This is a genomic window from Pseudomonas sp. P106(2024), from assembly GCF_057480815.1.
In genome coordinates this window covers 1-56,048 of record NZ_JBLIYU010000002.1, presented here as the reverse complement: position 1 = coordinate 56,048, position 56,048 = coordinate 1, and the positions used below count along the sequence as shown (strand labels likewise).

General features: G+C 65.7%; 50 protein-coding genes and 1 pseudogene (1 of these 51 running past the window's edge). 16 read left to right on the top strand and 35 right to left on the bottom strand.

Going from position 1 to position 56,048, the window contains the following annotated elements:
• Both AC25M7_RS03770 and AC25M7_RS03765 read right to left on the bottom strand, forming a co-directional pair.
• Positions 1-217, bottom strand: partial view of an NADP-dependent glyceraldehyde-3-phosphate dehydrogenase gene (locus tag AC25M7_RS03770; protein WP_028689461.1) — the 5' portion only. It extends 1,403 nt beyond the left edge of the window; only the first 217 of its 1,620 coding nucleotides appear in the window; the start codon lies at positions 215-217; the stop codon falls past the left edge of the window.
• A 97-nt stretch (positions 218-314) separates the two neighbouring features.
• Entirely contained in the window at positions 315-3,443 is a 3,129-nt protein-coding gene (locus tag AC25M7_RS03765) for a dermonecrotic toxin domain-containing protein (protein ID WP_486970743.1), read from the bottom strand.
• A gap of 136 nt (positions 3,444-3,579) precedes the next feature.
• Between AC25M7_RS03765 and AC25M7_RS03760 the strand changes: the two genes are divergently transcribed.
• Positions 3,580-5,823 carry a putative bifunctional diguanylate cyclase/phosphodiesterase gene (locus AC25M7_RS03760; RefSeq protein ID WP_486970742.1) on the top strand — a complete coding sequence of 748 codons (2,244 nt, stop codon included), beginning with the start codon at positions 3,580-3,582 and terminating at the stop codon, positions 5,821-5,823.
• On the opposite strand, the gene AC25M7_RS03755 is transcribed toward AC25M7_RS03760, so the two are convergent.
• From AC25M7_RS03755 to AC25M7_RS03680, 16 genes are read right to left on the bottom strand one after another with little or no spacing between them, the layout of a single operon-like run.
• Positions 5,820-6,596 (bottom strand): ChbG/HpnK family deacetylase, encoded by a 777-nt coding sequence (locus AC25M7_RS03755; protein ID WP_028689464.1) that lies wholly within the window; start codon positions 6,594-6,596, stop codon positions 5,820-5,822. The genes AC25M7_RS03760 and AC25M7_RS03755 overlap by 4 nt on opposite strands.
• On the bottom strand, positions 6,568-7,740 hold the full coding sequence (locus tag AC25M7_RS03750; protein WP_486970741.1) for a GNAT family N-acetyltransferase: 1,173 nt from the start codon (positions 7,738-7,740) through the stop codon (positions 6,568-6,570). The genes AC25M7_RS03755 and AC25M7_RS03750 overlap by 29 nt, the downstream gene beginning before the upstream one ends.
• 4 nt (positions 7,741-7,744) lie before the next feature.
• A complete protein-coding gene (locus AC25M7_RS03745) occupies positions 7,745-8,434 on the bottom strand; it encodes a GNAT family N-acetyltransferase (protein WP_028689466.1) in 690 nt (229 codons plus the stop codon).
• Positions 8,435-8,468: 34 nt separating this feature from the next.
• Complete coding sequence (locus tag AC25M7_RS03740) at positions 8,469-10,379, bottom strand: hypothetical protein (protein ID WP_028689467.1); 1,911 nt, start codon at positions 10,377-10,379, stop codon at positions 8,469-8,471.
• Positions 10,376-11,680: an oligosaccharide flippase family protein gene (locus AC25M7_RS03735; protein ID WP_062361780.1), complete on the bottom strand. Its 1,305-nt coding sequence runs from the start codon at positions 11,678-11,680 to the stop codon at positions 10,376-10,378. The genes AC25M7_RS03740 and AC25M7_RS03735 overlap by 4 nt, the downstream gene beginning before the upstream one ends.
• Positions 11,680-12,687 (bottom strand): polysaccharide deacetylase family protein, encoded by a 1,008-nt coding sequence (locus AC25M7_RS03730; RefSeq protein WP_028689469.1) that lies wholly within the window; start codon positions 12,685-12,687, stop codon positions 11,680-11,682. Before AC25M7_RS03730 ends, AC25M7_RS03735 begins: the two co-directional genes overlap by 1 nt.
• A 9-nt stretch (positions 12,688-12,696) precedes the next feature.
• The gene (locus AC25M7_RS03725; RefSeq protein WP_028689470.1) at positions 12,697-13,833 is read right to left on the bottom strand and encodes a glycosyltransferase family 2 protein; all 1,137 of its coding nucleotides are present in this window, start codon (positions 13,831-13,833) and stop codon (positions 12,697-12,699) included.
• Entirely contained in the window at positions 13,826-14,791 is a 966-nt protein-coding gene (locus AC25M7_RS03720) for a glycosyltransferase family 2 protein (RefSeq protein WP_486970740.1), read from the bottom strand. The genes AC25M7_RS03725 and AC25M7_RS03720 overlap by 8 nt, the downstream gene beginning before the upstream one ends.
• Positions 14,788-16,158 (bottom strand): O-antigen ligase family protein, encoded by a 1,371-nt coding sequence (locus tag AC25M7_RS03715; RefSeq protein WP_486970739.1) that lies wholly within the window; start codon positions 16,156-16,158, stop codon positions 14,788-14,790. The genes AC25M7_RS03720 and AC25M7_RS03715 overlap by 4 nt, the downstream gene beginning before the upstream one ends.
• Positions 16,155-17,333, bottom strand: coding sequence for a glycosyltransferase family 4 protein (locus tag AC25M7_RS03710; protein ID WP_028689473.1), 1,179 nt, complete (start codon positions 17,331-17,333; stop codon positions 16,155-16,157). Before AC25M7_RS03710 ends, AC25M7_RS03715 begins: the two co-directional genes overlap by 4 nt.
• Positions 17,330-18,904 (bottom strand): GumC family protein, encoded by a 1,575-nt coding sequence (locus tag AC25M7_RS03705; RefSeq protein ID WP_088852066.1) that lies wholly within the window; start codon positions 18,902-18,904, stop codon positions 17,330-17,332. Before AC25M7_RS03705 ends, AC25M7_RS03710 begins: the two co-directional genes overlap by 4 nt.
• Positions 18,905-18,918: 14 nt before the next feature.
• Complete coding sequence (locus tag AC25M7_RS03700) at positions 18,919-19,938, bottom strand: polysaccharide biosynthesis/export family protein (RefSeq protein WP_028689475.1); 1,020 nt, start codon at positions 19,936-19,938, stop codon at positions 18,919-18,921.
• A gap of 22 nt (positions 19,939-19,960) precedes the next feature.
• Entirely contained in the window at positions 19,961-20,608 is a 648-nt protein-coding gene (locus tag AC25M7_RS03695; RefSeq protein ID WP_028689476.1) for a CpsD/CapB family tyrosine-protein kinase, read from the bottom strand.
• 1 nt (position 20,609) lies between these two features.
• Positions 20,610-21,356 carry a sugar transferase gene (locus AC25M7_RS03690; protein ID WP_486970738.1) on the bottom strand — a complete coding sequence of 249 codons (747 nt, stop codon included), beginning with the start codon at positions 21,354-21,356 and terminating at the stop codon, positions 20,610-20,612.
• Positions 21,353-22,417: an NAD-dependent epimerase gene (locus AC25M7_RS03685; RefSeq protein ID WP_028689478.1), complete on the bottom strand. Its 1,065-nt coding sequence runs from the start codon at positions 22,415-22,417 to the stop codon at positions 21,353-21,355. The genes AC25M7_RS03690 and AC25M7_RS03685 overlap by 4 nt, the downstream gene beginning before the upstream one ends.
• The gene (locus AC25M7_RS03680) at positions 22,414-23,763 is read right to left on the bottom strand and encodes a UDP-glucose dehydrogenase family protein (protein ID WP_028689479.1); all 1,350 of its coding nucleotides are present in this window, start codon (positions 23,761-23,763) and stop codon (positions 22,414-22,416) included. Before AC25M7_RS03680 ends, AC25M7_RS03685 begins: the two co-directional genes overlap by 4 nt.
• A 384-nt stretch (positions 23,764-24,147) precedes the next feature.
• Between AC25M7_RS03680 and AC25M7_RS03675 the strand changes: the two genes are divergently transcribed.
• The gene (locus AC25M7_RS03675) at positions 24,148-25,857 is read left to right on the top strand and encodes a sulfatase-like hydrolase/transferase (protein ID WP_486970737.1); all 1,710 of its coding nucleotides are present in this window, start codon (positions 24,148-24,150) and stop codon (positions 25,855-25,857) included.
• Between the two features lie 2 nt (positions 25,858-25,859).
• Here the strand turns inward: AC25M7_RS03675 and AC25M7_RS03670 are convergent, their stop codons facing one another.
• A complete protein-coding gene (locus tag AC25M7_RS03670) occupies positions 25,860-28,106 on the bottom strand; it encodes a TonB-dependent receptor (RefSeq protein ID WP_486970736.1) in 2,247 nt (748 codons plus the stop codon).
• Between the two features lie 107 nt (positions 28,107-28,213).
• Complete coding sequence (locus AC25M7_RS03665; protein ID WP_028689482.1) at positions 28,214-29,158, bottom strand: LysR substrate-binding domain-containing protein; 945 nt, start codon at positions 29,156-29,158, stop codon at positions 28,214-28,216.
• A 146-nt stretch (positions 29,159-29,304) separates the two neighbouring features.
• Between AC25M7_RS03665 and AC25M7_RS03660 the strand changes: the two genes are divergently transcribed.
• The gene (locus AC25M7_RS03660; RefSeq protein WP_062361804.1) at positions 29,305-30,681 is read left to right on the top strand and encodes an L-serine ammonia-lyase; all 1,377 of its coding nucleotides are present in this window, start codon (positions 29,305-29,307) and stop codon (positions 30,679-30,681) included.
• Positions 30,682-30,798: 117 nt separating this feature from the next.
• Complete coding sequence (locus tag AC25M7_RS03655) at positions 30,799-32,106, top strand: serine/threonine transporter (protein WP_028689484.1); 1,308 nt, start codon at positions 30,799-30,801, stop codon at positions 32,104-32,106.
• Between the two features lie 71 nt (positions 32,107-32,177).
• Here the strand turns inward: AC25M7_RS03655 and AC25M7_RS03650 are convergent, their stop codons facing one another.
• From AC25M7_RS03650 to AC25M7_RS03640, 3 genes are all read right to left on the bottom strand, one after another.
• Entirely contained in the window at positions 32,178-32,633 is a 456-nt protein-coding gene (locus tag AC25M7_RS03650; protein WP_063630100.1) for a DUF1842 domain-containing protein, read from the bottom strand.
• Between the two features lie 19 nt (positions 32,634-32,652).
• The gene (locus tag AC25M7_RS03645) at positions 32,653-33,246 is read right to left on the bottom strand and encodes a DUF1842 domain-containing protein (RefSeq protein WP_241411099.1); all 594 of its coding nucleotides are present in this window, start codon (positions 33,244-33,246) and stop codon (positions 32,653-32,655) included.
• A 319-nt stretch (positions 33,247-33,565) separates the two neighbouring features.
• Entirely contained in the window at positions 33,566-34,243 is a 678-nt protein-coding gene (locus tag AC25M7_RS03640; protein ID WP_241411101.1) for a DUF3313 domain-containing protein, read from the bottom strand.
• Between the two features lie 179 nt (positions 34,244-34,422).
• Between AC25M7_RS03640 and AC25M7_RS03635 the strand changes: the two genes are divergently transcribed.
• Complete coding sequence (locus tag AC25M7_RS03635) at positions 34,423-34,806, top strand: type II toxin-antitoxin system RelE/ParE family toxin (protein WP_232853291.1); 384 nt, start codon at positions 34,423-34,425, stop codon at positions 34,804-34,806.
• The gene (locus AC25M7_RS03630; protein WP_486970735.1) at positions 34,787-35,092 is read left to right on the top strand and encodes a helix-turn-helix domain-containing protein; all 306 of its coding nucleotides are present in this window, start codon (positions 34,787-34,789) and stop codon (positions 35,090-35,092) included. Before AC25M7_RS03635 ends, AC25M7_RS03630 begins: the two co-directional genes overlap by 20 nt.
• Positions 35,093-35,102: 10 nt before the next feature.
• Here the strand turns inward: AC25M7_RS03630 and AC25M7_RS03625 are convergent, their stop codons facing one another.
• From AC25M7_RS03625 to AC25M7_RS03615, 3 genes are all read right to left on the bottom strand, one after another.
• A complete protein-coding gene (locus AC25M7_RS03625; protein WP_182322702.1) occupies positions 35,103-36,398 on the bottom strand; it encodes an NAD(P)/FAD-dependent oxidoreductase in 1,296 nt (431 codons plus the stop codon).
• 13 nt (positions 36,399-36,411) lie between these two features.
• Positions 36,412-37,500: a polyamine ABC transporter substrate-binding protein gene (locus AC25M7_RS03620; RefSeq protein WP_028689490.1), complete on the bottom strand. Its 1,089-nt coding sequence runs from the start codon at positions 37,498-37,500 to the stop codon at positions 36,412-36,414.
• Between the two features lie 150 nt (positions 37,501-37,650).
• A complete protein-coding gene (locus AC25M7_RS03615; RefSeq protein WP_028689491.1) occupies positions 37,651-39,009 on the bottom strand; it encodes a glutamine synthetase family protein in 1,359 nt (452 codons plus the stop codon).
• Positions 39,010-39,172: 163 nt separating this feature from the next.
• Here AC25M7_RS03615 and AC25M7_RS03610 point away from each other — a divergent pair, with 163 nt between their 5' ends.
• On the top strand, positions 39,173-40,069 hold the full coding sequence (locus AC25M7_RS03610) for a helix-turn-helix domain-containing protein (protein WP_028689492.1): 897 nt from the start codon (positions 39,173-39,175) through the stop codon (positions 40,067-40,069).
• Between the two features lie 68 nt (positions 40,070-40,137).
• On the opposite strand, the gene AC25M7_RS03605 is transcribed toward AC25M7_RS03610, so the two are convergent.
• Complete coding sequence (locus AC25M7_RS03605) at positions 40,138-41,523, bottom strand: aldehyde dehydrogenase family protein (protein ID WP_028689493.1); 1,386 nt, start codon at positions 41,521-41,523, stop codon at positions 40,138-40,140.
• Positions 41,524-41,628: 105 nt separating this feature from the next.
• Between AC25M7_RS03605 and ptrR the strand changes: the two genes are divergently transcribed.
• The 3 genes and pseudogenes from ptrR (at position 41,629) to AC25M7_RS03590 (ending at position 43,781) form a co-directional block, all read left to right on the top strand.
• Complete coding sequence (ptrR, locus tag AC25M7_RS03600) at positions 41,629-42,504, top strand: putrescine utilization regulator PtrR (RefSeq protein WP_028689494.1); 876 nt, start codon at positions 41,629-41,631, stop codon at positions 42,502-42,504.
• 42 nt (positions 42,505-42,546) lie between these two features.
• A pseudogene (locus AC25M7_RS03595) lies at positions 42,547-42,873 on the top strand (carboxypeptidase regulatory-like domain-containing protein); the annotation flags it as partial.
• Between the two features lie 386 nt (positions 42,874-43,259).
• Entirely contained in the window at positions 43,260-43,781 is a 522-nt protein-coding gene (locus AC25M7_RS03590) for an acyloxyacyl hydrolase (protein ID WP_062361827.1), read from the top strand.
• 44 nt (positions 43,782-43,825) lie between these two features.
• Here AC25M7_RS03590 and AC25M7_RS03585 read toward each other — a convergent pair whose 3' ends face one another.
• Positions 43,826-44,716, bottom strand: coding sequence for a universal stress protein (locus AC25M7_RS03585; RefSeq protein WP_241411121.1), 891 nt, complete (start codon positions 44,714-44,716; stop codon positions 43,826-43,828).
• A gap of 83 nt (positions 44,717-44,799) precedes the next feature.
• Positions 44,800-46,800 carry a peptidase U32 family protein gene (locus AC25M7_RS03580; protein ID WP_028689497.1) on the bottom strand — a complete coding sequence of 667 codons (2,001 nt, stop codon included), beginning with the start codon at positions 46,798-46,800 and terminating at the stop codon, positions 44,800-44,802.
• 181 nt (positions 46,801-46,981) lie between these two features.
• On the opposite strand from AC25M7_RS03580, the gene AC25M7_RS03575 reads away from it, so the two are divergent.
• The gene (locus AC25M7_RS03575) at positions 46,982-47,821 is read left to right on the top strand and encodes an RHS repeat-associated core domain-containing protein (RefSeq protein ID WP_082750456.1); all 840 of its coding nucleotides are present in this window, start codon (positions 46,982-46,984) and stop codon (positions 47,819-47,821) included.
• Positions 47,822-47,891: 70 nt separating this feature from the next.
• Here AC25M7_RS03575 and AC25M7_RS03570 read toward each other — a convergent pair whose 3' ends face one another.
• On the bottom strand, positions 47,892-48,272 hold the full coding sequence (locus tag AC25M7_RS03570; protein WP_028689498.1) for a RidA family protein: 381 nt from the start codon (positions 48,270-48,272) through the stop codon (positions 47,892-47,894).
• A 169-nt stretch (positions 48,273-48,441) separates the two neighbouring features.
• Here AC25M7_RS03570 and AC25M7_RS03565 point away from each other — a divergent pair, with 169 nt between their 5' ends.
• Positions 48,442-49,137, top strand: coding sequence for a tRNA (adenine(22)-N(1))-methyltransferase (locus AC25M7_RS03565; RefSeq protein WP_028689499.1), 696 nt, complete (start codon positions 48,442-48,444; stop codon positions 49,135-49,137).
• A 6-nt stretch (positions 49,138-49,143) separates the two neighbouring features.
• Here the strand turns inward: AC25M7_RS03565 and AC25M7_RS03560 are convergent, their stop codons facing one another.
• Positions 49,144-50,448 carry an MFS transporter gene (locus AC25M7_RS03560; RefSeq protein ID WP_028689500.1) on the bottom strand — a complete coding sequence of 435 codons (1,305 nt, stop codon included), beginning with the start codon at positions 50,446-50,448 and terminating at the stop codon, positions 49,144-49,146.
• A 99-nt stretch (positions 50,449-50,547) separates the two neighbouring features.
• Positions 50,548-50,793: a DUF2790 domain-containing protein gene (locus AC25M7_RS03555; protein WP_028689501.1), complete on the bottom strand. Its 246-nt coding sequence runs from the start codon at positions 50,791-50,793 to the stop codon at positions 50,548-50,550.
• Positions 50,794-50,909: 116 nt separating this feature from the next.
• On the opposite strand from AC25M7_RS03555, the gene AC25M7_RS03550 reads away from it, so the two are divergent.
• Entirely contained in the window at positions 50,910-51,842 is a 933-nt protein-coding gene (locus tag AC25M7_RS03550; RefSeq protein WP_028689502.1) for a LysR family transcriptional regulator, read from the top strand.
• A gap of 12 nt (positions 51,843-51,854) precedes the next feature.
• Here the strand turns inward: AC25M7_RS03550 and AC25M7_RS03545 are convergent, their stop codons facing one another.
• The 3 genes from AC25M7_RS03545 to AC25M7_RS03535 form a co-directional block, all read right to left on the bottom strand.
• On the bottom strand, positions 51,855-52,166 hold the full coding sequence (locus AC25M7_RS03545; protein ID WP_486970734.1) for a hypothetical protein: 312 nt from the start codon (positions 52,164-52,166) through the stop codon (positions 51,855-51,857).
• A 93-nt stretch (positions 52,167-52,259) separates the two neighbouring features.
• Positions 52,260-53,564, bottom strand: coding sequence for an MFS transporter (locus AC25M7_RS03540; protein WP_028689504.1), 1,305 nt, complete (start codon positions 53,562-53,564; stop codon positions 52,260-52,262).
• 303 nt (positions 53,565-53,867) lie between these two features.
• A complete protein-coding gene (locus tag AC25M7_RS03535) occupies positions 53,868-54,539 on the bottom strand; it encodes a class I SAM-dependent methyltransferase (RefSeq protein ID WP_486970733.1) in 672 nt (223 codons plus the stop codon).
• Positions 54,540-54,631: 92 nt separating this feature from the next.
• Between AC25M7_RS03535 and AC25M7_RS03530 the strand changes: the two genes are divergently transcribed.
• The 3 genes from AC25M7_RS03530 to AC25M7_RS03520 are packed head-to-tail and all read left to right on the top strand — an operon-like array spanning position 54,632 to position 55,887.
• Complete coding sequence (locus AC25M7_RS03530) at positions 54,632-55,081, top strand: class I SAM-dependent methyltransferase (protein WP_486970732.1); 450 nt, start codon at positions 54,632-54,634, stop codon at positions 55,079-55,081.
• A gap of 3 nt (positions 55,082-55,084) precedes the next feature.
• Positions 55,085-55,384 carry a hypothetical protein gene (locus AC25M7_RS03525; RefSeq protein ID WP_486970731.1) on the top strand — a complete coding sequence of 100 codons (300 nt, stop codon included), beginning with the start codon at positions 55,085-55,087 and terminating at the stop codon, positions 55,382-55,384.
• 32 nt (positions 55,385-55,416) lie between these two features.
• Positions 55,417-55,887, top strand: coding sequence for an OsmC family protein (locus tag AC25M7_RS03520; protein WP_182322715.1), 471 nt, complete (start codon positions 55,417-55,419; stop codon positions 55,885-55,887).
• Positions 55,888-56,048: the final 161 nt, after the last annotated feature.

The window sequence follows — 56,048 nt, the reverse complement described above, 5'->3', positions numbered from 1 at the left end:
TGTCGGCATCCAGCAGCGGGGCGCTGCCGAGGATCACCTGGCGTTTGCTGTCGCCTTCCTTGAGCCATACCGGACTGCGCACGGTGGCCAGCGGGCCGTCCCAGCGGCGCAGCTCGCCACCCACCAGGTAGTCGCGTTGCTCCAGCGGCGCGCCCAGGCGCCAGGCTTCGGGGATGTCCTCGGGGGCGGGAAACAGCGAATCGAGCAGACGGTCCATGGGTACTGCACCTCTCAAATCCGGATGATGAAACGCTTCAGCTTGCGAGCATGCGCCGACCGGCTGAAAATTGCCAGCCTGGCGCAGCCGCTGGCGGTCATTCCTCGAAAGGCGGCGGGAACACCTCGTCGTCCAGCAGCCTCATCGCGCCGATCGACAAGCCATAATCCATGGCCCGCGGGTCGGCGAACGTGCGCAGGCGCCGCCACAGCCGCGGCTGAGTGTAGTCCGGCAAGTCCTGCAGTCCACGCAGTTCACGACGATACTGCAGGGGCAGATCGTTCCAGATAGTCCAGTCGTCGACATCGGTGTCTGCCAGCATCTCTTCATAATCGGCGTCGGCCACCAGCAGATCGATGTTATTTCGCTCGTAGTAGGATTGGATCTGCTGGGTGACGCGTTCGCTGAGTTCGGCGCTCTCCAGCCACAGCGCCTGGGCCGCGATCCGAGACAATTGCAGGTTGTCCGGCAACTGGGTAAAGCGGTTGTCCCGTAGATCGAACACGACGGGGCGCCAATCGTCATCGCTACGGATGCCGGGGGGCCAGTCGGTGAGCTCGCAACTGTTGAGGTTGAGCATGTCCAGCGCATTCTGCCGGCTCAGGTCAGGACTGCGGGCCAGTGGATTGTGCGACAGGTCCAGCAGGCGAAGATTGTCGAGGCGATCCAGAGCAACCTGGTTGGCGTCGTTCCAGAGGATGCTGTTGCCTTGCATATCAAGCCATTCCAATGTGTGTGGCATGGCGACCGCAGGGATCTGCTCGAAGCCGCAGTTTGTCAGGTGCAGGCGTTGCAACTGGGGAAACCGTTCGAGGAACTCTGCGGGCAGTTCGCTCAAGGCGGGGTTCGCGGCCAGGTCGATCCGCTGGATATGGGTGAAGCGGTCAGGCAGCGCCAGCGAGGCGAGGTCATCGTTGGTCAGGCCCAGGTCGGCCAGGTTGATCATGTGGATGAGCTGGCCTTCTTCCTGTGAGTATTCCGATATCCGTTGCCAGTTGCTCATCAGCCTGCGCGCGGCAGCCTGGCGCAGCGGACTCTCACCTGCCCAGGCACGTACCCGGGCACGGAACGCCAGCAGTTGCTGCTCCAGTTCGGTGAGTTGCTGCATGGGATCCAGGCCAGCCTCGAACCATTGACTCAGTTGCTCGTTGACCTGGAAATCGGCGGACTCGGGGTAGAGCGCTCGGTAGCGGCGCCAGAACGTGCCGACATCGATACGCCGAGCGGGTGGCGCAGGCTCGTCCATGCCGCCGCGCAACTGGCCGCGGTTGCCCCAACCTGGCGCCGAGTCTGTCAGTAGACGTCGGACCATGGCAGGGTCCGAGCGGGCCAGGTCGTTGATCTGTTGGCGCAACCCATCGCCATTGGTGCTCGTCAGACCCAGGGCTGCACGGTCGTTGGGAGACAGCGCCTGCACGACCGCACGGCAGAGATCGTGGTCTTGTTGTAGAGGGGCTGGTCGTTCGCCAAGGTAGGCTTCGTAGCCCTCGGCTGACTTGAGCACGGTACAGACACGACTGGTGTCCTGGCCACCGGCGACAAGCAACAGCGGGCCTTGGGGGGACGCGGCCCGCAGTTCCAGGCGCAGTTGCTCCGGCCAACCAGGCAGCTGTGGCATCGCGTTGATGATCAGGCGCTCGCTCAGCAGGCTGGCTTGCTCGGGGAGATACAGCCCCTTCAGGGCGTTCTTCAGGATGCTCTCGTCACGCTGATCGACGCGCCGCAGGCGCTGGCTGCCGTCTTCGAGGGTGACGGGTTCGAGGCTTTCCATCAGTGAACTGCTGGCGAGGCGTGACATGGCCTTGCCGGCCAGATGCAGCCCGCCGATCAGCGCCAGGTTCAGGCCTACCGACCTGAGGTGGGCCATGGCCTGCGCGCGGTCACCGACCTGCCAGGACTCATAACCTTCGTAGGCTTCATCGAGCAGTTGGTAGGCAATCACCGCGGTCATGACCGTGCCCAAGGCGGGGACGAACATGCCGGCAATCATCAGCATGTCGAGACCGGCGCTGGCCCAGAGGGCCTTGCGCGTCTTGAGCGCCTGTTCGTCGGCCTGCGCGGTAGGCACGGCCAGTTGCCGGGCTTCGTGCTTCAGGCGTGCCACGTGGTCGTCGTGGAGGAAGTCGAACAGGTCTGCGGCGATGGGCAGGGGGCGCAAATGCAGGTCGCCACCGGCATTCTGGCGCAGGCGGCTGGCGAACTGGCCCTGCTGCTCGCTTGGCACATAAACCATGAAACCCTGGCGAAACGGCTCCTGCTGCAAGTCGCTGCGCAACTGGCTATGCAGCGCTTCGAGGTTGTCGAAGGCGCGCAGGCTGTCTGTCTGTCCCGGCAGGTACAACACGATGCCTGAAGTACCGGTATCGATCAGGGTCGCCTCGTGCAGGGTGATGCCGAACAGGCTCAGTTGGCTGCAGGGCAATGCTTCGCCATTTTCCGGCAAGGTCTGCAGCGTATCCCATCCCGCACCACTGAGGCGGTTGCGGACTCGCGCCAGGTCAGCCGCCAGACGCAGGCTGTCCTGGTGAACGCGCAGCGCCGCCGGGCGCACGCCGGACGCGGCGAAGGCGGTATCGAGGTGATCCTGGTAAGCCTGCCCGAGGTCCAAATCGCGACAGGTTCTGGCGAACACTTCGGGTGTCAGTGCCAGGGGCTTGATGCGGATCTGCTCCGAAGGCAGGTCGATGTCGACTTCGGTCTCGCTGTCGCCCAGGGTCGTCTTGCCCGTGATCACGGTCTGGCTGACATGCCAGTCGCTGTCCAGGGCGAGGGCGCTGTCGCGGCTGAAGGTCACGGTGTCGCTGAAATTGTGCAAGGCGGCTTCGAGCAGGCTGCGGTGTTCGTGGTGGGTGAGGTAGACCTGGAAGCTGTAGAGGTGCTTCACCCAGACCAGTGATGTACTACGCAGTGGCGCACTGAGTCCGTGTTGCGTGCGCAAGCGTTCGGTGAGCAGGGGCTCGGCGAATTCGTTGATGTTCTTTAAACCGCGCAGGTGCCGTGCCATCGCGCGTTGCGCCCGCATCAGGCGTACCTGGCTGGTCTGGACCGCTTCGCGCAGGTGCGGCGCGGCATTGGCGAACCAGGCCGCCTCGGCGCCGGGCAGGCCCTGCGCCGGCAGGATGGCGTCGCTCAGTTGCTGCCAGTGCCCTGCGCTGGCCTCCCGGACCCAGACGGGCAGCTGGCGTTGCACAAGGGCATGGTGTGAGTGGGGGATATTCGCTGTCATCTGTGGCTCCTTGCAAAGCGCACATCAGAGCAGCCGTGACGGAGCTGCCGGTGGTACATGGTTGTACCGGCAAAACGAACCTCAATATTGGCCGCGCAGCGCCGATAAATGCGTAATCGACTGCCATCGCCTGCCTATGATCACTCCCCAGCACTCTCAAGAACCCACGCCAGCGCCAGTAGGGACGTTGCGCCAATCGCTCAATCGCCTGCTGCCGGTCGGCCTCGCCCTGGTGGGGATCGGCCTCTCGGTCGCCCTGGGGCATCTGGATGCACAGCGCGAGCGCACTGAGCAGCTGGGCAACCTCGCCGCCCGGCTGGCGGGCCTGCGTGGCGCGCTGGAAGCCCAGCTGGGCGCGGCGTTTGGCCAAGCCGAGGGTATCGCCCAGCTGATCACCGCCGATGGCGGCATCAGTGAGGCGCACTTCCACGGCATGGCCCGTGATGCCCTGCGCGCTGTGCCCTACATGCGTCATATCGCCCTGGCCCCGGGGGATGTCATCCGAGATGTTTACCCGATGGCGGGCAACGAGCGGCTGATCGGGCTGGATTACCGCCAGCTGCCGGACCAGTTCCCGATGGTGCGATCGGCCCGCGACCATGCCCAGCCGGTGCTGGCCGGTCCCCTGCAGCTGTACCAGGGCGGTCGGGCGTTGATCTACCGGCGCCCGGTGTTCGTCACCGGCAAGCGGGGTGTGCGGTTTTATTGGGGCAATGTGTCGATCGTCGCCGATATCGACCGCCTGCTGCTGTCCGCGGGGCTGCGCCTGGACACCGAGTTCGAGCTGGCCGTGCGTGGCAGCGACGGCAAGGGCGCCGAAGGTGCGCTGATCTGGGGCGATCCACGGTTGTTCGAGGCGCCGCAGGTGATGATGACCGTGGCGGTGCCGGGCGGTGCCTGGCAATTGGTGGCCGTGCCTCGGGGCGGCTGGTCGGGGCTGGACCTGTTCGGCTCGCCGCTGTTCCTGTTCGCCCTGAGCTGCACGGGGCTGTTCAGCCTGTTCGTCGCCCAGCTCAACCGCAAGCAGCGGTTGCTCGAACAGCGCAACCGCGAGCTGCAGCGCTACCAGGCCCAGCTCGAGCGCCTGGCCCACTACGACACCATCACCGGGCTGCCTAACCGGATTTTGTTCCAGCAGCAGTTGGGTACGGCGATCCTGCAGGGGCATGGGCTGGCGGTGCTGATGCTCGATATCGACGGCTTCAAGCAGGTCAATGACAGCCTCGGCCATCCGATGGGCGACCTGTTGCTGCAGCAGGCGACCGCGCGCTTCTTGCAGGAGCTGGACAGCCAGGACCGCCTCTGCCGTCTGGGCGGTGACGAGTTCGTGTTCATGCTGCAAGGTGCCCAGGGCCAGGTGAACCACCAGGTCCGTGCCTTGCTGCGCTGCCTGCAGCGGCCGTTCGACCTGAACGGCAATGCCGCCCTGGTCACCGGCAGCATCGGCCTGGCCTGGTGTCCGCAGCATGGCGAGGACGCCGACAGCCTGTTGCGCCATGCCGACACTGCCATGTACGTGGCCAAGGAAGCCGGGCGCGATGCCTGGCGTCCCTATCACCCGGACATGACCGAGCGCCTGCAGCAGCGCCTGGAGCTGGAGCGCAACTTGCGCCGGGCCCTGGAACACAACGAATTCGAGCTGTGGTACCAGCCCAAGGTCGATCTGTTCAGCGGCCAACTGGAGGGCGTCGAGGCCCTGCTGCGCTGGCGTGACCCTGAGCATGGCCTGGTCTCGCCAGGGGAGTTCATACCCCTGGCCGAGCGCACCGGGCTGATCATTCCGCTCGGTGAGCGGGTGCTGGAGCTGGCCTGCGCGCAGCTGGCCGAATGGCGTGCCGGCGATGGCCTGCCCGGACCGTTGGCGATCAACGTCGCAGCCCTGCAGATCGAACGCAGCGACTATGTCACCAGCCTGGCCTCGGCACTGGAACGCCATGGCCTGCCGGCCAACCTGCTGGAGGTGGAGATCACCGAGAGCCTGCTGATGGAAAGCCAGCAGCAGGCCTGCGCGGTGCTGGCGCAGTTGCAGGCCATGGGCGTGGCCACGGCGGTGGACGACTTCGGCACGGGCTATTCGTCGCTGGCCTATCTGCGCGCGCTGCCGATCGATCATCTGAAGATCGACCGTGCCTTCATCAAGGATCTGCCCGGGGACGACGACGCGGTGGCCATCGCCAGGGCGATCATCGACCTGGGCCATGCCCTGGGTTTTCGCATCACCGCCGAAGGCATCGAAACCCAGGAGCAATACGATTTCCTGCGCCATGCCGGTTGCGACCAGGGCCAGGGCTTCCTGCTCGGGCGGCCGATGCCGGCCGAGGCGCTGCGCCGCTGGCTGGCCGACAACCACGAACGGCGGCATCGCCCACCGGGGCGTTAGCTTGCTTCGTCTACGCCCAGGCTCGCATACCCCACCCGTGGCACCTGCCCCAGGCGCTGCTCGACCAGTGCCAGCAGCGACTCGCCGCTGGCCAGGTAGGCATCGCCGAAGTCATGCCCGCCCAGCGCGCTGGGGTGGGCCACCAGCTCCAGCACGCCATGCGCGGGGGCCAGGCCGGCCTTGAGGTCGGCCGGGGTGCAGACGAAGTCGGCGGTGCTCCCGGCGAGCTGACGCAGGCGCCAGTTGAGCAGGGTCTTGAACGCACGCTTGGCCGGTCCGATGTTGTGCCCGAGGTTGCGCGCCAAGCGTACCGGCACGCCCTGGTCGCGGGCGAAGCGGGCGACGACGGTGCCCACCGGCCAGATGTTGTGCACGTGCTGGTGCGAGTCCAGGTGACTGGGCATCAGGCCATGGTCCAGGCAGTGTTTCCACTGGGCCTCGAGTTCCGCTTCCACCGCGGCACGTTCCCGGCGCGACAGACGCAGGGTGCGTTGCTTCAGGCGCAGGTCGAACTCGCCGTGGGGCGTGCAGAAGCGTGGCTCGGCAAGGATCGCCTGGCTCAGCGGCCGGCCGTAGGTGAGGTTGAAGTGCAGCCCGATACGCCCCTTGAGCAGTGGCTGCTGGGCCAGCGCGCAGGCGGCGGCAAAGGCTGGCATGTTGGCCATGGCCGTGGCCGAGCTGATCAGCCCGGCCTGGAAGGCGTGCAGGATGACCGCGTTGGTGTGGGCACTGAGGCCGAAATCGTCAGCGTTGACTATGACCTGGGATGGCATCCGGGCGCTCCTGTGGCGGGGTGGGGGCGACAACATCGGCTTCGTAGCGCGGCGAGCGTCTGCGCAGGCGCGGCTTGAGCCAGCGCCAGCAGCGCTGCGCCAGGCCCAGCAGCACGCCGTCGGGCCGCCAGCTGTAGCTGCTCAGGCGCCACTGGTCGAGCTGGCCGGTCATGCGTTCGTGCAGCTGGTGGCTGGAGTTGTCCAGGCTGACCCGCGAGGCGTCGATCCATTTCCAGTCCGCGTCCAGGCCCCAGTGGATCCACTCCTCCAGCAGCACGCGGCCGCTGCCCAAGTCACGGTGTTCGGGCATGAAAGCGAGGTTGTAGTCGTAGACCCGGCCGCGCTCCACCAGGCCCAGGCGGTAGCTGATGCAGCGCCCGTCCAGCTCCAGCAGCACCAGGCAAACCAGGCCTTCGCCAGCCAGCGCGGTGAAGGCTTGGTACATCCACTGGCGGCGCAGGGGGCCGGAGAAGATACCAACCTCGTCGTCGCCTTTCCAGCTTGCGGCCTCGACGGCGCTGATGGCGTCGAGCAGCTCACTCATGTTCTCGGCGCTGGCCGTGACCCGACGCACGCTGGCGCCACAGGCCTTGATCCGTTTGCGTGCGCGGCGCAGTTTGTAGCGCGGGTCGCCGCTGACCTCCTGGCGATCCTGTTCGTTGATGCGGTGCACCGGCACGCGGCAGGTCAGGCGCTGCTGCCAGGTGGAACTGGCACTGGCCCACTGGCGCAGCCAGCCTTCGTGCTCGGCGTTGTCGGGCACCTCGTTCAGTTGCAGCAGGGCATGGGGCAGGTGCTTGCGGATGGCCTGCAGGACTTGGTCGGCGTATAGCGCCGGCAGGTCGATGAGCAGGGCGATACGGTCGTTCAGCGGATAGCCCAGGTGGCGCACCACCGGGGCGAACAGCGGGCCGAAGGGCTCCCGGGCGCGGACCAGGGGCAGGCACAGGCACAGGCGTTGGTCCTGGTAGCCGAGCAGCACGCCGAGCTGCTGGCCGGGCAGCAGGGCGGCCTCGGCGGCGCACAGCCAGCCGAGGTGGTTGAACGGCGTGCTGCCGGGCAGGCGCCTGCGCAGCGCCTCGTAGTCGGCGGCGGGGAAGTCGTCGCTGCGCAGCGAGGCGCACCAGCTGAGCTGCAGGGTCATAAATTCAGCCCGCCGAGGCCGATGAGGCCGGGACCTCAGGCTTGCGCAGCGGTTCCAGGCGCGAGGTGGTGTAGCGGCTCTCGCGGTAGAGCCTCCAGCGGCCGAACAGGCAGTACACGTTCGTGATCCGTTTTTGTTCCTGGTAGCCCATGCGCAGGTGCAGCTTGAGCGCCGGGATGTTGTGCTGTTCGCACACGTCCACCACCTTGGTGCAGCCCTGGGCGGCCATGGCCTTCCACAATGCCAGCTGCAGGTCCACCGACAGTTCGGTGCCCCAGTACTTGCGGATCAGCTCGCCGCCGAACTCGAAGAACTCGCCTGGCCCGACCGGGAACCAGCACCCGTAGTAGTGGCGGTCGTGGTAGTGGCGGTTGCTGCCCCAGATGAACGCCACGGCGTCGTTTTCGTCGTCGAGGAACATCAACCCGGTGTGGCCCTCGGCGGCCAGTTCGCGCATGGTCTCGACCCGGTCGCCGAAATGGCGGGCGAAGGCCTGCACGTTATGCACGGTGATGCTTTCGACGCGCAAGGTGCCGTAGGGCTTGAGCCGGTGCGGCGGTACCGGGCTGTCCAGGTCGCGCTCCATCCACAGCAGTTCCCAATGGTAGAAGACGTAGTGCCGGAAGGCGCTACCGAGGGTGTCACGCAGTCCCTTGCGCTTGATGCGGTCCTGGATCTTGGTAAATGCAGTCATGGTGCCTCCTGGGCATGGCTGAGCGAGATGCGTCTCATGACGCGCTCCAGGTCAGGGCGAACACGGTCTGCCCTGGCAGTTGAAAACGGACCTGGCCATCGGCGCAGCTGAAGCTGGCGCGGCGGCTCTGGTTGTCGGGGCCGAACAGTTCGAGCTGGCCGGATGGGCAGTCGCCCAAGGTGAGCGCCACCTGTTGCAGGCGCTCGGCTTTGTTCACTCCCAACAGGCTGCGCTGGTGCTGACGGGCCATGGCCAGGGCGTCGACCTCGAAAGCGTCGTTGTCCAGGGCCAGCACCTGGTCCAGCCAGTGGCGTTGGATGAACTGCTGGGCCAGGCCCACCGGCTTGAGTTCGTAGCGCTGGTCGCCGGCATCGCGCAGCATGCCCTTGGGCCATTCGGGCTCGTCGGCGACATGGAACCAGTTGAGCATGTCGAGCAAGCCATCACCGGCGGCATTGATCACCACCGACGTCCACCACAGGCCGGCGTAGTGGGTGTTCTGCTCGTAGGGGCTAAGGCTCGAGCCGCTGGACAGGTTGGTCTGGTCCAGCAGCAGCGCCTTGCGCGGCCGGCCCTGGCCGTCCAGGCCGACCAGCTCGGCGGCCTGGCGCACGCTGTCACGGTAGCTGCGGGTGGCGAGCAGGTCGCGGACCATCCATTCGTGCCAGGCCAGGGCGTCGATCTGCGCGCCCTGTTCGGCGAGCAGGCGCCGTGCCCAGTCGATGCCACGGCGTTGCTTGCCATCGTCGGTGAAGGGGCCGCCGAGCAGGCGCGAGGAAGCCGGCATGGCGATGCGCACGCCGGCCTCGCGGGCGCCGGGGTATTCGCGCACGCGCCTGACCATGGCCTGGAAGAAGTCGCGGTAGCTGGCGTAGTCGCGATAGTTGAGGTTGGGCTCGTCGGCAAAGGCCAGGTAGTGGGTGCCTTTGCCGCCCAGGGCCTTGGTCGCCTCGAGCCAGGCGTCAAGGCCATCGCTGCTGGTGCGGTCGCTGCGCAGGTCGGCGACCCGGGCGCTGCCGGCCAGCAGGGTGATGTCCTGGAGGATGCCGAAACGTTCCTGGTAGAGCTTGCGCCAAGTGTTCTCGAAATCGGGTTGCCGTTGCAGCACGTCGACGAAGCTGTAGAAACCGGCGGCCTGGGGGCGCAGGGCATCCAGGGCGGCAAAGCTCGAGGCCGGCGGCAGCACATAAGGCAGGGCCACCCCTAGCCTCGGCGTGGGGCCGAGTACTTTGCTGCCCAGGGCCAGGCGCACCTGGCCTGGTTGCTGGGGCAGGTCGCCCAGGTCGTCAGTACGCTGGGCGAACAGATTGGTGGTGCCGTCGAGCCAGAATGCCGCCTTGCCGCTGCCCTGCAGGCCCAGGCGCCAGGTCTCGTCGCGGGTACTGACCGGCAGTGGCAACTGGTCGAAGCGCCAGTAGGCACGGTAGGGCTTGAGCGGCAACTGCACGCGGCGGCCGTCGCCGAGGCGTTCGGCGAACAGCCCGTGGACGCCGCCATGGTGCTTGCCGGCCAGCACCGCCCGTTCGCCGGCCTTGACCCGGAAGTACAGCTCGACACCCGGCCCGACCTCGGCGCTGAAGTGCACCTTGGACGGAGCGAACAGTGCACGGGTGCTGGCGTCGTGCTGTATACGGTAGTCGCGAAAGCTGTAGCCGGGCACTTCCAGGCGATAGGCGCCGCCAGCCGGTGTCAGCGGCCAGCGCTGCTCGCCGCGCACCTGCGTGGCGTCAATGCGCCGCTCGCCGGCCAGCCGGCCCTGTCCATCCAGCAGGTACAGGCGCTCCGGGTTGGCGTCGGCCTGCCAGGCCGGACGCCACTGGATGCGCAGCTCGTCGGCGCGGGCCGGCAGCAGGTACAGGCTGCCATCGCGGATCTCGCCCCATTGCACGGGCGCGGCGAGCGCTGTCTGCGCCAACAGCGTGGAGCACAGCAGCAGGGCTTTCATGCCGCCCTCCGTTGCAGCATCTGGCGCAGCGGCGCCAGGTCGGCGGGCAGGATGATCAGGGTCTGGCCCAGCGGCACGCCGCTGAGGCGGCAATACAGCACCAGCATGGCCACGGTGACTGCCAGGTAGGCAATGGATGAGGCCGCCGCCGCGCCGACGATCCCCCAGGTCGGAATCAGCGCCACGTTGAGCACCAGGTTCAGCGCGGCGCCCGCGCCCATCAGCAGCGACACCGTGCCGGGACGGTTCTTGCCCAGCAGGTCCAGGCGCAGGATGCTGGCGTAGCACAGGCCGAGCAGGCCCGGCAGCAAGGCCAGCAGCGCCGGATAGGCCGGCGCATAGTCAGCGCCGAACAGGGTGACGATCAGCCACTGGCCGATCAGCGCCATGCTCAGGCAGGCGCCGAGCATCACCGTGGCCGTGAGGCGCAGCGCCAGGGGGGTCAGGCGCTCCATGCCGGCGTCCTGCTGCAGCAGGCGCTTCATCAGCGGCGTGGTCACCGCTTCGGGGACGATCAGCAGCAGTTCGGCGGCGGCGCTGGCCATGGCGTAGTGGCCCAGGGCGGTGCTGCCGAGCATGGCGCCGATGAACAGGTAGTCCGAGCGCAGGATCACCTGCTGGAACAATAGGTCGGGGTGGCTCTTGGCGCTGTAGCTCAGCAGCTCGCGCTGCCCGCCGCGATCCCAGCGCAGGGCCAGTGGGTGCTGGCGGCGCAGCCACCACAGGCCCAGCACCAGCACCAGGGCGATGCCGCACAGCCAACTGATCAGCGCGGCTTCCAGGGCCTCGTCGCGCCACATCCAGAACAGCCCGAGAAACAGCAGCAGCGGCGCCAGCGATTCGGTCAGGCGCAGGGCGTTGAAGGCGCCGACACCGCCGCTGGCGTTGTGCAGGGTCAGCAGACCGCTCTTGAGCACGGTCATCGGCACCGCCAGCAGCAACAGCCAGGCCAGCAGGCCCAATTGCACGGTAATTTCCAGATTGGTGCCCAATTCGCGCACCAGGAACACGCAGACCAGGGTCAACAACCCGGCCAGCAGGCAACCGTAGACCAGCACCTGGGTCAGCAGCAGGCCCATGTCGCGCTGCTTGGCCGCCTGGTAGCCCACCGCGCTGTTCAGGCCGCCGCTGGTGGCGGCGCTGATCAGGTCGGGCAGGGTGCTGAGCAGGGCGAACAGGCCGCGCTCGCTGGGCCCGAGGATGCGCGCCAGCAGCACGTTGCGCAGCAGGCGCAGAGCGATCATCGCAAGCTTGGTGCCCATGCTCAGCGCCAGGTGGCGCAGGTAGCTGTTGCGGTTCATCAGCGTTCTCCGCGGCTGATGCGCCAGGCCAGCAGCGAAGGACGGCTGGCATTGCGCTGGCTCACGCCGATGCGCGGCAGCGCCAGCGGGTCGTCGTGGCCCTGGCAGATGCCCGGGCGGGTGCTCAGGGCGTAGGGGTAGCGGTGCGCGGCGACCCGCGCGCGCACGCGTTCGTCATGGTCGCCATTGGGGTAGCAGTACACCGGCAGCGGTTCGCGGCAGCCTTCGTTGAGCGCGGCGTGGCTGCGTTGCAGCTCTTCGTTGAGGCGGTGATCGTCCAGGTAGGGCAGCAGGGCATGGCTGGCGCCGTGGGGGCCGAAACGCACCAGGCCGGAGTCCTCCAGGGCGCGCACCTGCTGCCAGTCCATGGCCTGGGGCAGCGACTCCGGCGGGCAGGCGTCGGTCAGCACATGCAGGGCCTGGGGGCTGAGGCTCTTGAGGGTCTGCAGGTAGCGCGCCAGCACCAGGCTGCGGGCCTTGCTGTGTTCGTGCATGAAGTAGGCCGCCGGCAATGGCCGGCCAAGCTTGCGCAGGCGTTCGATCAGTTGCCGGCGGGCGTCCTCGCCATGGCTGCCCCAAAGGGTCTCGCCGACGCTCTCCCACCAGAAGCGCTGGCGGCTGCCGATGTAGTCGGTGGACAGGAAGATGCTCGCCGGCACCTGGTGGCGCTGCAGCAACGGGAAGGCGTTGACGGCATTGTCGCGCCAGCCGTCGTCGAAGGTCAGGGCCACCTTGGGGCGGGTATCGCCGCGGGGCTGCTCGTGGCTCTTGAGCAGGTCCATGAGGCTGACGCAGTCGAAATGGCGGTGCAGCCAGCGCAGCAGCCCTTCGAAGGCCCGGGGGCCAACGCACAGCTCGTTGCGATGGGGCAGGGCGGCGCTGGCGTCATCGGCCAGCACCCGGTGCAGCATGAGGATCACCCCGGCGCCGCGCAGCTCGGCGCGCCCGCGCGGCGACTTGAAATAGAACCAGCCACTGGCCTGCTTGATTTGAGTCTTGATCGGCATGTCCGTCGCTCATCGATTCTGGTCGGGGTTCCATTGGCTGTAGCTGTGCCCGCGCAGGAACTGCCACAGGCCCACGCTCATGCCGGCGAGGGTGACCAGCACGAAGGCGGCCAGGCGGAACGGGCGTGGCAACCGGCGGCGGGCGTCGAGCAGGCCGGCGATGGCGGCGGCATAGCCGAGCAGCTGCAGGGCCAGGGTCAGGCGGTAGAAACCGGGTTCGATGGCCAGCCACAGGTTGGCCAAGAGCAGCGGCAACAGCAGTACCGGGGCCAGGCGGCGGACCAGCTTGTGGCTGATCAGGGCGATGGCGTACAGGCCGTGGCGAGCCGGATTGAGCAGTTCGCGGCGCGCGGCCAGGCTCAACAGGCCACCGACGGTGACCCGCTGGCGGCGACGGAACTGCTTGTCGGCCTCGTCCACGCCCTGGTCCAGTACCACCGCCTCGGGCACGTAGACGATGCGCAACCCCGCGGCCGGGGCGCAGGTGCTGATGAAAAAGTCGTCGTTGACCTGCTTGGGAATCGGTTGATACAGCGTCCGGCGCAAGGCCAGCAGGGCACCGTCGGCCGAGACCATGCAGCCGGTGCGGTTCTCCACCTTGCGCACCCAGGCTTCGTAGTGGCGGTACAGGCTGTCGCCGATGCTCAGGCCCTTGCCCGGGTCGGGGATGATCATGTGCCCGGCGGTACCGCCGACCTGCGCGTCGGCGAACGGCGCCAGCAGCAGGCCGAGGGTGTCGGTCGACCATTGGTTGTCGGCGTCGGTGAACACCAGCAGGTCGCCCGTGCACACCTGCACCGCACTGTTCAGCGCTCCGGCCTTGCCCAGCCGCGGCAGGTCCAGCACCTGCACCCGTGAGTCGCCCAGGGCCCGGGCCAGCGCCACGGTGCGGTCGCTGGAGCCGTCGCTGGCCACCACTACCTGCAGTTCGGCGGCCGGGTAGTCCTGGCCGAGCACGCTGGCGAGCTTGGCTTCGATATGCCGCTCTTCGTTATGCGCGGCGATCACCACGCTCACCCGCTGCGCCGGCAACGGCGAATGCGTGCGCCGGGCGAAGAACGGCGCGGCCAGGGTCAGCAGCAGCGGATAGCCGAACCAGGCATACAACGGCAGCAACAGGCATAGCCAGAAGATGAACTCAGCCACGGGCGGGCCTCCTTGCGGTGCGGTTGAACAGGCTGAGGATGAACGCCGCGCCGGCCAGGTGCAGGCGCAGCCAGTGCAAGCCCCAGAGTTGCAAGGTGAGCAGCGGGTCATGGTGCCGGCGGCTCTGGCGCAGGCTCAGGAACAGCGCGGGCAGTGCGCTGACCAGCAGGAAGAACAGGGCCACATGGGGGAAACCGTCGAGCAGGGCCGACAGGGCTATGGCATCCAGTACCCAGGCCCCCACCGAAAGCAGCGGGAAGCGCAGCAGGCGCAGGCTGACGCCATGGCTGCGCAGCAGTTGCAGGTGGCTGCCCTGGCGCCACATTTCCTTGCCCAGCCATTCACGCCAGTTGGCCTCGTAGCCCCAGTGCAGCACCGCGGGCTGGCGCAGTACGCGCAGGCGCGCGCCGGATTCATGCAGGCGCAGGGTGAAATCCTTGTCTTCGCCAGTGCGCAGGCGCTCGTCGAAACCGCCGACCTGGTCGAACCAGCTGCGGCGCATCAGCAGGTTGGGGGTGGGCAGCCAGGTGCAGTCCTGCACCGTCTGCCCGGTGCGCAGGGTACGCCGTTGCCAGGCCTGGGCGAACCACGGGGCTTGGCGCGGGGTGTCGCAGTCGAGGGCGAAGACATCGCCTTCGCCGCGGCGCTGCAGGTCCAGCAGCAGGTCGAGCCAGTGCTCGGGCACCTCGATGTCGGCGTCGAGGAAGGCCAGCCATTCGCCGTGGCTGGCGGCTACGCCGGCGTTGCGCAGGGCGCCGATGGCCACACGGGGCAGGCTCAGCACCTGGGCACCGTGCTCGCGGGCGATCCGCGGGCCGTCGTCACTGGAGCCGTTGTCCACCACGATCAGCTCGCAGGCCAGGCCCGCCGCGCTGGCCGAGCGCCGGGCGGCATCTAGGGTGCGGCCGATATGGCGGGCCTCGTTGAACATCGGGATGACGATGCTCACCCGGCTCATCGGGCCACCTCCACCGGCTGTTGTTCACGGGCCTGGCCCAGCAGCACGCTGGACAGTGCCAACATCAGCCACAGGTACTTGTGGCTGGGGGCGCTGAGGAACATCAGGAACAGGCCGATGGCCAGCATGCTCATGGTCAGGTGGGTCATCAGGTCGGCGCGGTCTGGGTCGCCGGCGGCGCGGAAGGCGGCGCGGGCCCGCCAGAAGTTGCGCAAGGCCAGGGCGATCATGCCGACGAACAGCAGGCCCGCCGGCAGGCCGACCTCGCTGAACAGCTCCAGGTAGGTGTTGTGGGCGCGGCGGTAGAGGTCGGTGGTCTTGCTGTTGACCGGGGCGAAGGCCTTGGAGAAGCCGGTGTCGGCGTAATGCAGCGGGAAGGTGCCGGGCCCGGTGCCGAGCAGCGGGCTGTGGCTGATCATTTCCTTGCCCACCACCAGGTAGGAGGCGCGCCGACCCAGCGATTCGTCCTGGTGCGCGTTGACCCCCGACTTGAGCAGCATCAGCGACTGAATGCGGTCGGCGTAGCCTGCCGGCATCAGGGCCACGCCCAGGGGCAGGACGATGGCCAGGCCGAGCATGGCGAAGCCCAGGTGGCGCGGACGGATGCAGGTCAGTTGTTCACGGTAGTTGTACAGCATCATGCCCAGGCTGATCAGCAGCACCACCAGCCCCGAGCGCGATTCGGTCTTGGTCATGCCCACCAGCAGCAACAGGCAGCAGCCGGCCCAGAACAGCTTGACCGGGATCTGCCGGGCCTTGATCGCCAGCCACAACCCCTGCGGCATGGCGATGGTGATCAGCAGGGCGAAGGCGTTGGGATCGAGCATGGCCGAGGCGCGGCCCTGCTCCTGGTACTTGGTGGAGAAGATCGCGAACAGGCAGGTCACGCACACGCTGACGGTGATCAGCCGGGCCAGCATCGGCAGGTTGAGGTCGCGGCCGACCAGCAGGGTGATGACGAACACCACCAGGCCCACCAGCAGCTCGCGCAGGTGTCCGCCCGACAGGGCCAGGTCGTCGCTAGTCCACAGGCTCAGCAGGTACAGGGCCATGAACGGCAGCAGCAGGCGCCACTGGTTGCTGCGCAGGCGCTCCCCGGGCAACTGGCGCACCGCCAGTTGCAGGCTGAGGATCAGCACCAGGCCGATGCCCACCAGCTTGGCGCCGGACACCAGGCCGTCCTTGAGCAGGCCCTCCAGCGGCACCAGGGTGGCGATCACCAGCAGGCCCCAGGCGGGCTTGCGGTACAGCACCAGCACGCCGGCCAGGCCGATCACGCCGCCGGGGGCCAGGAACGGGTAGGGGCTGGCCAGCAGCCCCAGGCTCAGCAGGGCCACCAGGGCCACCAGCGACAGGGGAATGATCATGCGACAACCTCCTCGGCCGTGCCCCGGTAAACCAGGGCCCAGCGTTGTGCCAGGGTCGGCAGGTGGTAGCGTTCGCGTTGCGTGCGGCGGGCGCCGGCGACCAGCTCGGTGGCCTGCGCAGGATCCTGCAGCAGGGCCTCGAGGTGCGCGCCGAGCTCGGTGCTGGCCATGGGCGCGGCCAGCAGGCCGTTGCGACCGTGCTCGATGACATCGGGGATGCCGCCGACGCCGAAGGCCACCACCGGCACGCCATCCTGCATGGCCTCGAGCAGGATCATCGGCGTGCCTTCGGTGCGCGAGCTGATGACCAGGGCGTCCAGGCGCTTCATCCAGGCGCGCATGTCGCGCTGGAAGCCCGGCAGGGTGATGCGCGCGGTGAGGCCGGCGGCGTCGATGCGGGCCTGCAGGGTGTCGCGCTCGGGGCCTTCGCCGAGCATCACGGCATGGACCTGTGGGTGGCGCTGGCACACCGGGATCAGGGTGTCGAGGAACAGGTCGGGGCCTTTTTCGCTCGACAGGCGGCCGACATAGGCGGCGAGCCAGGGTTTTCTATCGCCTTGGCGAGGAGCAGACGTGGGAGCAGGCTTGCCCCGCGATTCACTGTTGTGTTCGGCATCGCCATCGCGGGGCAAGCCCGCTCCCACGCCTGCGGTCAGGTCAACCTCCTGGTGCTCGGGCAACCCGTTGGGAATCACCCGCAACTTGGCCTCGGGTACGCCGGCATCGCGATGGATGCGGGCGATGCTCTCGGCCACGCACACCACCGTGTCCACCGTCGGCGTGCGGCACAGTTGCAGGCTTAGCCAGGTATAGAAGCGCTGCTTGCGGCTGCGCGGGGTGAAACCATGCTGGGTACTGACCATCGGCAGGCGCCACAGGGTGGCGCCGATCCAGCCGAACAGCTGGCCCTTGAAGTTGTGGCTGTTCACCAACGGACGTTGCCCGCGCTGCGCGCCGAGTACCTTGAGCACCGCCCCCAGCCCCTGGCAGGTGTCGCACTCGACACCGGCTTCGCGAAAGCGCGCCACCAGCTCCGCCGGGGCATCGAGGAACAGCACCCGATGCTGGCCGGGGGTGGCCTGGCAGTGGTCCAGGAGCATGCGCTCGGCGCCGTAGAATCCGCCACTGCCGAGCAGGTGCAGGATCGGCCGGCCGGCGTGCAGCGCGGCGTTCAATTGCGCACCCAGTGCCACAGGCGTGGCAGCGACCAGCTTTTGTGCGGGTTGGGCAGCGCCGGGGCCTGGTCGTTGATCACCAGCAGCACCGGCAGGCCCAGCTCGTGGCTGATCTGCGCCGGATGCTTGAAGCGGTGGTCGAAGAACTCCCTGACGTAGACCACGGCGATCGCCAGCAGCAGGCCGGTGATCAGGCCGAACGGAATGATCAGGCCAGGTTTCGGGAAGCTTGCCGCGGTAGGTTCATAGGGGGCGCTGAGGATCCGCGCGTTGGACTGGCTGCCGTCGAGCAGGCCCTGGCCGCGGCTTTCCTCGTAACGCTGGGCATAGGTGGAGAAGGCCTTGTGCAGGGCATCGATCTCGGTATCCAGCTGGCGGGTCTTGCTCTGGGTCTCGCGCAGCTGGAGGATGCGCTTGCTGTAGTCGGCGATGCGCTGGGTCTTCTGCTCGATCACCTGCTGGGTCACCGCCAGGTCCTGCTGGCGCTCACGGATGCGGTTCTCGACGATCTTGAGGAACTGCGCGCGCAACTGGGCGATCTGCTGGCGGGCCATGACCATCTGGTCGGAGCTCGGCTGGAACACCGTGGCGTCGCCGTTGTAGCGGGCCAACTGAGTGGTCAGTTGCTCACCGAGTTGCTTGATCTCGCGGTCCTCGAAGGCGATGTTGTCGACCGTGGTGGTGAAGGTGTAGGGGAAGGCGTAGTCGGCCATCTTCGCCTTGTTGGCCGCGGCCAGGCTGCTTTGCAGGTAGTCGAGCCACTTCTGGTTCTGCAACTGGCGGTCACGTTGCAGGTTGAGCGCCTGCTCCTCGGTGTTGATGGCATTGAGGCGGAAGGTGATCTCTTCCTTGGGGTCCGACGAGCCGATGGCGGTCAGCAGCCCCAGGCGCTGGCTTTCCAGGTCGCCCAGCCGTGCCTGGTAGTGCAGTTTCTTCTGCTCGTAGAACGCTTCGGGCAATTCGTTGGACTGCAGGTCCTGGCGGTTGGTCAGGAAGTTTTCCAGCAGGCGGCTGACGAACAGCGTGCCCAGCTTCGGATCGTTGGCGCCGTAGGTGATGGAGATCACGTTGGAGCCGGGCAGGGTCTCGACCTTGAGGTCCTTGACCGCCTGGTCGGTGAGGGTGTCGAGCTGGGTGTCGCGGTCATCGGCGACGGTGTTGCCGAACAGCCGGTGCAGCGGGTCGAGCACCGCGTGGCGCAGCGGGTCGAGCACGGTACGGCGCAGCAGGCCGGGCTCGTCCGGGTAATGGCCTTCCTTGCGCAGCTCGCCGATGGTCTGGCGGATCAGGGTCGGCGAGCGCAGGATGTTGCTCTCGGTCTCCATGTCGGCCAGCGACGGCGGGATGAACTGATCGGCCTGCTGGCTGAGCGCCGAGGTGGTGTCGCTCTGCGAAAGCTTCTTGGACTGCACGATGACTTCGGCGGTGATGTCGTAGCTCTGCTTGAGCACCAGCGGCAACAGCACGGCGATCACCGCGAACACCAGGAACACCCGTTTCACCAACTGGCGGTTGGCAAAGAAGATGCGGAAGAACTCATGCACATAGTTTTCTTTGGGTTGCGTGGTCATGGTCCGTCCCCCGGTCAGTCGTTGCTTTCTTTGTTGTCGACGCGGTAGCTGAAGCTGAAACCGAAGCCCTGGAACAGCACCACGTCGGCCAGTTGCCGGGACAGCTCGGCGGCGCTGGCCAGCTTGGTCTTGGGCACGTAGAGCATGTCCTCTGGCTGCAGGTAGGCGAGCTTCTGGCTGCCGCCGGACAGCGCCTGGTCGACGTCGTAGTTGACCGCGTGCACGGTGTTGCCTTCACGGCGCATGATCACCACCGAACCGAGCTTGGCCTTGAGGGTCGGGCCGCGGGCCAGGGTCAGGGCCTCGAGCACCGATACCGGGCGGCGGATCTGGAAGGCGCCGGGTTGGCCGACTTCACCGAGTACGTAGATCTCGTTGGCGGCGGTGGACTTGAGCAGTACGTCCACGCTCATGCGCCCGGGCAGTGTGGCGTAGCGCTCGTTGAGGTAGTCACGCAGCTGGTTGACGGTCATGCCCTGCAGCGGCACCGAGCCAATTTCCGGGAAAGTGGCGCGGCCGTCGTTGCCCACGGTGATGTCGCGGCTCATGCCGGTGCCGGGGTGGTTGAGGGCGTTCTTCAGGTTGACCTCGTCGGTCATCGGGCTGATCACCCGCACGGTGACCTGGTCACGGTTGGGCTTGAACACCCGCTTGTCCTGGTAGGCCTGGCGGATGGCGCTCTCGGCCTCGCCGGGGGTCATGCCCTCGACGCGCACCGCGGCGTTGGTGCTGGGCAGGGTGATGGTGCCGTCAGGCTGCACCAGTTGGTTGCCGTTCAGACCGCTGGCGGCCATGAAGTTGAGGTCCAGGGTGTCACCGGACTGGATGCGGTAGACCCCGGCCGAGCGGTTGCTGACATGGAAGATCACCTCCAGCACGTCCTGCGGGCGCAATACCTGTTCGCGGCGGGCGACCTCGGTGGCCTGGCTCTCGGCCGGTGGCGCGGTGAGGATCTGCACCGGCATCTGGCGGTCTTCCTGGCTGGCGCAGCCGGCCAGGGCCAGCACGCACAGGGCTATCGATGGGTATCTCATGGCGTTCATCCTGTGCGGCCTCTCAGAGATTTTCGTACAGCCACTTGGGCATGTAGTACTTGCGTTTGTTGAACACGCTGCCGATCAATCGCGCGCCGGCCTGGGTCAGGCGCTGGCTGGCCGCCTGGGCGACCTCCCAGCGGGTCTCCTCGGCGCATACCACCAGGATCACTCCGTCGACCAGGGTGCCGATCACCAGGCTGTCGGCACTGGCGTAGATGGCTTCGCCGTCGATCACCACGAAGCGGTACTGGTTGCTCAGCTGGTGCAGCAGTACGCGCAACTGCTCGTGGTCGAGGCGGTCGCGGCCGCGTTTCCAGGTGCCCACCGGCAGCACGTCGAACGGCTGGTCGGACAGGCGCACGATGCAGTCCTGGGCCAGCGGCGGGGTGTCCTGGTTGAACAGCAGGTCGCTGTAGCCGCGCAGCTTGCCCAGGCCCAGTTGCTGGCTGAGGCCGCCGGGGCTGAGGCTGGCGTCGATCAGCAGCACGTTGCCCGCGCTCATCAATGCCAGTTGGCTGGCGAAGGCCAGGGCGCTGGTGCTGGTGCCGCTGCCGGTGTTGGCCGCGGTCAGCAGCAGGGTGCGCTGGTCGAGGTCGAGCACGGTGGCGGTCAGGTTGGTCTCGCTTGGGGTAGCGATCGTCAGGCTTCTCGAGGATGAACCGTCCATCTCAGCTTGCTCCGTGGCCAGTGAAGACTTTGAACGGGGTCTTGAGCAGGATCTTCAGGTCCAGCATCAGGCTCTGTTCGTTGATGTAGCTCAGGTCCAGCTCTACGCGTTGGTCGAAGTCGATGTTGCTGCGCCCGGAGATCTGCCACAGGCCGGTCATGCCCGGGTAGATCGACAGCCGCGCCAGGTGGTTGTCGTGGTAGCGGTAGGCGTTGAACGATGTGGGGCGCGGGCCGACCAGGCGCATGTCACCGGTGACCACGTTGATCAGGTTGGGCAGCTCGTCCAGGCTGCTGCGCCGCAGCCAGCCGCCCACCGAGGTGATGCGCGGGTCCTTGTCGATCTTGAAATCGATGGATTCGGCGCCGTGCTTGTTCAGGTGGCGCAGCGAGTCCTTGAGCGCCTCGGCGTTGGCCACCATGGTGCGGAACTTGTACATGCCGAAGGCGCGGCCACGGTAGCCGGTGCGTTTCTGCACGAAGAACACCGGACCCTTGCTGGATAGCTTGATCAGCAGCGCCAGCGCCAGGAACACCGGCGACAGCAGCAGCAGCAGGGTCAGCGCGGCCAGGCACGACAGCACGCGGTTGGTGCGCGACAGCGTCCAGGGCCGGCCTCCGGCGCGACCGGTGATCCAGCCACGACCCTGCATGTGGATGGCGGCATCGATGCGCTGGCGGTGCGCCGGATCCATGCGTTTGTCCTGATACAGCGCCTGCAGTTGCGCGCTCTTGGGTTGCCCTGTCATACCGCCCTCCGTTTATCTGGCTGCTCGCCCAGGGGCGCCGCTTCGCTGGCGGCGGGCGAGTGGTAGCTCTTGAACCAGGCGACAAAGCGCCCGAGCCCTTCATCAAGGCCTATCTGTGGGGTGAAACCGGTGACCCTGGCCAGCGCGCTGGCGTCGGCGCAGGTGGCCAGCACATCGCCTGGCTGCAGCGGCAGCAGCTCGATCACCGCGTTGCGCTGCAGGTGTTTTTCCAGTAGGGCCAGGTAGTCGAGCAGCTCCACCGGGCGCTGCCCGCCGATGTTGTACAGGCGCCAGGGCGCGTGGCTGCTGGCCGGGTCCGGGGCGAACGCGTCCCACTGCGGGTCGGCGACCGGGGGCAGGGGGATCAGCCGCACCAGGCTTTCGACGATGTCGTCGATGTAGGTGAAGTCGCGCTGGTGACGGCCATGGTTGAACAGCTGGATCGGCCGGCCTTCGCTGATCGCCTTGGCGAACTGCATCGGCGACATGTCCGGGCGGCCCCAGGGGCCGTACACGGTGAAGAAGCGCAGGCCGCTGCAGGGAATGCCATAAAGGTGGCTGTAGCTGTGGGCCATGGCCTCGTTGGCCTTCTTGGTGGCGGCATACAGCGACAGCGGGTGGTCCACTGGGTCCTCCACCCGATAGGGCGTCTGCTGGTTGGCCCCATAGACCGAGCTGGAGGAGGCGTACAGCAGGTGCTTGACCGGGTGGCGGCGGCAACCTTCGAGAATGTTGAGAAAACCGGCCAGGTTGCTGTCCAGGTAGGCCTGAGGGTTCTGCAGCGAGTAGCGCACGCCGGCCTGGGCCGCCAGGTGCACCACCACCTCCGGGCGCTCGCTGGCGAACAGCCGGGCCATGCCGTCGCGGTCGCCCAGGTCCAGGCAGTGCAGCGGAAAGTCGCCGACAGTCTGCCGTACCCAGTGCACGCGGGCGTGCTTGAGCGCCGGCTCGTAGTAGTCGTTGAAGTTGTCCAGGCCCACCACCTGGTGCCCCTCGAGCAGCAGCTGGCGGCAGGTGTGGGCGCCGATGAAACCGGCCGCGCCGGTCACCAGCACCTTCATGGCGCGTCCGCCTGCGGGGCGATTTGGCGCAGGCCGATGCCGCTGTAGTGCAGGCCGTGGGCGGCGACCTGCTCGGGGTTGTACAGGTTGCGGCCATCGACGATCACCCGCTCGCGCAGCTTGCTGGCCAGCATCGAAAAATCGACCACGCGGAAGTTCTTCCACTCGGTGCAGATCACCAGGGCGTCGGCGTCCTGCAAGGTGTCGTCGCGGGTGGCGCACAGTTGCAGGTCGTCCCGGTAGCCGTACAGGCGCCGGCATTCATCCATGGCCTCGGGGTCGTAGGCGCGCACCGTGGCGCCTTCGGCCCACAGGGCTTCCATCAGGTAACGGCTGGGGGCCTCGCGCATGTCGTCGGTGTTGGGCTTGAAGGCCAGGCCCCACAGGGCAATGGATTTACCGGCCAGGCCAGCCAGGCGCTGCTTGAGCTTGGCGAACAGGATGCGCCGCTGTTGATCGTTGACCTCGTGGACGCTTTGCAGCAGACGCAACGGCATGCCGCTGTGGGCAGCGGTGTGTAGCAGGGCCTTGATGTCCTTGGGGAAGCATGAACCGCCGAAACCGCAGCCCGGATAGATGAAGTGGTAGCCGATGCGCGGGTCGGAGCCGATGCCGCGCCGCACCGCCTCGATATCGGCGCCCAGGTGTTCGCTGAGGTTGGCCAGCTCGTTCATGAAACTGATGCGGGTGGCGAGCATGGCGTTGGCGGCGTACTTGGTCAGCTCGGCGCTACGGTTGTCCATGAACATCAGTTTTTCGTGGTTGCGGCAGAACGGCGCGTACAGTTCCGCCAGCTGCTCATGGGCCACTTCGTCGAGGGTGCCGACGATGATCCGGTCCGGGCGCATGCAGTCTGCCAGGGCGCTGCCTTCCTTGAGGAACTCGGGGTTGGACACCACGCGCGCGTGCAACTGGCTTTTGCCCAGGCGCTGCAGTTCGTCGCGGGCCAGGGCCATGACCTGATCGGCGGTGCCCACCGGCACGGTGGACTTGATGATCAGGGTATGGTCGGTCTCCATCAGCGCGGCGATCTGCCGGGTGACGTTGAGCACGTGGCTGAGGTCGGCCGAGCCGTCCTCGTCGGGCGGCGTGCCGACGGCGATGAAGATCAGCTCGGCGTGGCTGACCGCGTCGCTGGCCTGGGTGCTGAACAGCAGGCGGCCTTCCCTGATGTTGTCCTCGAGCAGGTCCGACAGACCCGGCTCGCTGATCGGCGGCACGCCCTGGCGCAACTGGTTGATCTTGTGGGTATCGACATCCACGCACAGGACCCTGTGACCGACGTCCGCCAGGGCTGCTGCCTGTACCAGTCCGACATAACCGGTGCCAAAAACGCTCACGTCCATGCGCGGTGCCTCGTATGGATGAGTAAGGGAGATGAAACAGTGGTGTGAATTGGGTATAGCTCAGCCCGGTGGAATTGCGTCAAAGCAATGGCATGTTTCGTCGAATTTACAGACCCTGGTGAAACGGGCGATCTGCCACCAACCCGTTGCCAATCCGTGTGTTAGCGCGCATAGCTAGTGGCAATTGGCCGTTCGATGAACCGATGAACGGTTCAATGCAGCGGAATAAGCGGGTTTCAGGCGATAGAGAGAATCAACAGCAACTTGCGTTAGGTGCCAGATTCCGGTGTCGGTATGTCGTCGGAATTTTGACTTTTTTGCGTTGTGGTTTGTTTCACAGCTGCTACGGTTTGAGAAGATTTCCATGACTGGAGTGGCCGAAACATGCGCGGATGGATCAAGCTCTTGCTGTTGCTCGTCTATCTGGCCAGCTTTCATGCCTATTACCGCGAACGCATAGAAGCGCTGGGTATTGGCCTGCCCCTTGTGCTGTACCTGGGGGTGTTCGCGATGTTGGCGCTGGCCCTGCTGCTGACGGCGTTCACCCGCCCCGGCTGGTTGCGCTGGGCGCTGGCGCTGGCGTTTACAATCAGCGCGATCTTTCTCGACGCTTATAACCGCATCACCGACGCCTATCTGACCTATAGCGCATTCGTGTCCATGGTCTATGCCGGCGCTTTCGTCCAGGAGGCCCTGCAGCAATACCACTACGCAATTACCCTGGCCGCGGCGCGAGCGCTGTTGCTGCTGTTTGGCCTTGGCTTGCGTCCGGGGCCGACCCCGTGGTTGCCAAGGTTGTTGCCACCCGTGGCGCCGGTGCTGGGCCTGCTGGTACTGATCGCCATCCTGTTCGTGCGCGCCGGCGAGGGCGCACGGGGTCTGCCGGTGATGTACACGCCGCTGGCCTACCTGAGCCTGTTCGGCTACGAGACCCTGCACGACCATGTCGGGCCGCGCCAGCCAGTGAGTCTGGCCCAGTCGGGGCCGGCGATGGCGCGGGATATCGTGCTGCTGATCGACGAGAGCATCTCGGGTAACTACCTGGACCTGAACACTCCGGCCGGGGTCACCAGCCACCTGGCCCAGGCCCAGCCGGGCGTTTCCATCGTCAACTTCGGCTATGCCGCGTCCATCGCCAACTGCAGCGCCGACACCAACGTCACCCTGCGCTACGGTGGCACCCGCGGTGATTACCTGCGCATCAACTCGACCCAGCCGTCGATCTGGCAGTACGCCAAACGCGCGGGCCTGGGAACGGTGTACATCGATGGCCAGCGCACGGGCGGCAACCTGCAGAACCTGATGACCGAGACCGAGAAGCGCGATATCGACCAGTTCATCCAGTTTGACGACACCCCCGTGGTGCAACGCGACATGGCGGCGCTGGAGCGGCTGGTGGCGCTGCTCAAGGACGGCAAGCCGCAGCTGATCGTGGTGAACAAGGTCGGCGCCCACTTCCCGGTGCACGACAAGTACCCGGACGACTTCCTCAAGTATCAGCCGGCCTTGCCACGGGGGCGCTACGTCGATATCGCCGACACCGGCACCCGCGATGGCTTCGATGGCCGGGCCCAGGACTGGGTGCTGTACCGCAATGCCTACCAGAACACCGTGTTGTGGAATGTCGGCGAGTTCTTCCGCCGGCTGTTCGCCCAGGGCGACCTCAGCCAGGCCGTGGTGCTCTATACCTCAGATCACGGCCAGGATTTGCATGAGCGCGGCAACCCCGGCCTGAACACCCATTGCGACAGCGATCCGGTACCCGAAGAAGGCCTGGTGCCGTTGGTGGTGATCCAGGGCGAGGGCCTGCGCACGCTGGACTGGCAGGCTCACCTGCCGGCCAACCGCAACGCCTCCAGCCATTACAACCTGTTCCCCACGCTGCTCAAGCTGATGGGCTATGACGGCACGGCCGTGAGCGCGCTCTACGGCCGTTCGCTGGACATGCCGACGGATGACCCGTTTACCTTCAATGTGCGCTTCAATGCGCGGTTGGGGGCCAAGCCGGACTTTCGCCATATCGACCTCGGGCAGGTGGTCACGCCCGCCAGTGTCCTGGCGGGGCAGCCGATGCCGGTGGGCAAGGCTGACTAGGATCAGAAGTCGATGCTGGCGGAGACCTGCACCGTGCGTGGCGCCCCCAGCCCCAGGCTGGTGAGCAGCGGCATGCCCCAGTAGGCCTTGTTGGTCACGTTCTCCACCGTGCCACGGAAGGTCACAGGATGGTCGGCCACCTGCAACCGGTAGCGGGCACCGACGTCATATATCGTGTAGCCGGGGATCGACTGGCTGTTATCGTCGCTGATGTACTGCTTCGATACGGCGGTGGCATTGGCGGTCAGGGTCAGGCCATCGAGCAGCGGGGTGTCCCATTCCACACCCAGCTTGCCCTGCAGTTTCGGCTGGCCGGTGGCGGTCTTGCCTTCCTCGGCGGGATTCTCGGCCTTGGTCACCTTGGGGTCCAGGCGAGCCACGCCGCCCATCAGGCGGACATCGGTCAGCGGGGTACCGAAGAAGCTCCATTCGAGGCCGCGATTACGTTGTTCGCCACCGAAGGAGAACACTTTGGTCACCGGGTCAGTGAAGCTGCTGGGGCGTTCGATCTGGTAAAGGCTCAGGGTGTGGGCGAAGTCGCCGAGGTCGAGCTTGATGCCGACTTCCCTCTGCTTGGACTTGTAGGGGGCGAACACCTGCCCTGCGTTGGGCGCGGTAATCGGGGCGATGGCACCCTTGCTCAGGCCTTCGATGTAGTTGGCGTACAGCGACACTTCGTCGGTGAGCTTGATCAGCACCGCCGCTGCCGGCGTCGTGGCGCTTTCGTTGTAGTGCGTGGTGTGCACGCCGGTGCTGACGTTGAAACTGTCGCTCAGCACCTGCTGGCGGCGCACGCCCAGGGTGAATTGCAGGCGCTCGTCGAGGAACGACAGGGTGTCGGCCACTCCGTAGCTGCTCAGGCGCGACTCGGTATGGGCGATGGCCGGGTAGCTCCTGGCGGCCTCCGGTCCCCAGACCGGGTGGTAGATATTGTTGATCCACTCGGCCCCCGGGACGTTGCGCCGGCCATAGTCGCGTTGCTTGTCGGAGTAGTGCGTGGCGTTGAGCGACCACTGATGGCCCACGCCGAAGGTGTCGAAATGGCCGCGCACGCCGGCTTCTCCCGAGGTCTTCTTCAGGTCGATCTTCAACTGGCCCATGTTCGTCTCCATATCCCCGGCGGTGTTGAACACTTCGGCGAGCATGGTGCCGCTGTAGGCATAGTCGGTCTTGCTGGTGCCGGCCGCGGCATAGGCCGTGAGGTTGTCGCTGAGGTCATATTCGCCGCGCACGATCACGCCCTTGTCGCGGGTCTGGACGAAGCCCCAGTCCGGGTTGAGCAGGGTCTCGGACTTAGGCGGCCTGGGCACCGGCACGCCCGCGGCCAGGCCGATGCCGCGGTTCTGGCCCCTGACCCGGTCCTCGCTTTCGTAAAGGTCGGCGGACAGGCGCGCCCGCTCGCCGCGCCAGTCGAGGCCCAGGGCATTGAGCTCGGCCTTCATCCGCTGATGGTCGGTTGCTGCATCACCGTCGCGATAGACGCTGTTGAAGCGCACGCCGAACTGCTGCTGCTCACCGAAGCGGCGGCCGACGTCGAGGTGACCGCCGAACTGTGCGTCGGACATGTAGGTGGTGGTGATCCGCGTCAAAGATTCGGCACCCGCGCGCTTGGGCACCAGGTTGATGCTGCCGGCCACCGAGCCGCCCGGCGGCATGCCGTTGAGCAGGGCGGAGGGCCCTTTGAGCACTTCGATGCGCTCGTACATCTCCGGCGAGATCCGGTAGTAGGGCGCCATGCCGTACAGGCCGCCGATGCTCACATCGCTGATGTTGGAGTTGAAGCCACGGATCGAGTAGTTCTCGCTGTAGGTACCCTTCAGGCCGTTGCTGAACACGGCGGGATCGGTCGCGGCAATCACGTCGGTGATGGTCTGCGCCTGGGTGTCCTGGATGTATTGGTCGGTGTAGCTGATGGTGCTGAACGGCGTCTCCATGAAGTCCTTGTTGCCCAACAGGCCGACCCGTCCGCCCGAGGCCACCTGGCCGCCGGCATAGGCGGGGGGCAATGCGCTCGGGGCGTCGAGGTTGCCCTCGACCCGGGTCTCGGTCAGCTCCAGGCTGCCATTGGTCTGGCCCTGTCGGGTCTTTTCCACTGCCTCGGCCTGCTCCACGGTCTGCGCCGCGGTCACGCCCATGGACACGCCGCCCAAGCCGAGGAGCAAGGCCATGTGCACGGCGGTGAAGGTGCGATTGAGGTCGAAGTGGGGCACAGCCGGCTGCTGCACCGGGCTGACACGCTGTTGCGACATGCTGGAGTCCTTTCGATTCGCAAGTGAGTGAAGGCATTCACTAGGGATTCCGAATCAGAAGGGGAAAACCTCAATGAAAATCATTGGCATTTGTCGCGTGTCGACGATTACCCCGGGAGTGCCAAGGGATGCAGGGCGCGGAATCCCAACGCTTCTTCCACCAACCAGTCATGCACCGCCCGCGCGCCAGGCTGGCTCAGCCCGCCCGGCGGATACAGCAGTACATAGCGCTTGTGGTTGGCGATCGGCACCCCGAACGGCACGATCAGCGCGCCGCGCTCCAGCTCGTCGTTGAGCAGGGTGCGTCGGGCGATGGCCACGCCGACACCGGCAATGGCCGCTTCGATGGTCAGGTGGTTGCGGTTGAAGGTGTGCCCACGACGCACATCCAGCCCGCCAGCGCCGATACCGTCAAGGTAGAACTCCCATTCGGCGTACTCCGAGCTGCCACGCCAGGCGGTGATGTCGTGCAGCAGCGGGTAGTGAGCCAGGTCCGCCGGCCCGTGCAGGGGCGGGCGGCCGCGCAGCAGGGCAGGTGAGCAGACCGGGAAGATCTGCTCATCCAGCAGCGGGGTGGAGAGCATGCCCGGGTAGCTGCCGTCGTTGAGGTCGATGGCCAGGTCGAAGTCTTCCGGGTGCAACGCCTGGTTGCTGTCCTCGGCCACCAGGCGCAGTTCGATATCCGGGTAGCGCTGCTGGAAGCGCGGCAGGCGCGGTGTCAGCCACTTGGCCAGGAACGACGGAATCGAGCGCAGGCGCAGGGTGCCGCGGATTTCGCCGGCATCCAGGCGCAGCAGCTCGGCCTCGATGCTGCCGTAGGCCTCGGCCACGGTCTGCGCCAGGCGCTGGCCTTCGGCCGACAGCTCGACGCCGCGGGCGCGGCGCAGGAACAGGCGAAAGCCCAGGCGCTCCTCGAGCTGGCGCATCTGCTGGCTGACCGCGCCGGGGGTGATGTGCAGCTCCTCGGCGCAGCGGGTGAACGACAGGTGCCGCGCCGCACAGGAGAACACGTGCAGCCAGACGAACACCTGGCCGTTGAGCGGGCCTTTCATTGTTTAGTCCTGCTAAAGGCTTATGTAGGAAGTTTCGTTGGTCAAGCTGGCCTGAGCGCGGCAGTATCGCGCAACTTGGCAATACCGCTCAAATTTTCCAGAGAGTCGTGGCACATCGTAAACGGTTGTCACGGCCAGGCATTAGCATGGCTATCAGTGTTTTCGACCTTTTCAAGATTGGCATCGGCCCATCCAGCTCCCACACCGTCGGCCCCATGCGCGCGGCGGCGACCTTCGCCCAGGCCTTGCGTGAGCGCGGCCTGCTGGCCCAGGTGCGGCGGGTCGAGGTGCGTCTCTACGGCTCGCTGTCGGCCACCGGTGTTGGTCACGCCACGGACCGTGCCTGCCTGCTGGGGTTGATGGGCCAGTGGCCGGACCGCATCGACCCGCACAGTATCGAGCCACGCATCGACCAACTGATGCAGGAGCAGTGCCTGATGCTCGATGGCAGCCAGCCGATCGAGTTCCAGTACAGCCGTGACATGCGCCTGCTCGACGAGAGCCTGGCCTATCACCCCAACGCGATGACCCTGGAGAGCTTCGACGGGCAGGGCAGCCAGTTCAGCCAGACCTACTTTTCCGTGGGTGGCGGCTTCATTGTCGAGGCAAGCGAGATCGACGCCCCGCAGGACGGTGCCAGCCAGGTCGCCTTGCCTTACGAATTCTCCAGCGGCGCCGAGTTGCTGGCCCTGTGCAAGGCCCACAACCTGAGTGTCAGCCAGTTGATGCTGGCCAACGAATGCGCCTGGCGTCCGCAAAGCGAGGTGCGCGAAGGCCTGCTGAAGATCTGGGCGGCCATGGGCGAGTGCGTCGACAATGGTCTGCGCAACGAAGGCATCCTCCCGGGCGGGCTGAAGGTCAAGCGCCGGGCGGCGCGCCTGCACCGCAGCCTGCAGGAGGTCGGCAAGCCCAACGTGATCGGTTCGACCCTCAGCGCCATGGAGTGGGTCAACCTGTTCGCCCTGGCGGTCAACGAAGAGAACGCCGCCGGCGGGCGCATGGTCACCGCGCCCACCAACGGCGCGGCCGGGATCATTCCGGCGGTGCTGCACTACTACATGAAGTTCAATCCCGGCGCCTGTGACGACGACGTGGTGGCGTTCCTGCTGGCCGCCGCCGCGGTGGGCATCCTGTGCAAGAAGAACGCCTCGATTTCCGGTGCCGAAGTGGGCTGCCAGGGCGAGGTGGGCTCGGCCTGCTCGATGGCCGCCGCGGGCCTGGCCGAGGTACTTGGTGCCACGCCGCCGCAGTTGGAGAACGCGGCCGAGATCGCCCTTGAACACAACCTCGGACTGACCTGCGACCCGGTTGGCGGGCTGGTACAGATCCCCTGCATCGAGCGCAACGCGATCGCCGCGGTGAAGGCAATCAACGCCGTGCAGATGGCCCTGCGCGGTGACGGCGAGCATTTCATCTCCCTCGATCGGGTGATTCGCACCATGCGTGACACTGGCGCGGACATGCACGCCAACTACAAGGAAACCTCCCGCGGCGGCCTGGCCGTCGCGTTCGTCGAGTGCTGACACACAAGCGCTTTCCTGGGCGGGACGGCTTCGTGAGAGCGGGCTGTTCCCACAATCCTGATTGAACCTGCAACACCCGCTGTACCTGCGACAAAAACAACTACAAGGCGATACCCAATGACTGATGTACAAAGCACCGCGAGCGTTCGTGCGGATTCGGCTGCCCTGGCTTCGACCAGCGGCTCGACCACCTGGAACCGCCACGACACCACCTGGGCCCTGGGCCTGTATGGCACGGCGATCGGCGCCGGCACCCTGTTCCTGCCGATCAATGCCGGGGTCGGCGGTTTCTGGCCGCTGCTGATCCTGGCGCTGCTGGCGTTCCCCATGACCTTCTTCGCCCACCGGGCGCTGACTCGCTTCGTGCTGTCCGGGCGCAAGGGCGGCAACGAGGACATCACCGAGGTGGTGGAGGAGCACTTCGGCGTCGGTGCCGGCAAGCTCATCACCTTGCTGTACTTCTTCGCGATCTTCCCGATTCTGCTGGTCTACAGCGTGGCGCTGACCAACACCCTGACCAGCTTCTTCGAACACCAGCTGCACATCGGTGCGCCGCCACGGGCGCTGCTGGCCTTGCTGCTGATCTGCGGGTTGATGATCGTGGTGCGCTGCGGCCAGCAGATCATCGTCAAGGCCATGAGCCTGCTGGTGTATCCCTTCGTCGCCTCGTTGCTGTTGCTGGCCCTGAGCCTGATTCCCAACTGGAACGGCGCATTCTTCGCCCAGGCCAACGAAGGCATCAGCGCCTCCAAGCTACTGCTGACCCTGTGGCTGGCGATCCCGGTGATGGTGTTCTCGTTCAACCACTCGCCGATCATCTCGGCGTTCGCCGTCGACCAGAAGCACCGTTATGGTGTTGACGCCGACCGCAAGAGCGGCCGCACCCTGGCCACCGCTCACGTGATGATGGTGCTGACGGTGATGTTCTTCTGCTTCAGCTGCGTGCTGGCGCTGAGCCCGGGCGACCTGGCCGCGGCCAAGGCGCAGAACATTTCGATCCTGTCGTACCTGGCCAACCACTTCCAGACCCCGGTGATTGCCTTCGTCGCGCCGCTGATCGCGCTGGTGGCGATCACCAAGTCGTTCCTAGGCCACTACATCGGCGCCAGCGAGGGCTTCCAGGGCATGATCGTCAAGAGCCTGCGCGGACGCGGCAAGACCTGGCCGGCCAAGCGTCTGGAGCGCGTCACGGCGTTGTTCATGCTGCTGACCTGCTGGGCGGTGGCGACCCTGAACCCGAGCATCCTCGGGCTGATCGAGAGCCTGGGTGGGCCGGTGATCGCCTGCTTGCTGTTCCTGATGCCGATGTATGCGGTGCAGAAGGTACCGGCGTTGCGCCAGCACTCGGGCAAGCTGTCGAATGTGTTCGTAGTAGTGATCGGGCTGATCACGCTGTCGGCGATCGTTTACAGCTTCATGGCCTGACCGATGATCGCGGGGCCAGCCCGCTCCCACGCATTCAGGTGGGAGCGGGCTGGCCCCGCGATCCGTTCAGGTCAGACGCTTTCCAGGTGCTTGATCGCAGCCTTCAGGCGCTCCGCGGGTTGCGGCTGGTCCTGGTGGGTGATGTCCGGCGCCTTGCGCACGCGACCATGCTGGTCGACCCAGTGGCCGTTGATGAAGTAACGGTAGCTGGCGGTGCCGGCGTTCCAGCCCTGGTCAAGCAGGCCCTGCAGATGGAAGGTCTGGGCGATCTGGCTGAGCGGGCCGCTTGGGCTGCCATCCAGGTGCAGGACGATCGACGGGCTACCAGCGGGCGCGAACGGCAGCTCGCTGTAGCCGCCCCACACCTTGGCCTGGAACACCTGGACCGGGTGCGTGGTCTGGATGATGGAGGCCCTGCCGGTGACCTTCTTCTGCACGGTATTCACCAGCAGGTCGAGGGTCAGGATAGGGGCGCCGAGCAGCCCGTTGCTGACATTCAGGCGGGTATGAAAAAGTCCGAAGGACATGCTGATTCTCCTTGTCTGCTCAGGCTTTCTTGGCGGCCTTGGTGGCCGGGCTCTTGGTCGAGGCGAGGGCTTGGTCCAGGGCTTTGCCCACGGCGCCGCTGGCCAGTTGCTTGAGTTGCGCGACGTCACCGGTGGCGATCACTGCCTCCAGGGTGGCGTTGTGCAGTTCGGTCGTGAGGTCGACGTTCGCCAGTGTCTGGATGCGTTTGAGTTCAAGCACGACGGGTACGTTGTCCACTTCGATCCAACGCTGGCCGTTGTAGTAACGGTAGCTGGCCGTGCCTTTCTGCCAGTCCAGGTCGAGCAATGCGAGCAGTTCGAACTGCTCCGGCGAATTGGCGTGCGGGCCGCCCTGGTTGCCACGCACCGTCAGCAGGATCTTGCCTTCGCTGGGCGGTTGCACGGTGAGGTAGCTGTAGGTGCCCCAGGCATCCAGCGCCAGCTCCAGCGGTGGGTTGGTGGTCTGGGTGATCAGCGCGTGGCCGTTGACGCTGCGATCTGGCGTGTAGACCAACAGGTCGAGCTGCAGGCGCGGGGCGCCAGGAGCATTGGTTCCAATGAGGTAGGACACCGGGAACAGGCCTTCCGACGGTGCGGTCAGCGATACAGACATGATTGCCTCCGTTGCATTCAATGAATGAAATACCGTAACCAACGCTTGCGCAGGCGGGCGGAGGAAAAGGGGAGAGGCAGGTAGACGGGCGGATGTACTGGCGTGCCCGGTGCGAGCGGCTGTTGGCAGCCGGCTTGTGCAGCCATCCCTGAGGTGCGGTGCCGCCTGCCTGGCAGCCCGCTTGAGTTAAGCAGGCAAAAGATGCCGTGATGGCCTTTTTGCATTATGTCCGACGAGTGGTGACATCCAGGTCTGCAAGCCGGCTCCCGCCCCGTGAGAACCGGCTTGTCCCGCGATGAGCTCTACAGGGCGGACCGCCTCACTTCGACTTCTGCTGCAACGCCACGAAGCTGCGGCGCATGTCGCTGGCCCAGCCATCAAGCACCGGCTTGACGTCGTTCAGGGTCAGTTGCGTGGTGTCGTTCTCCAGCGCCTTGCCGCTGCCCTTGCGCACCACCTGGGCCAGCACGTTCTGGCTGCCGCCATCGAGGAAAGCGGCCTCCACGGCGATGTCCACGGCCTGGTCGCGACCGCCGGCGGCTGTGTTGACCGCCGCGGCCACCAGGGCGATCGGGATCACCTCGTAGGGCTTGAGGCCTTCGGTGCTGGTGGATACCGCGGTGATCGCCGGGCGCACCACGATGGTGTTCGGGCCAGGCTCCTTGACCAGGGTGAGCACGCTGCCCAGTTCGCGGCGCATGGCTTCGTTGAAGTAGCGGGTGATCGCCTGCAGGGTCTGCGCCGAGATCACATTGGTCGGCTGTGGCTTGGGATAGAACTGGCTCGGCTCGATGAACACCTGGGTGTACTGGCTGGCCTTCACGTCCGGGTCGATCCAGCGCATCACTGGCGCGCCGGAGACGCTCTCGGCGGGCTTCAGGCGACTGTAGTCCTTCAGGAAACCGGAATAGTCCTTGGGATCGACACGGTTGCTGGAGCAGGCAACCAAGGCCAGCAGAGCAGCGCACAGCAGGGTGGTGCGAGGCAGGTGCTTCATGATGACGAGGTCCATGAGGGAAGTGGCCAGAACAACGCTAGCAGGTGGTTGGCCGAAGGCCAGCGGTCAGGTGTTGACGGTTGCCGTTTCCTACGGCGCTGTCTGAGTGCGCCGACTATCCATTGGTCTTTGAAGCTGGAAAAGTATGCCCTTTACGGGTATGTTTAGGAGTGCCGGCCATGGATGTCTACAAGCGAAGGGAGTTTGCCCGCTGGCAACTCAAGGAGTGCGTACCAGACCACCTGCGCTGCCGCGCTGTCCTGGAAATGCAGAGTGGGCTGGTTGACGCGAGCCTTGGTTGCTTGCTGTTCAAGAAACGTGTTGCGGGCCTGTGCAGCGGCAAGCGGGGAGGCTACCGAACACCGCTGTCGGCTCGCATCGGCAGTCGCTACGTGTTCCTTCATGGGTTCGCCAAGAGCGACATGGCCAATGTCACGCCGGCCGAGCAGAAAGCGCTTCAGTTCGCCGGCAGGGTCTTTCTGAAATTGTCACCCCACGCCCTGGCCAAGGCATTGGGTTGTGGCGTATTGATGGAGGTCCACTGTGACCAGCAAGCTCATTGAATCACTACGCGTCGACCTCTCGGACCTCGAGCAGGAAGGTGCCGTCGGCAAGGTCACGTTGCGCGACTTCGAGGCGATCTGTCCGGCCCCGGTGCGGGCATTCAGCGCCCAGGACATCCGCCACCTGCGCGAAGCGCTGAACTTCAGCCAACCGGTGTTCGCCCTCCACCTGCACACCAGCGCATCGACGATACGCAAGTGGGAGCAGGGCGAAACACGCCCGGCAGGGCCCGCCTTGAAGCTACTGAACATCATTGCCGACAAGGGGCTGCAGGCCATCCTCTGAAGCAGGGTTGTCAGCCCAGCGCCTCGCGCAACCGGTACCACAGCATGCCCAGCGCCAGCAGAGGCGAGCGCAGTGCCTTGCCGCCGGGGAAGGTCAGGTGCGGCACCGCGCTGAACACGTCGAACCCCTGGCTGTGCTCGGTGGCGATGGCCTCGGCGAGCAGCTTCGCGGTCCAGTGGGTGACGTTCAGGCCATGCCCGGAATAGCCCTGGGCATAGAACACGTTGGGGTGCTGGCCGAGGCGGCCGACCTGGGGGAAACGGTTGGCGGTGATGCCGATCATGCCGCCCCACTGGTAGTCCAGGCGCACCTCGGCCAGTTGCGGGAACACCTTGAGCACCTTGGGCCGCATGTAGGCGCCGATGTCCTTGGGGTCGCGCCCGGAATAGTGGCAGGCGCCGCCGAACAGCAGGCGGCGGTCGGCGGTCAGGCGGTAGTAGTCCAGCCCCACCTTCTGGTCGCACAGCGCCATGTTCCTTGGGATCAGCGTACGCGCCAGGGACTCGGGCAAGGGCTCGGTGGCCACCACGTAGCTGCCGGCCGGCAGCACCTTGCCGCACAGGCGTGGTTCCAGTTCGTCGAGATGAGCGTTGCAACCCAGGATCAGGCTCTGGGCGCGCACCTTGCCCCGGGCAGTGTGCAGCGTCACCGTTCGGCCATGCTCGATGCGCAGCACCGGGCTTTGCTCGAAGATCCGTACGCCAAGGCCGAGGGCGGCGCGGGCCTCGCCCTGGACCAGGTCGAGCGGGTGCAGGTGGCCCGAGCCCATGTCCACCAGGCCGCCGGCGTACAGGTCGCTGGCGACGATCTCGTGCATGCGATCGGGGTTGACCAGGCGGGTTTCGTGGCGATAACCCAGTTCGGCCAGGTCGCGCTGCTCGTCTTCGAAGGCGGCGAACTGGGCGGGGGTGTTGGCCAGCTCGCAGAAGCCCCAGCGCAGGTCGCATTCGATACCGTACTGCTCGATGCGATTGGCCACCAGGGCCACCGAATCGATGCCGGCCTGCTGGAGGTAGCGCACGCCGTCCTGGCCGACGTGGCGGGCGAAACCGGAGACGTCATGGCCGATGCCGCGGATCAGTTGGCCGCCGTTGCGCCCGCTGGCGCCCCAGCCGATGCGGCGCGCTTCCAGCAGGATCACCGAGAGGCCGCGCTCGGCCAGTTCCAGGGCGGCGTTGACCCCAGTCAGGCCACCGCCGACCACGCAGACATCGGCCTGCAGGTCCTGGTCGAGCGCCGGGTAGGTGGCCGTCTGGCGCGCCGAGGCGGCGTAATAGGAGGCGGTGTGTTCGTTCATCTGTGGCATGGGTGGGCTCGGCTCAGCGATTGGACTTGATCTTGCTCCAGGAGCGGGTCATCTGCCGCAGGATCGCGGGGCTCTGCATGGTCGAAACATACAGGTTGTCCAGCACGTCCTGGGGCGGATAGATCTCGGGGTTGTTCACCAGCGCCGGGTCCATGTCGGCCTTGGCATCCGGGTTGGCGTTGGCATAGCCGACCGTGGCGCTGACCTTGGCGATCACCTTGGGGTCGAGCAGGTAGTTGATGAAGGCCAGGGCCTGCTCGGGGTTCTTGGCGTCCTTGGGGATGGCCAGCAGGTCGAACCACAGGTTGCTGCCTTCCTTGGGAATGCTGTAGGCGACCTTGACACCATTGCCAGCCTCCTCGGCGCGGTGGGCGGCCTGCAGCACGTCGCCGGAATAGCCGAAGGCGATGCAGACATCACCATTGGCCAGGTCCGAGACGTACTTGGAGGAGTGGAAGTAGGTGATATAGGGGCGCAGCTCCAGCAGGCGGGCCTCGGCCTTGCGGTAGTCGTCGGCCTTCTCGCTGCGCGGGTTCATGCCCAGGTAGTTGAGGATGGCCGGGAACAGTTCGTCCGGCGAGTCCATGAACGCCACGCCGCACTGCTTGAGCTTTTTCAGGTTCTCGGCTTCGAACAGCACCGCCCAGGAATCGATCTTGTCGATGCCCAGCACCGCCTTGACCTTGTCGACGTTATAGCCGATGCCATTGGTGCCCCAGAGGTACGGTACGGCGTACTGGTTGCCCGGGTCGTTCTGCTCCAGCTGCTTGAGCAGCTGCGGGTCCAGGTGCTGCCAGTTCGGCAGCTTGCTGCGATCCAGCGGCAGGAACGCGCCGGCCTGGGCCTGGCGCGCAAGGAAATGGTTGGAGGGCACGACCACGTCGTAGCCGGTGCGCCCGGCCAGCAGCTTGCCCTCCAGGGTTTCGTTGGAATCGAACACGTCATAGACCACCTTGATCCCGCTGCTGGCCTGGAAGTCGGCCAGGGTGGTGTCACCGATGTAGTCGGTCCAGTTGTACACGCTCACCGTCGGCTGGGCCTGGACGGCGGCGCCGAACAGCAGGGCGAAGGTTGCGGGGATCAAAGCTTGCGGATAACGCATGTCGACACCTCGTTGGTCTTGTTCTTCGAATTCGGTGGTGTAGGGGCTGGTTTGCAGCCCATCACCGGCAAGCCGGTTCCCACAGCAATGGTGTTGCTGGTGTGGGAGCGGGCTTGTCAGTGAAGGGGGGCACGGTACCCCCAAGGCGGATCACACGCTGAGCAGCAGGAACTCCCGCTCCCACGAGCTGATGACGCGCTTGAAGTTCTCATGCTCGGCACGCTTGACCGCAACATAGCCCTGGACGAATTGCTGCCCCAGGTACTGCTGGACCTTTTCGCAGTCTTCCATGTGCTGCAGCGCATCTTCGATGGTGATCGGCAGGCGCAGATTGCGTCGCTCGTAGGCGCGGCCCTGCACCGGGGCGCTGGGCTCGAGTTTTTCGACCATGCCGATATAGCCGCACAACAGGCTCGCGGCGATGGCCAGGTAGGGGTTGGCGTCGGCGCCCGGCAGGCGGTTCTCCACGCGCATCGCTTCGGGGCTGGAGGTCGGCACGCGCAGCCCGGCGGTGCGGTTTTCCTCGCCCCACTCGACGTTCACCGGCGCCGAGGTGTCGGGCAGGAAACGACGGAACGAGTTGACGTTCGGCGCGAACATCGGCAGCAGCTTGGGAATGTATTTTTGCAGGCCGCCGATATGGTGCAGGAACAGCTCGCTCATGCTGCCGTCGTCATTGGCGAAGATCGGCTTGCCGGTGGCGATGTCGACCACGCTCTGGTGCAGGTGCATGGCGCTGCCCGGCTCGTCGGTGATCGGCTTGGCCATGAAGGTGGCGGTGACGTTGTGCTTGAGCGCCGCCTCGCGCATCGTGCGTTTGAACACGGTGATCTGGTCGGCCAGGTCCAGGGCGTCGCCGTGTCGGAAGTTGATCTCCATTTGCGCCGGGCCGTCCTCGTGGATCAGCGTGTCCAGGTCCAGGCCCTGGATTTCGCACCAGTCGTAGACGTCCTCGAACAACGGGTCGAATTCGTTGGCGGCATCGATGGAGAATGACTGGCGGCCACTCTCGGCGCGACCCGAGCGGCCCAGCGGCACCTGCAAAGGCAAGTCCGGGTCTTCGCAGCGCTGGGTCAGGTAGAACTCCATCTCCGGCGCGACGATCGGTTGCCAGCCCTTGTCGGCATACAGCTTGAGGACCTTCTTCAGCACGTTGCGCGGCGACAGCTCGATGGGGTTGCCCTGCTTGTCGAAGGTGTCGTGGATGACGATCGCGGTCGGTTCGATGGCCCACGGGATCTGGTACACCGCCGTGGGATCGGGGCGGCAGACCATGTCGATGTCGGCGGCGTCGAGCAGGCTGTAATAGATGTCGTCGTCGACGTAGTCGCCGGTGACGGTCTGCAGCAGCACGCTCTCCGGCAGGCGCATGCCGCGCTCGTGGAGGAACTTGGCGGTCGGGGCGATCTTGCCGCGGGCGATGCCGGTCAGGTCGCTGATCACGCATTCGACTTCGGTGATCCGGTGTTCTTTCAGCCAGGTGGACAGCTGATCGAAGGGGGCGTTCATACAAACCTCTTGGTTGGGTAGTTGTGGTGGGACGCAAGGCGTTCATCGCCGCAGGGCACTTCCCACAGGTGACGCTGAGGACTATCTTGGTCGCAGCCTACGCGGCGATCTATCCACTTTTTTCGACAAGCAATGCACCAAAAGAGTGCATCTAGGACAGCGCGTGACAACGCCAACCGCCTTGCAGGTCCAGGATTACCGCACCACCGATGTGACCGAACAGACCCGCGCCACCCCTGGCTGGCAGCAGCAATACCGGCAGATGTCCCCCGGGCATTTCAACGGTCAGTTGCGCTGGCTTGGCCTCGATGGCGTGGAGGTGTACGAGGAGCGCCTGAATACCCGGGTCGAGCAATTCTTTCGCGCGCCCAGCGGCGCCCTGGCGTTCTGCTTCGACCGCAGCGAAAACAGCCTCTATCTACTCAACGAAGACAGCCGCAATATCTGGATCACCCCGGAGAACTACCAGGAGGTGGCGGTGGTGTTCGAGCAGCCGTTTTTGGCCAGCCATGGCCTCGACCTGGAACGCCTGCGCGGCTTGTTCATGGTGCCACTGAGCTGCCAGCAAAATGCTTTGTTCGGCAACTGGCTGAGCGCCACGCTGACCCGCTTGGGCCAGGCCGATTGCCCGCTGGAAGGCGGGGCGTTGGGCGAGCAGTTGCTGGAGGACTGCCTGTTCATCCTCGACAACGCCGGACAGCATCTGCAGGGGGATGCGTTGGGGCGGCGCGACGAGGAACGGGCGATCATGCGTCGGGTCAGCGAGTGGGCCGCCGACTGCCCCGACGAAACCCTCAATCTGCTGCAGTTGGCCAAGGTTGCCGGTGTTTCCGTGCGTCAGTTGCAGCAAGCCTTCAAGGGTTTCACCAATCTGCCACCGGCGCAGTGGTTGCGCCTGCGTCGTCTGAACGGCGCGCGGCGTGACCTGCTGGTGGGGGACGCGACCGTTGCCGAGGTGGCGATGCGTTGGTCGTTCTGGCACCTGGGGCGGTTTTCCGAAAGCTATCGGCAGCTGTTTCACGAACTGCCCAGTGAGACGCTTCGGCGCGGCAGGGGCTGACCGGCCGGCAGCGCGCTCGCGGTTTCGAAGTTCTTGCCCCCGCTCGGCAGCGGGGGCAAGCCGCCAGATCAGTTGCGATCCAGCCACACCGTCTGGGCATTGGTGAACTCGCGCACGCCGAAGTGCGACAGCTCGCGGCCAAAGCCACTTTTCTTCACGCCACCGAACGCCACACGGGGGTCGGATGCGCAGTAGCCGTTGATGAACACGCCGCCGGTGTCCAGCGTAGCGGTCATGCGCTCGGCCAAGGCGTAGTCGGCGGTGTAGATGGTCGCGGCCAGGCCGAACTCGCTGTCGTTGGCCAGCGCCACCGCGTGCTCGGCGTCACGAGCGCTGATGATCGCCGCCACCGGGCCGAACAGCTCCTGTTTGAACGCGGTCATGTCCGGAGTGACGTTGGCGAACACGGTCGGCTCGTAGAAGTTGGCCGCGCCTTCGACCTTCTTGCCCCCCAGCAGCAGGGTGGCGCCTTCGGCAAGGGTTGCCTGGACCTGGCCATCGAGTTCATCGCGCAAGTCGTAGCGTGCCATCGGGCCGATGTAGGTGGCGTCGTCCAGCGGATTGCCGATGGTCAGCGCACGGGTGGCCTCGACGAACTTGTGGGTGAACGCCTCGACAATGCTTTCTTCGACGATCAGGCGCTTGGCGGCGGCGCAGACCTGGCCGGTGTTCTGGTAGCGGCCAATCACGGCGGCCTTCACGGCAGCATCGAGGTCGGCATCGGCTAGTACGATGAACGGATCGGAGCCGCCCAGCTCCAGCACGCACTTCTTAAGCGCCGCACCGGCCTGCGCGCCAATGGCCATGCCGGCGCGCACGCTACCGGTGAGGGTGATAGCGGCGATGCGCGGGTCGTTGATGGCGCGGGTGACGCCTTCGGGGGTGACATTGATCACCTCGAATACGCCTTCAGGCAGGCCGGCGCGCTTGAACAGGTCGGCCAGCAGGTAGGCGCTGCCCATTACGTTGGGCGCGTGTTTGAGCACATAGGTATTGCCCGCCAGCAGCGCCGGTACCGCGCCGCGCAGCACCTGCCAGACCGGGAAGTTCCATGGCATCACGGCGAGGATCGGGCCCAGCGGGCGGTATTCGATGCGGGCTTTTTCGATCTGGGTCGGCTCCGGCGCCAGCATGGCCGGACCGTGCTCGGCGTACCACTGGCACAGGCCGACACATTTGCTGACTTCGCCACGTGCCTGGCTGATCGGCTTGCCGATCTCGCGGGCGATCATCTGGGCGAAGACTTCGGCGTTGGCCTGCAGGGCCCGCCCGAGCTCGACCAGGTACTCGCTGCGCTGACCCAGCGACACGTTGCGCCACTGGTTGTAGCCGGCCTTGGCACGTTGCAGCGCCGCGTCAAGTGCGGCGTCGGTGTCGAAGGCGTAGTGGCCGATCCGTTCGCCGCTATAGGGGTCGACGGAGATGGCGTGGGTCAGGCTGCTGATCTCGCTCATGGCAGGACTCTCGTTGTTTTGATCGGATGAGCCCAGACTAGGGGTGGCGCGCTTTAATGAAAACTGAATAATAATGAGCGAAACATTCACGTTTGGAGAATGATCGTGGACCTGGTGCAACTCGAGATGTTCAAGGCCGTGGCCGAGCACGGCAGCATCAGCGCCGCCGCCCAGCAGATCCATCGGGTACCGTCGAACCTGACCACCCGCATCAAGCAGTTGGAGGAAGACCTGGGCGTCGAGCTGTTCATTCGCGAGAAAAGCCGCCTGCGCCTGTCGCCGGCCGGCTGGAACTTCCTTGAATACACCCGGCGCATCCTCGACCTGGTGCACGAGGCGCGGTTGACCGTGGCGGGCGAGGATCCCCAGGGCACCTTCGCCCTGGGTTCGCTGGAGAGCACCGCGGCGGTGCGCATCCCGGCCTTGCTGGCGGCGTACAACCAGCGCTACCCCAAGGTCGACCTGGACCTGTCCACCGGCCCGTCGGGGACCATGCTCGAAGGCGTGCTGTCCGGACGCCTGGTGGCGGCCTTCGTCGATGGCCCGGTGCTGCACCCGACGCTCGAGGGCATGCCGGTGTTCGAGGAAGAGATGATGGTCATCGCGCCGCTGAACCACCCGCCGGTCAGCCGCGCCCGTGATGTCAACGGGTCGAGCATCTACGCGTTCCGCGCCAACTGCTCGTACCGCCACCATTTCGAGAGCTGGTTCGTCCACGACCAGGCGGTGCCGGGCAAGATCCACGAAATGGAGTCGTACCACGGCATGCTCGCCTGCGTCAGTGCCGGCGCGGGTCTGGCGATGATGCCGCGCAGCATGCTTGACAGCATGCCGGGGTGCAGCACGGTTAGCGCCTGGCCGATGGCCGAGGACTTCCGCTACCTGAAGACCTGGCTGGTGTGGCGGCGGGGCACGGTGTCGCGCAGTTTGAGCATGTTCATCAAGCTGCTCGAAGAGCGTCGTGAGCTGCCCGCGCCCTGATGGACTAACGGTGCGCGGCGATGCGAATCCCTGCCTCGGAAGCAACCCCAGAAGCAGAACGGCATCCGCTACCTACAAGGCGGTATTGGCCAGGACGAGGCCAATGCCCTGCGCCGCACGCCCGGCTATGACCTGCATATCACCCTCTCGACGGAAGCGGACGGCAAGTTCCAGAGCGGTGCTGCGCTGGATATCCAGTCGGCCCAGGGGCAATCGGTGCTGGCGCTACAGGACGTGGGGCCGCTGATCTTCGTGCAGTTGCCTGCGGGGCACTACCGGGTGATCGGCAATGCCGATGGCCGGACCGTGCAGCAGCAGGTGACGGTGGACGGCAAGGCGCCGGCGCGGGTTGATCTGAACTGGCGCTGAAAGCTAGCCCTTTCAAGGTGTTTTGGGCGCTAGGCGATTGACCGAGTGAGGGCTACCACGTATCCGCCGTCAGGCTTGCACCGCCTATCAGATCGAGCGCCGCGCGGGCGGCGCTCGATCTGATAGGCGCAGGAGGCTTCGCGGCGAACAAGAAGAGGCAAAATACGAATGAACCCTTGAATGGAACGCAGTGTCCTTAGCCAATAGTGGCAAATTACTTTCCACTTTCTGTTCATTCGGACAATAATCGAAGAAGTATTACCACTTGTAACCCGGTTGGATGTGCCGGGTCGCCGGTGCATAACGAGGGGCGCAGACCCCACTTGCCCGCAGGTACGCGCAACATCGCGGGCCTGCCCGTGAAGACCATCAGGAGAAGTCATTTAATGAAGACCCATCTCGCCACAGCGTTGGTTGTCGCCGTATTGGCATGCGCTGGCGCCAATCTGGCCCAGGCCGCCCAAGTATCCGGTGCCGTGGGCGCCACTAGCCAGGGTGACATGACCTACCGTATCGGGTTGTCGTTCGACTGGGATAAGAAATGGCTGGAAAGCAGCACTGGTCACCTGACCGGTTACTGGGACGCGGCCTACACCTACTGGGAAGGCGGGGAGGCCAGCGGCGCCCACTCGCTGTCGTTCAGCCCGGTGTTCGTCTATGAATTCAGTGGCTTTACCTATACCCCGTTCATCGAGGCCGGTATCGGTCTGGCGGCATTCTCCAAGACCGACGTGGGGGACCAGCGCCTGGGGTCGTCGGTGAACTTCGAGGACCGGATCGGTTTCGGCCTGAAGCTGCCGGCGGAGCAGAAGATCGGCATTCGCGCCATGCATTATTCCAACGCCGGGTTGAAGCAGCCTAACGATGGGATCGAGTCGTACTCGCTGTTCTACAGCAAAGCCTTCTGAACCGGGCAAGCCCGCTCCTGCCGCGAGGGAGCGGGCTTTAGTCGTTAACGCACGGCCTTGATCGCCAGCACATTGCACAGCGGGTGCTCCAGCACATGCGCCGTGGTGCCGCCGAGAAATGCCTGCAAGGCATCGTGCCGATGGTTGCCCATGACGATCACATCCACCCGGTGGTCGGCGATGTACTGGGTGATCGCCTTGACCGCCGGTCCTTCGAGGAAGTGGCGGCGCTGCAGGTCGATCTGGTAGTGGTCGCCCAGGCGGTTGAACGCCGTGCGCTGGGCCGTGCGCACGCTGGTGTCGAAACCTGGCATGGTCACGGTCCCGGCGCCGAAATCGGCGATATGGGTCCTGGCCGCATCGCATACGTGCAACAGGTGCAGCTCGGCGTCGCACTGCAGGGCCAGGGCGTGGGCGCTACGGATCACCTGGTCGTCCAGGTGTTCGCCCGTGCCATGGCTGTTGAGGTCGACCGCCGCGGCGATCTGTCGGGGCAGGGGCAAGCGGATATCGCTGACCAGGTGCACCGCCACCGGGCTGTCCTTGAGCAGTTGCCAGTCCAGCGGTGTCACCAGCAGGCGCTTGAGGATGGGTTCATGCTGCACGTCCTTGACCAGCAGGTCGCAGCCCAGGCGCTCGACCTGCTCCAGCAGGCTGCCCAACGGGTCGCGGGTCAACAGCAGTTCGGTGGAGACATCCAGGCCGGCATTGCGCAGTTGCTCGGCCTCGTCAGCCAGCCACTGGCGGTTGTCCTCGAGCAAGCGTTCGCGTTCGCGGCCGTCGCTCATCAGGCCGAAGGTGTCGACATCGTCGACGAAGACGTTGAGATCCAGCAGGGCCCCGCTGGATTCGGCCAGCGCCGCGGCGCGCTGCAGGGCAGGCGTATGGCGCATCTGCGGGCCGAGCATGACCAACAATCGCTTGAACTGGCTCATCTCACACCTCCACGTGTGGCAGCCCCCTGTTCAGTCTAGACCCGCCGCCGATGAAATCCCGTGGAGCGACGGCGGGTCGTCTTTCAGTGCGGCGCGCGTGGGATGGTCTTGAGCAGGTCTTCCGGGCTGATGTGCCCAACCACCTGGGCCACTGCGCTGCCCGGGGTCGGCAGGTCGATGATGTGGCTCTTCATCTTGCCGATCACATGCATCTCGCAGGGTTTGCAGTCGAACTTCAGGGTCAGCACCTCGTCACCCTGGATCAGCTGCATCGGCGCCACCTTGGTGCGTACGCCGGTCACGCCCTTGGCCTGCTTGGGGCACAGGTTGAAGGAGAAGCGCAGGCAGTGCTTGGTGATCATCACCGGCACTTCGCCGTGCTCTTCATGGGCCTCGTAGGCCGCGTCGATCAGCTGCACGCCGTGGCGGTGGTAGAAGTCGCGGGCCTTCTGGTTGTAGACGTTGGCCAGGAACGACAGGTGCGACTCCGGATACACCGGCGGTGGCGTGGTCTCGGCCTTGCGTCCGCCACGCGGGTGCGCCTTGACCCGGGCTTCGGTCAGCGCCTCGATGGCTTCGCGGCGCAGGGCCTTGAGCTGCGAGTTGGGGATGAAGTAAGCCTGCGGGGCATCGAGCTCGATGGCCGTGGCGTGGTACATCGTGGTCCCCAGCTGGCCGAGCAGGTCGTGCAGTTGGTCCAGGGCCTGCTGTGGCTTGTTGGCTGCACCGAACGGCCCGTCCAGGGCCACTTGCACACTGACACCCTCTTCACTGCTGAGGGTGAGCATCAGGCGCTGTTCGCGCAGTACCGCATGCCACTCGACACCCACCCGACGCTCGGCGGAGGTGCGCTGCAGCGCCTGCTGCCAGTTGTGGTCGAGGTTGCGCGACAGCGGGTGGTTGGGGCGTAGCTTGTACAGGCCCTCGGGCATCTCGTTGGGCTCGACACGGTAGCGGTAGCGCTTCTGGCCGTCTTCCTCGGATTCGCTCTTGAGTTCGGCGATGTTGGCGCGAAAGCCCACGACTTCACGCTTGACCAGCACATTGAGGCCGTCGCCGTTTGTCAGCGGCACATCGGTGGCCACCAGCAAGTCGCGTTTGCCGACTTTCTCCACCACGCCGACCGGCAGGCCGGTGAAGGTCGGCGAGTCGAAGGCGCCGATGTCGATCTTGCGATCACTGACGAAGTAGTCGGTGCTGCCGCGGTGGAAGGTCTTGTCCGGGTCCGGCACGAAGAAGTGTTCGGTACGCCCACTCGAGGCGCGGGCCAGCTCGGGGCGGTCCTCGAGGATGGCGTCGAGCTCCTTGCGGTAGTGGGCGGTGATGTTCTTCACGTAGGCCACGTCCTTGTAGCGGCCCTCGATCTTGAACGAGCGCACGCCGGCATCGACCAGGTCGCGCAGGTTGGCGGTCTGGTTGTTGTCCTTCATCGACAGCAGGTGCTTCTCGAAGGCCACCACGCGGCCCTGGTCGTCCTTGAGGGTATACGGCAGGCGGCAGGCCTGGGAGCAGTCGCCACGGTTGGCGCTGCGACCGGTCTGGGCGTGGGAGATGTTGCACTGGCCGGAGAAGGCCACGCACAGCGCGCCGTGGATGAAGAACTCGATGGCCGCGTCTGTCTCGGCGGCGATGGCGCGGATCTGCTGCAGGTTCAGCTCGCGGGCCAGCACCAGCTGGGAGAAACCGGCCTGGTCGAGGAACTTGGCCCGCTCCAGGGTGCGGATGTCGGTCTGGGTGCTGGCGTGCAGCTCGATCGGCGGGATATCCAGCTCCATCACCCCCAGGTCCTGCACGATCAGCGCATCGACACCGGCGTCGTACAGCTGGTGGATCAGCTTGCGCGCAGGCTCCAGCTCGTTGTCGTGGAGGATGGTGTTGATGGTGGTAAATACGCGGGCATGGTAGCGCCGGGCGAACTCCACCAGTTCGGCGATATCGCTGACCTCGTTGCAGGCGTTGTGGCGCGCGCCGAAGCTCGGGCCGCCGATGTAGATGGCGTCGGCGCCGTGCAGGATCGCTTCGCGGGCGATGCTCACGTCACGGGCAGGGCTGAGCAGTTCCAGGTGGTGCTTTGGAAGGGACATGTCGTTATAGGTTCGGGCTGTCACGGTAAGGCGGGCATTGTAACGGTGAATCGGGGCGGGGGCATCCATAACTGATGAACTTGCCCAAACGGTGGTAGTGGGCCTGGCATTTTTGTCAGTTATGCGTGCGGCGCGGTGGTGATAGCGTTGGGCCCAAAATCTTTCTGCGAAAGGTTATGCGATGACTTCCAACCGTTTGGCTGTGATCGACCAGCAGCGATCAGTGTTGGGGAGTTCCAGCCTGCCTAGGGCTTACACGCCGTATGGGGCGGTTTCTGATAAGCGTGGAGCAGTTTTGGCCTATTGCGGCCAGGCCCGTGACTCACTGACAGGCCATTACCACCTGGGCAATGGGCATCGGACCTTTAATCCTTTGCTGATGCGGTTTAACTCGCCCGATCGATTGAGTCCGTTTGCGGTGGGGGGCTTGAATGTCTACGCGTACTGCATGGGTGACCCTGTTAACCGGAACGATCCAACGGGGCGTGTCGCGACGTTGAACGTGGCGTTGTACACGGCTGGCGGGTATGCGTCAGGGAAGTTGCATGAGCACTTGCTGACCCTTTGGAACATGTTCAGTTACAACGTGGACAGAGCCAAGGCACTGACGCTAGATCCAGCAGCGGCCAGGGATCTACCGGCGCTTTCCAAAAGGGATGTAGGACAAGCTGTACTCGGCGCTGTGACCAGTACTGTTGCATTTGCTGTTGCGGCAGGCGGTACGTACAACGAGCTTCAGATGAGTGCCAAGGCTGTCGACATCATTCCAGCTGCCCCTGGCGTATCTGATCCGGTTGGGGAAATCGTTCTACCGGTGCTCAATCTTCTGACCGCTGGTGCCTCCAAAATGAGCGATGCCATGGCTGGGGACTTGAGTGGGAAGTATAAAGAACTTGCTCGCAAGGGGTCAGAGAAAGTCCAGGAGTTGAACGCCAGAGGGGCGTCTATAAGACAACCTGATGGTGCCTCACAAGGAAGACGAGCTAGTCGGACGAGCACCCTGACTACTAGTTCGGTTTGAGGGGCACGCCGCCTGACAAGCAGATGCAGTTGGCAGGCGGCGTAGTGCAAGAAAAGTCGACTTGAGGCGATCAGCCCTTGGCCGCCATCGCCGTCACTTCCACACGCATCCCCTCGAACGCCAGCGCAGCCACGCCCACCGCCGCGCGCACCGGCCATGGCTTCTTGAAGAACCGCTGGTACACCTCGTTGAACGCCGCCCGGTCGGCCATGTCGGTCAGGTAGATGGTCAGGTGCAGTACCCGGTCCATCGAGCTGCCGGCGCGCTCCAGGGCGACCTTGAGCGCCTGCAGGGTGCATTCGCACTGGGTGGTGATATCGCCCAGCTCTAGGCTGCCGTCGGCCTGCACGGGGATCTGGGTGCTGACCAGGATGCCGTTGTACTCGGCAACGTCCGAGGAGATCGAGTCGGCGTCCGGGTCGGGGGTGTAGATAATGTCGGTGTTTGCCATGGGGGTTCGCCTTGCAACGGAAGGAAACCGCCAAGCCTACGCGAGCGGGCTGAACAGGTCGAGGCGTGGCGGCCGGTCGCGGGTATTTGAAATGCGTGCCGCGGGCGGTCAGAATCGCGCCCCGACCCGGCCACTGGCGCCGGGCCCAGGTTGTCAGAAGAGGCTTGCGTTGAACGAACACACATTGTCCATGCGTCTGGAACGGGTGGCCGCCCATGTGCCGGCCGGGGCGCGCCTGGCCGATATCGGCTCGGACCATGGCTACCTGCCGGTGGCGCTGGCGCGCCGCGCTGCGATTGTCGCGGCGGTGGCCGGCGAGGTGGCGCTCACGCCCTACGAGGCTGCACGACGCACCGTGCGCGAGAACGGCCTGGAGGATCGCATCACCGTGCGTCATGCCAACGGCCTTGCGGCCATCGAACCGGGTGACGGCATCACCGCGATCACCCTCTGCGGCATGGGCGGCGAGACCATTCGCGATATTCTCGAGGCCGGCAAACAGCACTTGGGCGGGCACGAGCGCCTGGTCCTGCAACCCAACGGCGGCGAGCCGGCGTTGCGCCAGTGGCTGATGGACAACGACTACCGGATCGTCGGTGAGGAAGTGCTGCGGGAAAACCGTTTCGACTACGAGATCATCGTCGCCGAACGTGCCGACGCGGTCACCTACACGGCTGAGGAGCTGTATTTTGGTCCGCTGCTGATGCAGGCGCGTAGCCCGGCCTTCCTGTTCAAATGGCAGCGTATGCTGCGTCAGAAGCAACAGACCCTGGCCAACTTCGCCCGGGCACGTCAACCGGTGCCCGAGGACAAGCTGCGGGAGATGACCCGCCAGGCACGCTGGATCAGCGACCTGCTGGCTTGAGGCCTCTTACTTGGGGTTGACCACGCTGGCTGGCACCTTAAGCACCAGCACACCCCCAAGCACGATGGCCACGGCCAGTACCTGCAGGGCCAGGCCCGGGTTGGCGGTGCTGTCGCGCATCCAGCCGATCAGGTAGGGCGCGGCGAACGAGGCGATGCTGCCGAACGAGCTGATCATGGCGATACCGGCGGCCTGGGCGCCACCTGCCAGGAACGCCGGCGGCAGTTGCCAGAACATCGGCAGGGCGGCGCTGGCGCCCATGCCGGCAACCACCAGCCCGGTCATCACCAGCAAGGCATTGCCCGGTGCCGAGCCGGCCAGGGCGATACCGGCGGCGGCCATCAGCAGCGGCGCGCACAGGTGCCAGCGGCGTTCGCGCCGGCGGTCCGAGGAGCGCCCGCAACCGAGCATGAACAGGCACCCGGCCAGGTAGGGGATGGCGCTGAGCAGGCCGACCTGGCCGTCGCTGCCGATGCCGGCGCCGTGGATCAAGCTGGGCATCCAGAAGGCCAGGGTGTTGACCGCCAACATCACCGCGAAATACACCGTCACCAGCAACCAGACCTGCGCGTTGCCGAACAGGCCGCGCAGCGAGCTGATGGGTTTGTGCCGCTCCTCGCCGGTCATTTCTTCGCGTAATGCGCGCTTTTGCCCGGCATCGAGCCAAGCGACCTGCTCGAAGCTGTCCGGCAGGCACTTGAGCACCACCAGTCCGAGCAGCACCACCGGCAGGCCCTCTATCAGGAACATCCATTGCCAGCCGCGCAGGCCGCCCTGGTCGTGAAAGGCCTGGAGGATACCGCCGGACAACGGCCCCCCGACCACCCCGGCGAGGGGCACGGCAATGGCGAACAACGCGGTGACTTGCGCGCGCCGCCGCGCAGGGTACCAGCGGTTGAGCACCACGAGGATGCCAGGGAAAAAGCCCGCTTCGGCCACCCCCAGCAGAAACCGCAAGGTATAGAAGCCGGCAGCGTCCTGCACCCACATCATGCCGGTGGACAACAGGCCCCAGACCACCATCAGGGTGGCGATCCAGCGCCGCGGCCCGATTCGCTCCAGGGCCAGGTTGCTGGGCACGCCGAACAGCGCGTAGGCGATGAAGAACAGGCCGGCGCCCAGGCCGTAGACCGTGTCGGAAAAGCCCAGGTCGGCGCTCATCTGCATCTTGGCGAAGCCGATATTGATGCGATCCAGATGGGCGAACAGGTAGCACACCAGCAGCAGCGGCATCAGCCGCCAGGTGATGCGGGCATGGGTGGCGTCGCAGGCGCGCACGGGCGTGGCCGTGGAGGTATCGATCGTATTCATGGTCCGGGACGTTCTTGTTGTTGTCCCGGCAGATCATGCGGCGGTGTCGCGGGCGGGCAAATGCACTTTCAGCAAGATGGCTGGTATTTTTCCCTGTGCTTAGAGCTGCGAGCAGTTGCCCATTTGCCGGTAGTCGACTTCGCGGGTCTGGCCCTGGTGGTCGACGTAGACCATGTGCGCGGTGCCCACCTGGCAGTCGGCGTCGTTGCTGGCCGGGGTGATCGAGATGACTTTGGCGATGTCCAGCGGCATGCCGTATTCGTAGGTGCTGGCGGTGGTGTCGGCCAATGCGCCAAACGAGGCGAGGGTGGCGCTCAGGGCGAGCAGGGCGATGGAACGGTTCATGACAGGGTCCTCATTCAGTGCGGATAACCTAATGATCCATTCATTTGTGTTTCACAATAAATGGGCTATCCCGTGATAGATTGTTGCCTTTCATGTATGAATGAGGGTGTCGGCCCATGGACATGCTGCATGCGATGCGAACCTTCGCCCGGGTAGTTGAATGCGGCAGCTTCGCCGCGGCGGCCCAGGCCCTGGACATTTCGGCGGCGCAGGTGTCGCGGATCGTCGCGGAGCTTGAGAATCAGCTGCAGACCCGCCTGCTGCACCGCACCACCCGGCGCTTGCGCATGAGCGAGGCGGGGGAGCGGTTTCTGGAGCGTACCCGACAGATCATGCTGCTCACCGAGGAGGCGGTGGACGAGGCCCGTGGCGCCCACCTCACGCCTCGCGGCCACTTGCGTTTTCATTGCACCCATGGCCTGGGCTTGCTGATGATGCCGCTGGTGGCGCGCTACAACGCCACTTGCCCGGAAGTGGTGATGGAACTGACCCTGTCGCAGCGCAACCCCGACCCGCTGGCCGAGGGGCATGATGTGGTGATCACCATCGGACAGGGGCTGCCGGATTCGCAACTGATCGCTATCCCGCTGGGCAGCATCCACAGCATTCTCTGCGCCTCCCCCGAGTACCTGGCCCGCCACGGCGTGCCCGAGCGGCCTGAGGACCTGCATGAGCATGTCTGCCTGCGCACGGTCGACCCGCTGTTCGAGGAGGACTGGTCGTTCGAGGGGCATTCCGACAGCTGTGTGATCGTGCCCCAGGACACCTTCCTCACCAACGTCGCCGACGCCATGCTCAAGGCCACCGAGCTGGGCATGGGGGTGGGTCTGTTGCCTTACTATTCGGCCAGCCAGGCCATGGAGGAGGGGCGCCTGTGCCGGTTGCTGGCGCCGCATCGGCTGCGCCAACGGGAGATCTACGCGATCTACCCGTCGCGGCATTTTCTGGACGCCAAGGTGCGCACCTGGCTGGATTTTCTCAAGGAACAACTGCCGCTGCTGTTTGCCGAGCATCAGCGAGTGGCGGATGAGCCCCGCTACTGGCGTTGACAGACAGTCGGGTCAACGGCTGTCCTGATCCTCGGCGCTGCCGCCCGACGCTCCAGCCCCGGAGCCTGTGGCTTCACCGGTGCTGTTGGAGCCACCGGCAGCGCCGTCGGCAGCATCGGAATCGGTGCCGGTGTCACTGCTGTCGTTGTCCTTGCTGCCACCGGGGCTGTTGACGCTACCGCCGTCACCGGCAGTCTTGCCCTGGTCGGTTGAGCGTTCGGTGTGGCTGCCGCCACCGTTCATGTCGGTTGCCGCAAGGCTCAGGGTGGCGCCGCTACCAAGCAGCAGAGCCAGCAACAAGGCGAGGGGACGTGGATTGGCCATGATGAATCTCCTGTCGGATGACGTGTCATGGTTGGGCCGCCACAGCCGCGCCAAGGTGCCCGTCAAGCGACGGGCGGTCCTTGGTATGAGCGGTCAGTGCGCCTCGGGACGCGGCGCCTGCTGGCCATGCGTGGTGTCCATCGCCTCCAGCGTCGGGTGCTCCTGGGCCGCGTGCATCAGGTCCTCGGTCACCCGCAGCTCCGCGCCGGTCGGCGAGAAGGTCGCGGTCGGCGCGAAGGGCGCCGGGTGCTCCGGTGCCGGGCGCTTGCCACGGCGCCAGAGGAAGAAACCGACCATTGTCAGATTGATGGCAGCAAAGGCCCAGAACAAACCGGCCTCGCCGTAGGCGGTCATCATCGGTGAAATGGCCAGCGGCGCCATGGCCGAGCCCAGCGAGTTGATCAACAGCAGCCCCTGGATCATCGGCACCAGCGCGTCGGCCGGGGCACGGTCGGCGGCGCTGCTGACGGCCACTGGATACAGCGCGAACACACCGCCGCCGAGCAGGAACAGCAGTGCTGGCAGCAGCACGGTGTCGGCCGGCAGCAGCACGATCAGCACCGACAGCACGGTGCACAGGGCGGCCAGGGCGATCAGCACGTCCTGGCGGTCCTTGCGATCCGACCAGCGCCCGACCGGGTACTGCAGCAGCATGGCGCCAAGGATCACCCAGGCCATCATGTCGCCGACCTTGCCCACATCCAGGCCGATGCGTTGCAGGTACAGCGGCAGCAGGGCGTAGATCCCGGCGATGGCGACCCCCGAGCCGAAGCAGCCGACCAGCCCGGTCGGCGCCACACCCAGCAATTGCCGCGGCTTGAGCGGCTCCACCTGGTCCAGCAGCGGCGATACCCGTGGCAGGATCACGATCGGCAGCACCGACAGCGTGGCGAGCATGCCGGCAACCATGAACGGCGCGGTCTCGCCCCAGCCGGTGACTTCGCCCAGGCCAGCCTGGGCGATCACCCCGGCGCCATAGAAGGCGATCATGTACAGCGCCAGGAGGCGCCCACGGATCTTGGCGTCGCCGGCCAGCAGCAGCCAGCTCTCGATCACCAGGAACACCCCGACCGCGGCCCAGCCGTTGATCAGGCGCAGGGCGAACCACCAGGTGGTGTCGTAGAACAGGCCCTGCAGCAGGATGGTCGCGCCGATCAGGGCGGCGAAGCTGCTGTAGGCGCGGATGTGGCCGATGCGCAGGATCAGGCGGTCGTTGAAGATCGCCCCCAGGGTCAGGCCGATAAAGTAGGCCGAGGAGACTACGCCGATAGTGGTCGCCGATTCGCCGGCGGCGCCCAGGCGCAGGGTGGTCAGGGAAGACAGCACGCCATTGCCCAGGGCAATGATGAACAGGCCGAGCAGGGGTGCCAGCGCCATCGCCAGCAAACGCACAGACATAGTTACCTCAAGGTTGAAAAGAGCTCAGATGCGCCTTTTCGGCTGCACGGGCCGGGTCGTGGCGCGGTGCAGTGCGACCTGGGCGGGCTGCGACCTTGGCAAGATTCAACCGCAGACCTGATAGAGGCAGGCCAGGCGGGGGCGGTTGAGCCTGTTGCACATGCGCGATGTGATGAGGCGTGAACGCTGTCTTTGCGGGCGGTTGCCACCGGCTGGGGCGACGGGCGAAAAGGAGGCGGGATTTTAAGGCCTGTGCAGGATTTGCCAAGTAGCAAAAGGCTGCGACGAGTAGCCGCAGGTGCGTCAGCCCAGCCGCTTCGCCGTCAACAGCAGGGATTGCGGTACCTGGCTCTGCGGATGCTGCGGTTCCTGCAACGCCAGCAGGCCGAACCCGGCCAGTTCCAGCGCTTTGAGCCAGCTGCCCAAGGTGCGGAAGTACCAGGGCATGGGGCGCCAGTCACCGGCAAAACCGGCGAACGACTCCTCGCGCCAGCCATCCTGGTAGTGGCCGGCGGCGGCCGTCCACGGGTGCAGGGTCTGGATCAGCAGCGTGCCGCCGGGCAGCAGCAAGGCCCGCATGGCGCAGAGCAGGGGGATGATGTCCTGTTGCAGGAGGGCGAAATTGGCGCACACCAGGTCATAGCCGTGGCCGATGTCCACCGTGCCTTCGGCCAGTTGCCGGTAGCTGGCCAGGTGAACCTGCGGTGAGCCCGCCGAGTGCGCGGCGGCAACCAGCGTCCCATCGCCATCCACACCGACCGCGTCGATGCCTCTCGCCGCCAGGGCCCGCAGCAACCAGCCCTCGCCGCAGCCGAGGTCGAGCACCCGGGCAGGCTGACGTGCGAGCACGGCGAGCAGTATCGCCTGGTCGGTGACCTCGCGGCGGGAGGCGATGGTGCCGGAGCGTACGGCCTCGATCCAGGCCTGGGCGTTGTGCCGCCAGCTGTCCAGCAGGGGATCGGTGGTGGTGGGCATGGTCAGGTTCGATGAAGGTGGGTGGCTTCAGCATAGGACAGCCTTGTATCCGAGGCCCTTTGCTCTGCACACTGGCGCACCTGCGAAGGAGCATGGCACTTGCGAAAGCGGATTTCACCACGCGCCTGCTGGTCGATGCCGGTATCGGCCCTGGCATGCGCGTGCTCGACGTTGGATGCGGCAGCGGCGATGTGAGCTGGCTGCTGGCTCACCTGGTGGACGGAGATGGAGCGGTGGTCGGCGTTGACCAGGCGGTGGGCGCCCTGGAAATCGCGCGCCAGCGCGAGACACCCAAGGGCGCGGCGGTACCTGAGTTCGTGCAGGCTGACCTGCAGGCACTGCCCGAGTCCCTGGGGTTGTTCGACGCCATCGTCGGGCGTCGGGTGCTGATGTACCAGGCGGAGCCGGTCAAGGCCCTGCGCCTGTTGGCCCGGCACCTGCTGCCCGGTGGGCTGATGGTGTTCCAGGAGCATGACGGCAGTCTCACCCCGGCCAGCCTGGAGCCCTTCCCGTTGCATCACAAGGCCCAGCAATGGCTGTAACGGATGCTGGCCCACGAGGGGGCGGACCTGCATATCGGTTTCAACCTGCATCGGCTGTTCAGCGAGGCGGGGCTGGCGGTCGAGGACCTGCGCGCCGAGTGCCTGGTGCAGACACCCGACAGTGCCTACCCCTTGGCCGATATCGTTCGCGCCTGCCTGCCGCGGATCATCGCCCATGGCGTGGCTACGGCCAGGCAGGTCGGGATCGATACGCTGCACGCGCGACTGGAGGCCGAGCGACTTCAGTCGCGGGGCATCTACATAGGCGACATGGCCTTTGGCATCTGTGCGCGCAAGCGCTGAACAATGTGTTTATTTGAACAAGGAGATATCGGATGGCGCAGTACACCGCACAAGTGACCTGGAACCGTGACGGGCAGGATTTTCTCGGTAACCGCTACAGCCGGCGGCATGTATGGCGTTTCGATGGTGGGGTGGAAGTGCCGGGCTCTTCCTCGCCCCATGTGGTGCCGTTGCCGATGTCGGATGCCTCGGCGGTGGATCCTGAGGAGGCGTTTGTCGCGGCGTTGTCGAGTTGCCACATGCTGTGGTTCCTGTCCCTGGCGGCCAAGCGGCGGTTTTGTGTCGAGCGGTATGTTGATGATGCCTTGGGGGTGATGGGGGTCGACGAGGCAGGGCGCATGGCCATGACCGTGGTGACCTTGCGGCCGGTGGTCGAATTTTCCGGGGAGCGGCGGCCTGGGGTTGAGGAGTTGGAGCGGTTGCATCATATGGCGCATGAGGCGTGTTTTATTGCCAACTCGGTGAAGACTGAGGTTCGGTGTGAGCCGGTGGTTTCTGGGTGAGATATTGATTGTTGATTGTTTAGAAAGTTGTATGCGCATTCATTTGCGATGTTGACGCTTATTCACCTTTCCGCCCTTACGGCGGGTTACTTAATGAGATGGTCACCCCGGCACCCTGCGAGGCGTACGCTTTCGCAGGGTGCTTTTACTTCGGAGACCGT

Excerpts from the sequence above, each read along its gene's own strand:
- AC25M7_RS03765 (WP_486970743.1), bottom strand. The coding sequence starts at position 3,443 with ATGACAGCGAATATCCCCCACTCACACCATGCCCTTGTGCAACGCCAG.
- AC25M7_RS03760 (WP_486970742.1), top strand. The coding sequence starts at position 3,580 with ATGATCACTCCCCAGCACTCTCAAGAACCCACGCCAGCGCCAGTAGGG.
- AC25M7_RS03755 (WP_028689464.1), bottom strand. The coding sequence starts at position 6,596 with ATGCCATCCCAGGTCATAGTCAACGCTGACGATTTCGGCCTCAGTGCC.
- AC25M7_RS03750 (WP_486970741.1), bottom strand. The coding sequence starts at position 7,740 with ATGACCCTGCAGCTCAGCTGGTGCGCCTCGCTGCGCAGCGACGACTTC.
- AC25M7_RS03745 (WP_028689466.1), bottom strand. The coding sequence starts at position 8,434 with ATGACTGCATTTACCAAGATCCAGGACCGCATCAAGCGCAAGGGACTG.
- AC25M7_RS03740 (WP_028689467.1), bottom strand. The coding sequence starts at position 10,379 with ATGAAAGCCCTGCTGCTGTGCTCCACGCTGTTGGCGCAGACAGCGCTC.
- AC25M7_RS03735 (WP_062361780.1), bottom strand. The coding sequence starts at position 11,680 with ATGAACCGCAACAGCTACCTGCGCCACCTGGCGCTGAGCATGGGCACC.
- AC25M7_RS03730 (WP_028689469.1), bottom strand. The coding sequence starts at position 12,687 with ATGCCGATCAAGACTCAAATCAAGCAGGCCAGTGGCTGGTTCTATTTC.
- AC25M7_RS03720 (WP_486970740.1), bottom strand. The coding sequence starts at position 14,791 with ATGAGCCGGGTGAGCATCGTCATCCCGATGTTCAACGAGGCCCGCCAT.
- AC25M7_RS03715 (WP_486970739.1), bottom strand. The coding sequence starts at position 16,158 with ATGATCATTCCCCTGTCGCTGGTGGCCCTGGTGGCCCTGCTGAGCCTG.
- AC25M7_RS03705 (WP_088852066.1), bottom strand. The coding sequence starts at position 18,904 with ATGACCACGCAACCCAAAGAAAACTATGTGCATGAGTTCTTCCGCATC.
- AC25M7_RS03700 (WP_028689475.1), bottom strand. The coding sequence starts at position 19,938 with ATGAGATACCCATCGATAGCCCTGTGCGTGCTGGCCCTGGCCGGCTGC.
- AC25M7_RS03695 (WP_028689476.1), bottom strand. The coding sequence starts at position 20,608 with ATGGACGGTTCATCCTCGAGAAGCCTGACGATCGCTACCCCAAGCGAG.
- AC25M7_RS03690 (WP_486970738.1), bottom strand. The coding sequence starts at position 21,356 with ATGACAGGGCAACCCAAGAGCGCGCAACTGCAGGCGCTGTATCAGGAC.
- AC25M7_RS03685 (WP_028689478.1), bottom strand. The coding sequence starts at position 22,417 with ATGAAGGTGCTGGTGACCGGCGCGGCCGGTTTCATCGGCGCCCACACC.
- AC25M7_RS03680 (WP_028689479.1), bottom strand. The coding sequence starts at position 23,763 with ATGGACGTGAGCGTTTTTGGCACCGGTTATGTCGGACTGGTACAGGCA.
- AC25M7_RS03675 (WP_486970737.1), top strand. The coding sequence starts at position 24,148 with ATGCGCGGATGGATCAAGCTCTTGCTGTTGCTCGTCTATCTGGCCAGC.
- AC25M7_RS03670 (WP_486970736.1), bottom strand. The coding sequence starts at position 28,106 with ATGTCGCAACAGCGTGTCAGCCCGGTGCAGCAGCCGGCTGTGCCCCAC.
- AC25M7_RS03665 (WP_028689482.1), bottom strand. The coding sequence starts at position 29,158 with ATGAAAGGCCCGCTCAACGGCCAGGTGTTCGTCTGGCTGCACGTGTTC.
- AC25M7_RS03660 (WP_062361804.1), top strand. The coding sequence starts at position 29,305 with ATGGCTATCAGTGTTTTCGACCTTTTCAAGATTGGCATCGGCCCATCC.
- AC25M7_RS03655 (WP_028689484.1), top strand. The coding sequence starts at position 30,799 with ATGACTGATGTACAAAGCACCGCGAGCGTTCGTGCGGATTCGGCTGCC.
- AC25M7_RS03650 (WP_063630100.1), bottom strand. The coding sequence starts at position 32,633 with ATGTCCTTCGGACTTTTTCATACCCGCCTGAATGTCAGCAACGGGCTG.
- AC25M7_RS03645 (WP_241411099.1), bottom strand. The coding sequence starts at position 33,246 with ATGTCTGTATCGCTGACCGCACCGTCGGAAGGCCTGTTCCCGGTGTCC.
- AC25M7_RS03640 (WP_241411101.1), bottom strand. The coding sequence starts at position 34,243 with ATGAAGCACCTGCCTCGCACCACCCTGCTGTGCGCTGCTCTGCTGGCC.
- AC25M7_RS03635 (WP_232853291.1), top strand. The coding sequence starts at position 34,423 with ATGGATGTCTACAAGCGAAGGGAGTTTGCCCGCTGGCAACTCAAGGAG.
- AC25M7_RS03625 (WP_182322702.1), bottom strand. The coding sequence starts at position 36,398 with ATGCCACAGATGAACGAACACACCGCCTCCTATTACGCCGCCTCGGCG.
- AC25M7_RS03620 (WP_028689490.1), bottom strand. The coding sequence starts at position 37,500 with ATGCGTTATCCGCAAGCTTTGATCCCCGCAACCTTCGCCCTGCTGTTC.
- AC25M7_RS03615 (WP_028689491.1), bottom strand. The coding sequence starts at position 39,009 with ATGAACGCCCCCTTCGATCAGCTGTCCACCTGGCTGAAAGAACACCGG.
- AC25M7_RS03605 (WP_028689493.1), bottom strand. The coding sequence starts at position 41,523 with ATGAGCGAGATCAGCAGCCTGACCCACGCCATCTCCGTCGACCCCTAT.
- AC25M7_RS03590 (WP_062361827.1), top strand. The coding sequence starts at position 43,260 with ATGAAGACCCATCTCGCCACAGCGTTGGTTGTCGCCGTATTGGCATGC.
- AC25M7_RS03585 (WP_241411121.1), bottom strand. The coding sequence starts at position 44,716 with ATGAGCCAGTTCAAGCGATTGTTGGTCATGCTCGGCCCGCAGATGCGC.
- AC25M7_RS03580 (WP_028689497.1), bottom strand. The coding sequence starts at position 46,800 with ATGTCCCTTCCAAAGCACCACCTGGAACTGCTCAGCCCTGCCCGTGAC.
- AC25M7_RS03575 (WP_082750456.1), top strand. The coding sequence starts at position 46,982 with ATGACTTCCAACCGTTTGGCTGTGATCGACCAGCAGCGATCAGTGTTG.
- AC25M7_RS03570 (WP_028689498.1), bottom strand. The coding sequence starts at position 48,272 with ATGGCAAACACCGACATTATCTACACCCCCGACCCGGACGCCGACTCG.
- AC25M7_RS03560 (WP_028689500.1), bottom strand. The coding sequence starts at position 50,448 with ATGAATACGATCGATACCTCCACGGCCACGCCCGTGCGCGCCTGCGAC.
- AC25M7_RS03555 (WP_028689501.1), bottom strand. The coding sequence starts at position 50,793 with ATGAACCGTTCCATCGCCCTGCTCGCCCTGAGCGCCACCCTCGCCTCG.
- AC25M7_RS03550 (WP_028689502.1), top strand. The coding sequence starts at position 50,910 with ATGGACATGCTGCATGCGATGCGAACCTTCGCCCGGGTAGTTGAATGC.
- AC25M7_RS03545 (WP_486970734.1), bottom strand. The coding sequence starts at position 52,166 with ATGGCCAATCCACGTCCCCTCGCCTTGTTGCTGGCTCTGCTGCTTGGT.
- AC25M7_RS03540 (WP_028689504.1), bottom strand. The coding sequence starts at position 53,564 with ATGTCTGTGCGTTTGCTGGCGATGGCGCTGGCACCCCTGCTCGGCCTG.
- AC25M7_RS03535 (WP_486970733.1), bottom strand. The coding sequence starts at position 54,539 with ATGCCCACCACCACCGATCCCCTGCTGGACAGCTGGCGGCACAACGCC.
- AC25M7_RS03530 (WP_486970732.1), top strand. The coding sequence starts at position 54,632 with ATGGCACTTGCGAAAGCGGATTTCACCACGCGCCTGCTGGTCGATGCC.
- AC25M7_RS03525 (WP_486970731.1), top strand. The coding sequence starts at position 55,085 with ATGCTGGCCCACGAGGGGGCGGACCTGCATATCGGTTTCAACCTGCAT.
- AC25M7_RS03520 (WP_182322715.1), top strand. The coding sequence starts at position 55,417 with ATGGCGCAGTACACCGCACAAGTGACCTGGAACCGTGACGGGCAGGAT.